51 protein-coding genes are annotated in these 55,870 nt (G+C 65.7%); 31 read left to right on the forward strand and 20 right to left on the reverse strand.

Going from position 1 to position 55,870, the window contains the following annotated elements; genetic code table 11:
* On the forward strand, window positions 1-83 hold an 83-nt coding region (locus tag AC56KL_RS21070; RefSeq protein WP_497182192.1), incomplete at its 5' end, for an IS3 family transposase.
* Between the two features lie 55 nt (window positions 84-138).
* Here AC56KL_RS21070 and argH read toward each other — a convergent pair.
* Window positions 139-1,536, reverse strand: coding sequence for an argininosuccinate lyase (argH, locus tag AC56KL_RS21075; protein WP_497182134.1), 1,398 nt, complete (start codon window positions 1,534-1,536; stop codon window positions 139-141).
* A gap of 129 nt (window positions 1,537-1,665) precedes the next feature.
* Between argH and AC56KL_RS21080 the strand changes: the two genes are divergently transcribed.
* The 3 genes from AC56KL_RS21080 to AC56KL_RS21090 all read left to right on the forward strand — a co-directional run bounded on the left by AC56KL_RS21080 (window position 1,666) and on the right by AC56KL_RS21090 (window position 4,232).
* A complete protein-coding gene (locus AC56KL_RS21080) occupies window positions 1,666-2,259 on the forward strand; it encodes a hypothetical protein (RefSeq protein ID WP_497182135.1) in 594 nt (197 codons plus the stop codon).
* Window positions 2,260-2,355: 96 nt separating this feature from the next.
* The gene (locus AC56KL_RS21085; RefSeq protein ID WP_497182136.1) at window positions 2,356-2,793 is read left to right on the forward strand and encodes a GNAT family N-acetyltransferase; all 438 of its coding nucleotides are present in this window, start codon (window positions 2,356-2,358) and stop codon (window positions 2,791-2,793) included.
* Between the two features lie 164 nt (window positions 2,794-2,957).
* Window positions 2,958-4,232, forward strand: coding sequence for a cyanophycinase (locus tag AC56KL_RS21090; protein ID WP_497182137.1), 1,275 nt, complete (start codon window positions 2,958-2,960; stop codon window positions 4,230-4,232).
* Here the strand turns inward: AC56KL_RS21090 and AC56KL_RS21095 are convergent.
* On the reverse strand, window positions 4,207-4,533 hold the full coding sequence (locus AC56KL_RS21095) for a DUF6572 domain-containing protein (protein ID WP_497182138.1): 327 nt from the start codon (window positions 4,531-4,533) through the stop codon (window positions 4,207-4,209). The genes AC56KL_RS21090 and AC56KL_RS21095 overlap by 26 nt on opposite strands.
* 96 nt (window positions 4,534-4,629) lie before the next feature.
* Between AC56KL_RS21095 and AC56KL_RS21100 the strand changes: the two genes are divergently transcribed.
* Window positions 4,630-6,045 (forward strand): IgA Peptidase M64, encoded by a 1,416-nt coding sequence (locus AC56KL_RS21100; RefSeq protein ID WP_497182139.1) that lies wholly within the window; start codon window positions 4,630-4,632, stop codon window positions 6,043-6,045.
* Between the two features lie 144 nt (window positions 6,046-6,189).
* Window positions 6,190-6,678 carry a hypothetical protein gene (locus AC56KL_RS21105; RefSeq protein ID WP_497182140.1) on the forward strand — a complete coding sequence of 163 codons (489 nt, stop codon included), beginning with the start codon at window positions 6,190-6,192 and terminating at the stop codon, window positions 6,676-6,678.
* A gap of 247 nt (window positions 6,679-6,925) precedes the next feature.
* Here the strand turns inward: AC56KL_RS21105 and parC are convergent, their stop codons facing one another.
* Window positions 6,926-9,286: a DNA topoisomerase IV subunit A gene (gene parC / locus AC56KL_RS21110; RefSeq protein WP_497182141.1), complete on the reverse strand. Its 2,361-nt coding sequence runs from the start codon at window positions 9,284-9,286 to the stop codon at window positions 6,926-6,928.
* Window positions 9,287-9,297: 11 nt separating this feature from the next.
* Window positions 9,298-11,295: a DNA topoisomerase IV subunit B gene (locus AC56KL_RS21115; RefSeq protein ID WP_497182142.1), complete on the reverse strand. Its 1,998-nt coding sequence runs from the start codon at window positions 11,293-11,295 to the stop codon at window positions 9,298-9,300.
* Between the two features lie 220 nt (window positions 11,296-11,515).
* Here AC56KL_RS21115 and AC56KL_RS21120 point away from each other — a divergent pair, with 220 nt between their 5' ends.
* From AC56KL_RS21120 to AC56KL_RS21130, 3 genes are all read left to right on the forward strand, one after another.
* The gene (locus AC56KL_RS21120) at window positions 11,516-12,415 is read left to right on the forward strand and encodes a response regulator (RefSeq protein WP_497182143.1); all 900 of its coding nucleotides are present in this window, start codon (window positions 11,516-11,518) and stop codon (window positions 12,413-12,415) included.
* A 142-nt stretch (window positions 12,416-12,557) separates the two neighbouring features.
* Entirely contained in the window at window positions 12,558-13,559 is a 1,002-nt protein-coding gene (locus tag AC56KL_RS21125) for a gamma-glutamyl-gamma-aminobutyrate hydrolase family protein (protein WP_497182144.1), read from the forward strand.
* Window positions 13,560-13,668: 109 nt separating this feature from the next.
* Window positions 13,669-14,043 carry a hypothetical protein gene (locus tag AC56KL_RS21130; RefSeq protein ID WP_497182145.1) on the forward strand — a complete coding sequence of 125 codons (375 nt, stop codon included), beginning with the start codon at window positions 13,669-13,671 and terminating at the stop codon, window positions 14,041-14,043.
* On the opposite strand, the gene AC56KL_RS21135 is transcribed toward AC56KL_RS21130, so the two are convergent.
* Window positions 13,985-14,674 carry an ArsR/SmtB family transcription factor gene (locus tag AC56KL_RS21135; RefSeq protein ID WP_497182146.1) on the reverse strand — a complete coding sequence of 230 codons (690 nt, stop codon included), beginning with the start codon at window positions 14,672-14,674 and terminating at the stop codon, window positions 13,985-13,987. The genes AC56KL_RS21130 and AC56KL_RS21135 overlap by 59 nt on opposite strands.
* 72 nt (window positions 14,675-14,746) lie before the next feature.
* Between AC56KL_RS21135 and AC56KL_RS21140 the strand changes: the two genes are divergently transcribed.
* Entirely contained in the window at window positions 14,747-15,079 is a 333-nt protein-coding gene (locus tag AC56KL_RS21140; protein ID WP_497182147.1) for an NIPSNAP family protein, read from the forward strand.
* Window positions 15,076-15,423 carry an antibiotic biosynthesis monooxygenase family protein gene (locus tag AC56KL_RS21145; RefSeq protein WP_497182148.1) on the forward strand — a complete coding sequence of 116 codons (348 nt, stop codon included), beginning with the start codon at window positions 15,076-15,078 and terminating at the stop codon, window positions 15,421-15,423. The genes AC56KL_RS21140 and AC56KL_RS21145 overlap by 4 nt, the downstream gene beginning before the upstream one ends.
* Here the strand turns inward: AC56KL_RS21145 and AC56KL_RS21150 are convergent.
* From AC56KL_RS21150 to AC56KL_RS21170, 5 genes are all read right to left on the reverse strand, one after another.
* A complete protein-coding gene (locus AC56KL_RS21150) occupies window positions 15,420-16,556 on the reverse strand; it encodes a YbdK family carboxylate-amine ligase (RefSeq protein WP_497182149.1) in 1,137 nt (378 codons plus the stop codon). The genes AC56KL_RS21145 and AC56KL_RS21150 overlap by 4 nt on opposite strands.
* Window positions 16,546-17,742, reverse strand: coding sequence for a cation:proton antiporter (locus AC56KL_RS21155; RefSeq protein ID WP_497182150.1), 1,197 nt, complete (start codon window positions 17,740-17,742; stop codon window positions 16,546-16,548). Before AC56KL_RS21155 ends, AC56KL_RS21150 begins: the two co-directional genes overlap by 11 nt.
* Before the next feature lie 266 nt (window positions 17,743-18,008).
* A complete protein-coding gene (locus tag AC56KL_RS21160; RefSeq protein WP_497182151.1) occupies window positions 18,009-19,178 on the reverse strand; it encodes a vWA domain-containing protein in 1,170 nt (389 codons plus the stop codon).
* 1 nt (window position 19,179) lies between these two features.
* Window positions 19,180-19,797: a GNAT family N-acetyltransferase gene (locus AC56KL_RS21165; RefSeq protein ID WP_497182152.1), complete on the reverse strand. Its 618-nt coding sequence runs from the start codon at window positions 19,795-19,797 to the stop codon at window positions 19,180-19,182.
* Complete coding sequence (locus AC56KL_RS21170; RefSeq protein WP_497182153.1) at window positions 19,794-20,648, reverse strand: AAA family ATPase; 855 nt, start codon at window positions 20,646-20,648, stop codon at window positions 19,794-19,796. Before AC56KL_RS21170 ends, AC56KL_RS21165 begins: the two co-directional genes overlap by 4 nt.
* 187 nt (window positions 20,649-20,835) lie before the next feature.
* Between AC56KL_RS21170 and AC56KL_RS21175 the strand changes: the two genes are divergently transcribed.
* From AC56KL_RS21175 to AC56KL_RS21195, 5 genes are all read left to right on the forward strand, one after another.
* Window positions 20,836-21,192, forward strand: a complete 357-nt coding sequence (locus AC56KL_RS21175) for a c-type cytochrome (RefSeq protein ID WP_497182154.1) — start codon at window positions 20,836-20,838, stop codon at window positions 21,190-21,192.
* Between the two features lie 8 nt (window positions 21,193-21,200).
* The gene (locus AC56KL_RS21180; RefSeq protein WP_497182155.1) at window positions 21,201-21,539 is read left to right on the forward strand and encodes a c-type cytochrome; all 339 of its coding nucleotides are present in this window, start codon (window positions 21,201-21,203) and stop codon (window positions 21,537-21,539) included.
* Between the two features lie 218 nt (window positions 21,540-21,757).
* Window positions 21,758-23,278 (forward strand): SulP family inorganic anion transporter, encoded by a 1,521-nt coding sequence (locus AC56KL_RS21185; protein WP_497182156.1) that lies wholly within the window; start codon window positions 21,758-21,760, stop codon window positions 23,276-23,278.
* 52 nt (window positions 23,279-23,330) lie between these two features.
* Window positions 23,331-24,488: an AraC family transcriptional regulator gene (locus AC56KL_RS21190; RefSeq protein ID WP_497182157.1), complete on the forward strand. Its 1,158-nt coding sequence runs from the start codon at window positions 23,331-23,333 to the stop codon at window positions 24,486-24,488.
* A 70-nt stretch (window positions 24,489-24,558) separates the two neighbouring features.
* Window positions 24,559-26,067 carry an amidohydrolase family protein gene (locus AC56KL_RS21195; protein ID WP_497182158.1) on the forward strand — a complete coding sequence of 503 codons (1,509 nt, stop codon included), beginning with the start codon at window positions 24,559-24,561 and terminating at the stop codon, window positions 26,065-26,067.
* Here AC56KL_RS21195 and AC56KL_RS21200 read toward each other — a convergent pair whose 3' ends face one another.
* The 4 genes from AC56KL_RS21200 to AC56KL_RS21215 all read right to left on the reverse strand — a co-directional run bounded on the left by AC56KL_RS21200 (window position 26,068) and on the right by AC56KL_RS21215 (window position 30,617).
* Window positions 26,068-27,606 (reverse strand): aspartyl protease family protein, encoded by a 1,539-nt coding sequence (locus AC56KL_RS21200; protein WP_497182159.1) that lies wholly within the window; start codon window positions 27,604-27,606, stop codon window positions 26,068-26,070.
* Window positions 27,607-27,725: 119 nt separating this feature from the next.
* Complete coding sequence (locus AC56KL_RS21205; RefSeq protein ID WP_497182160.1) at window positions 27,726-28,154, reverse strand: DUF1841 family protein; 429 nt, start codon at window positions 28,152-28,154, stop codon at window positions 27,726-27,728.
* A gap of 98 nt (window positions 28,155-28,252) precedes the next feature.
* A complete protein-coding gene (locus tag AC56KL_RS21210) occupies window positions 28,253-29,800 on the reverse strand; it encodes an aspartyl protease family protein (RefSeq protein WP_497182161.1) in 1,548 nt (515 codons plus the stop codon).
* Between the two features lie 148 nt (window positions 29,801-29,948).
* Complete coding sequence (locus AC56KL_RS21215; protein ID WP_497182162.1) at window positions 29,949-30,617, reverse strand: RNA pyrophosphohydrolase; 669 nt, start codon at window positions 30,615-30,617, stop codon at window positions 29,949-29,951.
* A 308-nt stretch (window positions 30,618-30,925) separates the two neighbouring features.
* Here AC56KL_RS21215 and AC56KL_RS21220 point away from each other — a divergent pair, with 308 nt between their 5' ends.
* The 4 genes from AC56KL_RS21220 to AC56KL_RS21235 all read left to right on the forward strand — a co-directional run bounded on the left by AC56KL_RS21220 (window position 30,926) and on the right by AC56KL_RS21235 (window position 36,318).
* On the forward strand, window positions 30,926-32,644 hold the full coding sequence (locus AC56KL_RS21220) for a proline--tRNA ligase (RefSeq protein ID WP_497182163.1): 1,719 nt from the start codon (window positions 30,926-30,928) through the stop codon (window positions 32,642-32,644).
* 5 nt (window positions 32,645-32,649) lie between these two features.
* Entirely contained in the window at window positions 32,650-33,279 is a 630-nt protein-coding gene (locus AC56KL_RS21225; RefSeq protein ID WP_497182193.1) for a lytic transglycosylase domain-containing protein, read from the forward strand.
* Window positions 33,280-33,474: 195 nt separating this feature from the next.
* Window positions 33,475-34,929, forward strand: a complete 1,455-nt coding sequence (locus AC56KL_RS21230; RefSeq protein WP_497182164.1) for an alkaline phosphatase — start codon at window positions 33,475-33,477, stop codon at window positions 34,927-34,929.
* A gap of 9 nt (window positions 34,930-34,938) precedes the next feature.
* Window positions 34,939-36,318 carry an alkaline phosphatase gene (locus AC56KL_RS21235; protein WP_497182165.1) on the forward strand — a complete coding sequence of 460 codons (1,380 nt, stop codon included), beginning with the start codon at window positions 34,939-34,941 and terminating at the stop codon, window positions 36,316-36,318.
* 212 nt (window positions 36,319-36,530) lie between these two features.
* Here the strand turns inward: AC56KL_RS21235 and AC56KL_RS21240 are convergent, their stop codons facing one another.
* Window positions 36,531-36,920 carry an SWIB/MDM2 domain-containing protein gene (locus AC56KL_RS21240; RefSeq protein WP_497182166.1) on the reverse strand — a complete coding sequence of 130 codons (390 nt, stop codon included), beginning with the start codon at window positions 36,918-36,920 and terminating at the stop codon, window positions 36,531-36,533.
* 232 nt (window positions 36,921-37,152) lie between these two features.
* The gene (gene ffh, locus AC56KL_RS21245; RefSeq protein WP_497182167.1) at window positions 37,153-38,520 is read right to left on the reverse strand and encodes a signal recognition particle protein; all 1,368 of its coding nucleotides are present in this window, start codon (window positions 38,518-38,520) and stop codon (window positions 37,153-37,155) included.
* Between the two features lie 382 nt (window positions 38,521-38,902).
* Between ffh and AC56KL_RS21250 the strand changes: the two genes are divergently transcribed.
* From AC56KL_RS21250 to AC56KL_RS21295, 10 genes are all read left to right on the forward strand, one after another.
* The gene (locus tag AC56KL_RS21250) at window positions 38,903-39,874 is read left to right on the forward strand and encodes an ABC transporter substrate-binding protein (RefSeq protein ID WP_497182168.1); all 972 of its coding nucleotides are present in this window, start codon (window positions 38,903-38,905) and stop codon (window positions 39,872-39,874) included.
* A gap of 96 nt (window positions 39,875-39,970) precedes the next feature.
* Window positions 39,971-40,759, forward strand: a complete 789-nt coding sequence (locus tag AC56KL_RS21255) for an ABC transporter permease (protein ID WP_497182194.1) — start codon at window positions 39,971-39,973, stop codon at window positions 40,757-40,759.
* A gap of 1 nt (window position 40,760) precedes the next feature.
* On the forward strand, window positions 40,761-41,594 hold the full coding sequence (locus AC56KL_RS21260) for an ABC transporter ATP-binding protein (protein WP_497182169.1): 834 nt from the start codon (window positions 40,761-40,763) through the stop codon (window positions 41,592-41,594).
* A gap of 114 nt (window positions 41,595-41,708) precedes the next feature.
* On the forward strand, window positions 41,709-42,512 hold the full coding sequence (locus AC56KL_RS21265; RefSeq protein WP_497182170.1) for a cytochrome C assembly family protein: 804 nt from the start codon (window positions 41,709-41,711) through the stop codon (window positions 42,510-42,512).
* Window positions 42,509-42,757: a PP0621 family protein gene (locus AC56KL_RS21270; RefSeq protein ID WP_497182171.1), complete on the forward strand. Its 249-nt coding sequence runs from the start codon at window positions 42,509-42,511 to the stop codon at window positions 42,755-42,757. Before AC56KL_RS21265 ends, AC56KL_RS21270 begins: the two co-directional genes overlap by 4 nt.
* 8 nt (window positions 42,758-42,765) lie before the next feature.
* The gene (locus AC56KL_RS21275) at window positions 42,766-44,430 is read left to right on the forward strand and encodes a two-component system sensor histidine kinase NtrB (RefSeq protein WP_497182172.1); all 1,665 of its coding nucleotides are present in this window, start codon (window positions 42,766-42,768) and stop codon (window positions 44,428-44,430) included.
* Between the two features lie 29 nt (window positions 44,431-44,459).
* Complete coding sequence (locus AC56KL_RS21280) at window positions 44,460-45,914, forward strand: sigma-54-dependent transcriptional regulator (RefSeq protein ID WP_497182173.1); 1,455 nt, start codon at window positions 44,460-44,462, stop codon at window positions 45,912-45,914.
* A gap of 446 nt (window positions 45,915-46,360) precedes the next feature.
* Complete coding sequence (locus AC56KL_RS21285; protein WP_497182174.1) at window positions 46,361-49,315, forward strand: ribonucleoside-diphosphate reductase subunit alpha; 2,955 nt, start codon at window positions 46,361-46,363, stop codon at window positions 49,313-49,315.
* 146 nt (window positions 49,316-49,461) lie between these two features.
* Window positions 49,462-50,571 carry a ribonucleotide-diphosphate reductase subunit beta gene (locus AC56KL_RS21290; RefSeq protein WP_497182175.1) on the forward strand — a complete coding sequence of 370 codons (1,110 nt, stop codon included), beginning with the start codon at window positions 49,462-49,464 and terminating at the stop codon, window positions 50,569-50,571.
* Window positions 50,572-50,693: 122 nt separating this feature from the next.
* A complete protein-coding gene (locus tag AC56KL_RS21295) occupies window positions 50,694-51,239 on the forward strand; it encodes a DUF4256 domain-containing protein (RefSeq protein WP_497182176.1) in 546 nt (181 codons plus the stop codon).
* An 85-nt stretch (window positions 51,240-51,324) separates the two neighbouring features.
* Here AC56KL_RS21295 and AC56KL_RS21300 read toward each other — a convergent pair whose 3' ends face one another.
* Window positions 51,325-51,720: a tautomerase family protein gene (locus tag AC56KL_RS21300; protein WP_497182177.1), complete on the reverse strand. Its 396-nt coding sequence runs from the start codon at window positions 51,718-51,720 to the stop codon at window positions 51,325-51,327.
* 223 nt (window positions 51,721-51,943) lie between these two features.
* Between AC56KL_RS21300 and AC56KL_RS21305 the strand changes: the two genes are divergently transcribed.
* Complete coding sequence (locus AC56KL_RS21305; RefSeq protein WP_497182178.1) at window positions 51,944-54,274, forward strand: CBM96 family carbohydrate-binding protein; 2,331 nt, start codon at window positions 51,944-51,946, stop codon at window positions 54,272-54,274.
* Between the two features lie 163 nt (window positions 54,275-54,437).
* Here the strand turns inward: AC56KL_RS21305 and AC56KL_RS21310 are convergent, their stop codons facing one another.
* From AC56KL_RS21310 to AC56KL_RS21320, 3 genes are all read right to left on the reverse strand, one after another.
* Window positions 54,438-54,626, reverse strand: a complete 189-nt coding sequence (locus tag AC56KL_RS21310) for a hypothetical protein (RefSeq protein WP_497182179.1) — start codon at window positions 54,624-54,626, stop codon at window positions 54,438-54,440.
* A gap of 33 nt (window positions 54,627-54,659) precedes the next feature.
* Window positions 54,660-55,079: a response regulator gene (locus tag AC56KL_RS21315; RefSeq protein WP_497182180.1), complete on the reverse strand. Its 420-nt coding sequence runs from the start codon at window positions 55,077-55,079 to the stop codon at window positions 54,660-54,662.
* A 147-nt stretch (window positions 55,080-55,226) separates the two neighbouring features.
* Window positions 55,227-55,835, reverse strand: a complete 609-nt coding sequence (locus AC56KL_RS21320) for an outer membrane lipoprotein (RefSeq protein WP_497182181.1) — start codon at window positions 55,833-55,835, stop codon at window positions 55,227-55,229.
* Window positions 55,836-55,870: the final 35 nt, after the last annotated feature.

Consider the following 55,870-nt stretch of genomic DNA (forward strand, 5'->3'; position numbering starts at 1 on the left):
GGTATTACAATAACGACCGCATCAAACTTAAACTAAAAGGCCAAAGCCCTGTACAGTACAGGACCCAGGCCATGGGCGCTTAACGACTTAACGTCCAACAATTTGGGGTCAGTTCACAGAGCCGACCACCCTACGAAATCACTCCGCGAGCTGCTTGCGCACGCGCTCGATCGCCTTGCGCACCTGATTCGGCGCGGTGCCGCCCACGTGATCGCGCGCCGCCACCGAGCCTTCCAGCGTGAGCACCGCAAACACGTCCTGCTCGATCAGCGGCGAGAATTCACGCAGCTTCTCCAGCGGCATCTCCGACAGGTCGCAGCCGGCCACGTCGCAGGCCCGCACCGCATGCGCCACGGCTTCGTGCGCGTCGCGGAAGGGCAGGCCCTTCTTGACCAGGTAGTCGGCCAGGTCGGTGGCCGTCGCATAACCCTGCAGCGCGGCCGCGCGCATGTTCTCGGGCTTCACCGTGATGCCGCCCGCCATGTCGGCGAAAATGCGCAGCGTGTCCGTCACCGTATCGATGGTGTCGAACAGCGGTTCCTTGTCTTCCTGGTTGTCCTTGTTGTAGGCCAGCGGCTGGCCCTTCATCAGGGTCAGCAGGCCGTTCAGGTGGCCATACACGCGGCCGGTCTTGCCGCGGGCGAGCTCCGGCACGTCCGGGTTCTTCTTCTGCGGCATGATCGACGAGCCGGTGCAGAAGCGGTCGGCGATGTCGATGAAGCCGATGCGCGGGCTCATCCACATGACCAGCTCTTCCGAGAAGCGCGACACGTGCATCATGATCAGGGAGCTTGCTGCCGTGAATTCGATGGCAAAGTCGCGGTCCGACACGGCGTCCAGCGAGTTGTGGCACACGTCCTCGAAGCCGAGGCTCTGCGCCACGCGCAGGCGGTCGATCGGGAAGGTGGTGCCGGCCAGCGCGGCCGCGCCCAGCGGCAGGCGGTTCACGCGGCGGCGCGCATCCTGCATGCGTTCAAGGTCGCGGCCGAACATCTCGACGTAGGCCAGCATGTGGTGTCCGAACGTGATGGGCTGGGCCACCTGCAGGTGGGTAAAGCCCGGCATGATGGTGTCCGCATGGCGCTCGGCCAGGTCCGTCAAGGCGCCGCGCAGGCTGGCCAGCAGCTTGACGATGTCGTCGATCGCCGCGCGCACGTACAGGCGGATGTCGGTCGCCACCTGGTCGTTGCGGGAACGGCCGGTATGCAGGCGCTTGCCGGCGTCGCCCACCAGTTCGGTCAGGCGCTTCTCGATGTTCAGGTGCACGTCTTCCAGGTCGAGCAGCCACTCGAAGCTGCCGGCCTCGATCTCGCCCTTGATCTGGGCCATGCCGCGCTCGATCTCCGCACGGTCCTGGGCGCTGATGATGCCTTGCGCGGCCAGCATCTCGGCGTGGGCGAGCGAGCCCTGGATGTCGAACAGCGCCAGGCGCTTGTCGAAGGACACCGAGGCGGTATAGCGCTTGACGAGGTCGGAAACGGGTTCGGTGAAGCGGGCGGACCAGGCTTCGGCCTTCTTGGAGAATTGATCGGTCATGGTGGGATCCCTTTTGGTATCGGAAGATTATAAAGCCTTCGCGGCCACCCCATCCTGGGTGGGTGACAAGCACCTGGAAATACGTGATGATGAAGCCATTCATTCAATGACAACAACAAGGGAGACTCCATGAATCGACTGATCCAACTCGGCCTGGCGCTTGCTTTCGCGACTCCGGCGGCCCTGGCCCAGCAGGCGCCGGCGGCGCAGGCCACGCCGACCGGCATCGCCGCGCCGCCCGCACCGGCCGCGGCCGGCCTGCCGGCAGCCCGTCCGGCCGACGTCGTGTCGATCGACGCCATCATCGCCGCGCTCTACGACGTGATCTCGGGCCCGGCCGGCGCGCCGCGCGACTGGGACCGCATGCGCTCGCTGTTCGCGCCCGACGGCAAGATGGGGGCGGTCGGGGCGCGTCCGGACGGCAGCTTCGTGTTCCGCGCCATGACGCCGGACGATTACATCACCCGCAACACCAAGGCTTTCGCCACCATGGGCTTCTTCGAGACCGAGAAAGCGCGCACCCTTGAAGTCTTCGGCCAGATCGCCCACGTGTTCAGCACCTACGAGGCGCGCCATGCCAAGGACGACGCCAAGCCCTTCATGCGCGGCATCAACAGCATCCAGCTCATCCACGACGGCAAGCGCTGGTACGTGCTGAGCCTGATCTGGCGCGCCGAGGACCCGAAGCTGCAGCTGCCGGAGCGTTACCTGCGCAACGGCTGAGTTGCCGATGAGGAGGGGAGTTCGCCAGGGCAATCGAATGTTATGCATGCTGCAAAGAGCGCTAGAATTGGCTTTTAAGCCAGATTCGCTCCTTCCATGATTACCAACGATTCGAGCTTCCAGGTCAGCACCGACCAGTCGCAGCTGGACATCCCGATGATCTACCGCTTCCTCAGCGAGCAATCCACCTGGGCAGTCGGCATTTCGCGGCCGATCGTCGAGCGCGCCATCGAGAATTCGCTGTGTTTCGGCGGCTATCTCGACGGGCGCCAGATCGCCTTTGCCCGCGTGATCACCGACTTCGCCACCTTCGCCAACCTGGTGGACGTGTTCGTGGTGCCGGAATACCGCGGACGCGGGTATGGCAAGCAATTAGTCGGCGTGGTGCTGCGCCACCCCAGCCTGCAGAAACTGCGCCGCTTCACGCTCAATACGAGCGACTCGCACAGCCTGTACGAGCGCTTCGGCTTTGCCGCACCCCAGCGTCCGGAAACGCAGATGGAACGTTACTTTCCGAACATATATTTGTCCTGAGGATACTCAACACGGCGACGCCTTTCTCGAATCAGGCTTACGATTGTCGTAACCAAGAAGGAAGCCGTATGCTCCAGGTTGTTGTTCGCATCCTTGTTCGCCTCGTCGCGCGCATAGCCGGTCGTGTCATCGGTCGTGTTACCGGTCGTGTCACTGGTCCTCTTTTGCTGGCCTGCCTGTTCGCGGCGGGCCATCCTGCCGCCGCTGCCGACGCGACTGCCGCGCCAGCGGGGCAGCCCAAGGGCTCGCTCGTCATCATCGGCGGGGCGCTGCGCGGCGACAATGCGCCCGTCTGGGAGCGCATGGTCCAGCTGGCCGGCGGCAAGGGCGCCCGCATCGCCGTGTTCGCCTCCGCCTCGGCCAATCCGGAAAAAGTCGGCAAGCTGGTCGTCGAGCGTTTCAACCAGTATGGCGCCAGGGCATTCTTCGTGCCGGTGGCCGTGCGCCTGAAGGACATCGATTACCAGGCCGCCGCAGACGACGCGGCGCTGGCCGGCGCGGTGCGTTCGGCCGGCGGCGCCTATTTTGCCGGCGGCGACCAGGGGCGCATCACGCGCGCGCTGCGGCGCCCGGACGGCAGCAATACCCGCATGCTCGACGCGGTCTGGGACATGTACCGCCGCGGCGGCATGATCGCCGGGTCCAGCGCCGGCGCCGCCATCATGAGCAGCACCATGTTCGGCCATCCCAAGACCGTGCTCGCCACGCTCAAGCTCGGCCTCGACGAGGGCAAGGAGATCACACCGGGCCTCGGCTTCATCGGCGACGACGTCTTCATCGACCAGCATCTGCTGGTGCGCGGCCGCTTCGCGCGCATGGTGCCTGCCATGCTCAAGAAGGGCTACAAGATCGGCCTGGGCATCGACGAGAACACGGCCATGGTGGTGGGGCCGGCGCGCGAGGTGGAAGTGATCGGCTACCGCGGCGCGCTGCTGGTCGACCTGTCGCGTGCGGTGCCGCAGGACCGACTGGAGGAGGGACCACTCAGCGTCAGCAACGTGCGCCTGAGCTACCTGGACAACGGCGACCGCTTCCACCTGCTCACGCATACCTTCACGCCCTCGGCCGACAAGCGCGACAACCGGATCGACCCGGCCAAACCCTACTACCGCTATCCGATCTTCTCCGCCGACATCCTCGGCAACAGCACGGTGGTCGACCTGATGGCCAAGCTGATCGACAGCGACCAGCCGGAAGCCATCGGCCTGTCGCTCGACAGCGCCAACGGCGTCCAGCCCGACCTCGGCTTCGAGTTCAGGCTGACGCGCACCGGCGACAGTGTCGGCTACATCTCCTCGCTCACCGAGCAGTACTCGGTGTACAAGGTGCGGCTCGACATCCGGCCGATCGTGGTGCAAAGGCCTTTGTACCATTACCGCCAGCTCGAGGCCATGGCGAGCGGCGGGGGCGAGACTAGCCGGGTAGATGCTGCCAGGTGAGCGCGAAGCCTGCCTCGCGGATGATGCCGCGGGCCGTCTCGAGGAAGCGCAGGGCGAGCGCGCTCAGGGGCTCGCGATGGATCAGCACGATGCGCACCGGCCGTCCCGCCGCCTCCGGACGGGATGCCACCAGTTCGCCGCTTTCGATGAACGACAGGTAGACGTTCAGCTTGTCCTGCAGCGTCGACAGGTGCTCGCCTCCCTCGTCCCACGCGAGATGATCGGAGATCGTCAGGACCGCCGCACCGGTCTCGGGATCGATGCTGATGAAGTCCACCACACGCGGGTTCTCGACGCTCATACGTTTCCTTTTACACGGCAGCAGGCATTATCCGCCATGCCGACGATGCCCGGCCCGGCATTACAATGGATGACATTCCTGTCACGAGGACCATCCATGACCCGTTTCGCTTCCTTCCTCCTGGCCGCCGCGCTGGCGCTCGCTACCGGCCTTGCGCATGCGGCCCAGCCGGCCACCGTGCGCGTCGACTATACCCACAGCGGCAATGCGCTCGCCGACCAGTATGCGCTGGAGCGCGTCGTGATCGAGCCGCTGCCCTGGCCCGGCAGCACGGCGCGCAGCATCGACACCACCAACCGCGGCCAGAACCGGGTCGAGGTGGTCGATGCGAAGACCGGCGACCTGCTGTACTCGCGCGGCTTCTCGACCGTCTTCGGCGAGTGGCGCACGACGGAAGAGGCGAACAGGATGAGCCGCAGCTTCCAGGAATCGGTGCGATTTCCCAAGCCGGATCGCCCGGTGCGGGTACGCATCCTCAAGCGCGACGAGCGCAATGAATTCTCGGTGGCCTGGAGCGTCGAAGTGGACACGGATGCGCAGGAGGTCGTCAGGAAGCAGCCGGACCTGCCGGCAAAGCCGATCCCGGTGCACGTGAGCGGCCCCTCCCCCGACAAGGTCGACCTCCTGATCATGGGCGACGGCTATACGGCCGCGGAACTCGGGAAATTCGAGGCGGACGCGCGCCGGCTCACGGCCTACCTGTTCTCGGTCTCGCCCTTCAAGGAGCGCGCCAGGGATTTCAACGTGTGGGCGCTGGCCGTGCCCACCGCGGAGTCGGGCATCAGCCGCCCGTCCACCGGGGTGCACCGCGCATCACCGTTGGGCACGCGCTACGACATCTTCGGCAGCGAACGCTATGTGCTCACCCTGGACAACCGCGCGCTGCGCGACATCGCCCAGCATGCGCCCTACGAGTTCATCGAGATCCTGGTGAACAACGAGACCTATGGCGGCGGCGGCATCTTCGGCCAGTTCAGCACCGCGGCGGCCGGCAACGAATGGGCCAGCTACCTGTTCGTGCACGAGTTCGGCCACCACTTCGCCGGCCTGGCCGACGAGTACTACACCTCGCCCGTGGCCTACGCGGCCGCCAGCACGCGCATGGAACCGTGGGAGCCGAACGTGACCGCGCTGCGCGACCCGGCCAGTATCAAATGGAAGCGCCACGTCAAGGCCGGCACGCCGCTACCGACGCCCTGGCCCAAAGCCGCGTATGAAGAAGCCTCGCGCGCCTACCAGAAGAAGCGTGCAGCCTTGCGCGCGGCGAACCGGCCGGAGAGCGAGATGAGCGCGCTGTTTCACGAAGACCTGAAGGCCACGCGGGCGCTGTTTGCGGGCGAGCCGCACCGCCATGACGTGGGCGCCTTCGAAGGCGCCAACTACGAGGCGAGCGGCTACTACCGGCCGGCGATGCAGTGCCTGATGTTCGACCGCAGCGAAGCCTTCTGCCCGGTGTGCCGCGACGGCGTGAGCGAGATCATCGACCTGTATGCGGGGGCAGCTCGACAGTAAAATTTGCTTACAAAATGTCAACGGTCTAAGTGGGGTGAATAACAGACCCGGGGTGGGGCGAGTCCGTATTCTGGACTCACATTCAGACAACAACAGAGCGCAGGGAAGCCGGACTGCGTGACCACTCCCCGGAAAGGATTCATCATGAACAAGCTGATCGCCACCCTCATCGCCGGCCTGCTGGCCACTGCCGCCAACGCCCAGACCACCGCTACCCCTGCCGCCACCAAGGCTGTCGTGAAGGCGGAAGCCGAAGCCGAGAAGGACATCGCCAAGGCCGAGGCGAAGGAAATGAAGGTAGCCGAAAAGGCCGACAAGAAGGTCAACAAGGCCGTGGCCGACGCCACCGAGAAGAAGGACAAGGCAGTGAACAAGGCGGTCGAGGCGCACGCCGATGCAGTCGAGAAGGTGACCAAGGCCGACCCGGAAGACCGTGCGAAGGCGGCCGCAAAGGCGCAGGAGAAAATCGCCGATGCCAAGCTGAAGGCCGACAAGAAGATCATCAAGGCGGACGAGAAGCTGCTCAAGACCCAGATCGATGCGGCGGCCGACAAGGCGACTGCGGCGGCCAAGACCGAGCAGGTGCGTGCGGAAGCCGTGGCGGATGTGCACAAGGCGGCGGCGAAGCACTGATTACACGTCGTACGAACAACAACGCCGGCTTCGCGCCGGCGTTGTTGTTTTGTAGGGTGGTCGGCTGTGCCAACCGCGCGTTCAACTGTCGGATATGCAGTGGAATTGCATGCCGGAGCTGGCGCGTTCAACTGTCGGATATGCAGTGGAATTGCATGCCGGAGCTGGCGCGTTCAACTGTCGGATATGCAGTGGAATTGCACGCCGGAGCTGAACGCGCGGTCGGCGAAGCCGACCACCCTACGGACTAGCTGGCGCTTTCGGTCGCCCGCATCGCCAGATCCTGCGCCTTGAGCTTCGCCGACAGCGGCTTGCCCTTGCGGGCCCGCTTGCCGAAGTGCGGCTCGAGGCCTGATGCGAACAGCTCCACGGTGCGCGGCTTCGAGCCGGCCCAGGTGCCGATCACGTTCAGCCCCTTCTGGTTGATCGGCTGCACCGCCAGCAGGGTTTCCTTCGGCTCCAGCTCCATCAGGATCACGCCGCGGCCGCCGTTGGTCAGCACCTTCATCTCGTCGATGCCGAACACCAGCACGCGGCCCTTCTCGGACAGGCAGGCGATCGCGCCGGCGGTGTCGCTCACGATCCGCGGCGGCAGCGGAACCGCGCCGTCGTCCAGCGTGATAAAGGACTTGCCGCCCTTCAGGCGGCTGATCATGTCGCCCGCCTTGGCGATGAAGCCGAAGCCGTTCGAGGCGGACAGCAGCAGGCGCGTGTCCGGGTTGCCGGCGAAGTAGTGCAGGATGCGCACGGGCTGTCCTGCCACGCCGCCCGACAGGTCGACCAGGGTCGTGATCGGCACGCCGTCGCCGCGCGCTCCAGGTAATGCCGCCACCGGCACCGAGAAGGACTTGCCGTTGCTGCCGATGCCGATCAGGGAATCCACCGTGCGGCACTCGAAGGCCTGCAGCAGCGAGTCGCCGGCCTTGAAGGTGAACTGGGCCGGGTCGTGGCCGATGCCGGTGCGCGCGCGCACCCAGCCCTTCTCCGACACGATCACCGTCACCGGCTCGTCGATGAGCTTCTGCTCGGCCACGGCGCGCTCGGCTTCCTCGATCAGGGTGCGGCGCTCGTCGCCGTACTGCTTGGCGTCCTGCTCGATCTCGCGGATGATCAGGCGCTTCATGCTCGACGGGTTCTCGAGAATGTCCTCGAGCTTTTCTTTTTCCGAACGCAGCTCGGCCAGCTCCTGCTGGATCTTGATCGCTTCCAGGCGCGCCAGCTGGCGCAGGCGGATCTCGAGGATGTCCTCGGCCTGGCGCTCCGACAGGCGGAAACGCTCGATCAGCGCGGCTTTCGGCTCGTCCGAATTGCGGATGATGGCGATGACTTCGTCGATGTTCAGCAGGACGGTCTCGCGGCCTTCCAGGATGTGGATGCGGTCGTTGACCTTGCCCAGCTTGAACTCGGTGCGGCGGCGCACGGTGACGAAGCGGAAGTCGATCCACTCCTGCAGGATCTCGAGCATGCCCTTCTGGCGCGGGCGGCCGTCGCCGCCGATCATCACCAGGTTCATCGGGCTGGAGGTCTCGAGCGAAGTGTGGGCCAGCAGCATCAGCATGAACTCGGCCTGGTCCTGGTTCTTCGACTTCGGCTCGAACACGATGCGCACGGCGGCCTCGCGGCCCGATTCGTCGCGCACGGTGTCGAGCGCGCCGAGGATGGTCTGCTTGAGCGCCAGCTGTTCCGGCAGCAGGGTCTTCTTGCCCGCCTTGATCTTCGGGTTGGTCAGTTCCTCGATCTCTTCCAGCACGCGCTGGGCCGAGCAGCCCGGCGGCAGTTCAGTGACCACCGCCTGCCACTGGCCGCGCGCCAGTTCTTCGATCTTCCAGCGCGCGCGCACCTTGAGCGAGCCGCGGCCGGTGGCGTACATGTCGGCGATGTTCGAGGACGGGGTGATGATCTGGCCGCCGCCCGGGAAGTCCGGGCCGGTGATCAGTGTCATCAGCTCGGCGTGGGTCATCTTCGGGTTGCGGATCAGGCTGACTGCGGCCTGCGCCACTTCGCGCAGGTTGTGCGACGGGATCTCGGTGGCCATGCCGACCGCGATGCCGGAGGCGCCGTTGAGCAGCACCATCGGCAGGCGCGCCGGCAACTGGCGCGGTTCAAGGGAGGAGCCGTCGTAGTTCGGCTGGAAGTCCACCGTGCCCATGTCGAGTTCGTCGAGCAGCAGGCGCGATACCGGCGTCAGGCGCGCTTCGGTATAGCGCATCGCCGCCGCGCCGTCGCCGTCGCGCGAGCCGAAGTTGCCCTGGCCGTCGATCAGCGGATAGCGCAGCGAGAAGTCCTGGGCCATGCGCACCAGTGCGTCGTAGACCGACTGGTCGCCGTGCGGGTGCAGTTTACCCAGCACGTCGCCGACCACGGTGGCGGATTTGCGCGGCTTGGCGGTGTGGCCCAGGCCCAGTTCGTGCATCGAGTACAGGATGCGGCGCTGGACCGGCTTCTGGCCGTCCGAGACGTCCGGCAGGGCGCGGCCCTTGACCACCGAGACGGCGTAGTCGAGGTAGGCGCGTTCGGCGAAGGTGGACAGGGTGAGTTTTTCAACGCCGTCGTCGTCGCCCCCGCCGCCCGGCGGGTTGGTTTGTTCAAAAAGGCTTGCTTGAGTCATAGTCGTTCGTATCAGATATCCGCTTCGGTCTCGTTACCGTGTTCTTCCAGCCAGGCGCGGCGGGCGGCGGCTTCGCCTTTCCCCATCAGCATGTTGAAGCGCGATGCCGATTCGGCCAGGTTGTATTCGCCGAACGCGACCGGCAGCAGGCGGCGGGTGTCCGGGTTCATGGTGGTTTCCCACAGCTGTTCCGCGTTCATCTCGCCCAGGCCCTTGAAGCGCGAGATGCTCCACACGCCTTCCTTCAGGCCTTCTTTTTTCAGCTTGTCCTCGATGGCCAGCAGTTCGCCGTCGTCCAGCGCGTACAGCTTCTGCAGCGGCTTCTTGCCGCGCGCCGGCACATCGACGCGGTACAGCGGCGGACGCGCCACGCAGATGTGGCCGTTGCGGAACAGGGCCGGGAAATGTTTAAAGAACAAAGTGAGCAGCAACACCTGAATATGGGAGCCGTCCACGTCCGCATCCGACAGGATGCAGATCTTCCCGTAGCGCAGGCCGGTCAGGTCCGGGTTATCGTCGGCGCCGTGCGGATCGACCCCGATCGCCACCGCGATGTCGTGGATCTCGTTGTTGGCGAACAGGCGGTCGCGCTCGGTCTCCCAGGAGTTCAGCACCTTGCCGCGCAGCGGCAGGATGGCCTGGAATTCCTTGTCGCGGCCCATCTTGGCCGAGCCGCCCGCCGAATCGCCCTCGACCAGGAACAGCTCGTTGCGGGTGATGTCGGTCGATTCGCAATCGGTCAGCTTGCCCGGCAAGACGGCCACGCCCGACGACTTCTTCTTCTCGACCTTCTGCAGCGAACGCAGGCGCGATTGCGCCTGCTTGATGACCAGTTCGGCCAGCTTCTTGCCGTAGTCGACGTGCTGGTTCAGCCACAGTTCGAGCGGCGGCCGGGTGAAGGTCGACACCAGCTTGACCGCGTCGCGCGAGTTCAGGCGTTCCTTGGTCTGGCCCTGGAACTGCGGGTCCAGCACTTTCGCGGACAGCACGAAGGAGACGCGTGCGAACACGTCTTCGGGCAACAGCTTGACGCCTTTCGGCAGCAGCGAGTGCATCTCGACGAAGCTTTTCACGGCGCCGAACAGGCCGTCGCGCAGGCCGGATTCGTGGGTGCCGCCGCTCACGGTCGGAATCAGGTTGACATAGGACTCGCGCACCACGCCGCCTTCCTCGGTCCAGGCCACCACCCAGGCCGCGCCTTCGCCCTCGGCGAAACCTTCATCCCCTGCCGCGGCATATTGCGCGCCTTCGAACAGCGGAATCAGGGTCTGGCCGCTGGCGGTCTGGTTCAGCGCTTCGGTCAGGTAGCCGCGCAGGCCTTCGTCGTAGCGCCAGGTCTGGACGTCGCCGGTCTTGGCGTTGGTGAGCGTGACGGTCACGCCCGGCAGCAGCACGGCTTTCGAGCGCAGCAGGCGCTGCATGTCGCCAAGGGGAATGACGGGCGAATCGAAGTATTTCGGGTCGGGGCGGGCGGTGACGCGGGTGCCGTTCTTCTTGCCGCCGCGGTCCGCCGGGCGCGAGCTCAGGGGCTCGACCAGGTCGCCGTTCTCGAAGGCCAGTTGGTGCACGCCGTTGCCGTTCTCGTCCTTGCGCCAGACGGTGATCTCCAGGCGCGTCGACAGCGCATTGGTGACGGACACGCCGACGCCGTGCAAGCCGCCCGAGAAGGCGTAGGCGCCGCCCGAGCCCTTGTCGAACTTGCCGCCCGCGTGCAGGCGGGTAAACACGATCTCCACGGTCGGCACGTTTTCTTCCGGGTGCAGTCCAACCGGAATGCCGCGGCCGTCGTCTTCGACCGTGACCGAGCCGTCCGTGTTCAGGGTCACGGCGATGTTCTTGCAGTGTCCGCCCAGCGCCTCGTCGGAGGCGTTGTCGATCACTTCCTGGATGATGTGCAGCGGGTTCTCGGTCCGGGTATACATGCCCGGACGCTGTTTGACGGGCTCGAGTCCCTTGAGGACGCGGATGGATGATTCGCTGTAGTCGGATGCGGGTTTCTTGGTCGCCATGCTGATGTTCTTAAATTTAATGCTTGCGCATTCTATCTTGTCGCGCGGAAAATTTTGGCCATTTTTCAAAGCCAAACGTGCTTATGAGTCCGCACCATTGTGCTAGATTAAAACGATGTGAACCGGAAGTGCTACGGGGTAGCTCGAAAAACCAGCGCGAACGCCATTGCAACGCGCAGCGGTTTTGCAAGGTGCCTCCACTGGAAAGGCTGGAAAAGCGATGCCCGCAACCAGATATCCATTTACTGTCCGCCTGGTCGGCGTCGAGCCGGCTGAATACGCCCGGATCGAGAGCTTGCTGGCACAGGCTCCGCCGACGGGGCCGTCGTATTTTTGCCTGCACGACGACAGTGTGCAAGAACCGGACCTGTATATCGCCGACGGCGCCAACCCGGCCGCCCTGGCGCGCCTGGCCTGCCTGCCGCCCGGCGCACCCCAGCCCATCCTCCTCATCGGCGGCGACGGTGGCGACGGCAAGGGGCGTCGCAGCCTGCCGCGCCCGATCGACCCCGCCAGTCTTTTCGAATCGCTGGCCGAACTGCTGGACACCCGCGTAAAGGCGCTGGCGGCCTTGGCGGCGCAGGGCGAGCGTTGCCTGCCGGAGCGCCGCCGAAGGCCGCGGCTGGCGCCCGATACCGAGGCGCCAGCCTACTATGCCCGCCTGCGCCAGGGACCGCCCGACGGCGCCGTGCTCATCATCGACAAGGGCGGCGCCTTCCGGGACCATGTGGCGCGCGTCTTCGGCAGCATGGGGGCCAACTCCGCGGCCACCATCGGCAAGGTGCTGGGCAACAGCGCCGGCAGCGCACGCAGCCTCGGCGCCCGCCCCGTCGAATGGACCGACAGCAGCCGCGCCGCCGTCCGCCTGTGCGACGAAACCCCGGTGTCGCTCGTCATGATCAATACCTGTGCTTCCGGCATCGAACCGTATAGCCTCAGCAGCGCCATCAAATCCCAGGAAGGCGCAGGGCGTACCGCCGTACTCTTTCTTGTTGGGCAATCGTTCAAGTACGACAGCCTGCGCGCCCGCGATGCGGGTGTGCGCGGCCTGCTCGACAAACCGGTCGCGGACCGCCATCTGCTGGCCACCTTCCAGAAACTGCTGGCACTGCCTGGCTGAAAACTACTGTGAATGCATACAGTATTCACTAAAAACGGTTTCACTGCAAGGCGTGCTGTTGCAAGATGAGCTTGCCGAGAAAGTGGATTATTTGTCACAACTTTAAATCGTGCGCGGGCGCAGCAGAGCTATATTGGCAGTCATGGCGGAAGACGAACAGAAAGCACCCGAGGAAGTGCCCGGCCCACCGGTCGACAAGCGTCCCGAGACGCCGGTGCGAATACCAGACCGGCGCGCGACACAAGGCCAGAGCATGCGCGGGCATGCCAGGTACCAGCGCGATGGCGATACGCCGCTGGCGCTGGCCGGACGTGTCATCAGCTCGCGCTGGCGGGCACTGCGCGAGCGCTTCAACCGCGACTTCATGAACCGCACCCTGCACATCGGGGTGTCGGCGCGCATCTTCCATCCCGAACCCGGCGCCCGGGGCTTGCTCAGCAAGAACCTGCAATACCTCGAGGAATCGATCGCCCAGTGGGTCATGTCGCGCGACGTGCTGGTATTCATGATCCCGACCGTCAATACGAACGGGCTGCTCCATCCCAGCAACATCACCCTGCGCCACTATGCGCGCCATCTCGACGGCCTGGTGCTGCAGGGCGGGGCGGACGTGGCGCCGCAGACCTACTCCGAAGTGCCGACCCGCCCCGAGTGGAGCGGCGACCGGGCGCGCGACGTCTACGAGCTCGAGCTGCTGCACGAATTCGTCGATGCCGGCAAGCCGGTGCTCGGCGTGTGCCGCGGCTGCCAGCTGATCAACGTCGCCTTCGGCGGGACGCTGCACCAGGATGTGGTGACCAATATTCCGGAAGCGCTGGCCCACGTGCATGACATCTACGACGCGCACCGGCACGCGATCCGCTTCCCGGCCGGCTCCTCGCTCGGCCAGATGTTCGGCAATCTGCACAATCCGATTGTCAATTCGATCCACCACCAGGCGGTGAAGGAACTCGGGCGCGACATCCGTGTCGAGGCTTATTCCGAGCCGGACGGCATCGTCGAGGCGATCCGCTACGAGCGGGCCGACTTCGTCATGGGCCTGCAATGGCATCCGGAATTCCACCGGGCCGGCGGTACCGAGCTGCTCGACTGCACGCCGATCCTCGATGAGTTCCTGCGGGCGGCGCGTGAAACGCGGCTCTAGATCTTTCCTCCGGGGCAGACGAAAACGCTTGCTTTCATCGCATCGACAGTCAATAATGAATGAGAATCATTCTCATTTATTCGATTGGACATTCGAGAGGAGGGCGTGCATGAACATTCCTTTTGCAGATCCCGCGCCGCAGCCGGCACGCGGCCAGGATGTGCTGCTGGTGGCGTCGCTGCTGCACCTGATGTCGCATTACACGGCGCGCGGCGACGGCGAAGCGCCCTGCCTGAAACTGGCTTCGGTGATCGAGCGCCACTTGTCCGCACTGTCGCGGCTGCCGCAGGCCGATCCGGTGCTGCGCGCCACCTGCGAGCAGCTGGCCGAACGCTGGGCGCTGCTGGTGGACGACCGCATACCGCATCCGCGATCCAGGCAGCCGCTGCTGGCGCGTTTCATGAAGGGGCAGTGGGGAAAGCCGCTCAGCGCCGCCTGGCGCAATCGAGCCAGTCGCGCAGCGCGGCCTCGCCCGCGGGGCTGAAGGCCATGACGCGGGAGTCGGGCTCGCGCCTGGCCCATCCGAGCGCTTCGAAACGGGCCAGCAGCGCAGCGCCCAGCGAGCCCGCCAGGTGGTGGCGTCGTTCGCTCCAGTCCAGGCAGGGTCGGCAGAAGGGACGGCGGCCGGCCGGCAACGCCCCATCCACGCCGAGCTCCGCCATGGCCTGCCTTCCCTGCGGCGTGAGGCTGATTCCGTCCGCCCCCAGCGCAAAGGCCCCGCGCTGCGCCAGCCTTTCATAGACCAGCACCCCAAGTTCCCCTGCCAGGTGGTCGTAGCAGACGCGCGCCTTGCGCAGCGCCGGCTCACGCGGCCCGGTCCGCAGTCCGGCGCGCAAGGGACGCGCAAGTGCCGCCGCACCCATCAGGGTTTCCAGCATCTGCGCGACCTCGGCATCGGCGATGCGGAAGTAGCGGTGCCGTCCCTGTTTTTCCACCGCGAGCAGGCCGGCGTCCACCAGCTGCGCCAGATGGGTGCTGATGGTCTGGCGCGTGACGCCGGCGGCATCGGCCAGCTCGGTGGCGGTAAGCGCCCGGCCGGCCATGAGGGCGGTCAAGGCCTCGCTGCGCGCGTGGTCGCCGACGAGCGCGGCGATGGTGGTGATATTCGGTCCCATGCTTCGATCTTAGCCGAAGCATCCTTTCATGCAAACGACCAGAATGGCCGCATCCATTCACGAGGAGTTCGCATGACCATCACCTGCTTCATCCGCTACCGGATCGATCCCTTCCAGCGCGAGAACTTCCGGCGCTACAGCGAGAACTGGGGCCGCATCATCCCGCGCCTGGGCGGACGCCTGGTGGGCTACTTCCTGCCGCACGAGGGGACCAACGACGAAGCATGGGGCCTGGTCGCCTTCGACAGCCTGGCGGCCTACGAGGCCTATCGCCATCGTCTCAGGCAGGATCCCGAAGCGCGCGCCAACTTCGCGCTGGCCCAGGAGCAGCGCTTCATCCTGCGCGAATGGCGCAGCTTCACCGAAGCGGTCGAGGGGACGCTGGGGCGCGAGGCGCAATCATGATCGCCGTGATCTTCGAGGCGGAGCCGGCGCCGGGGCAGCGCCAGGCCTACCTCGACACCGCCGCCGGCCTGCGTGCGCAACTCGAAGCCATCGACGGTTTCGTGTCGATTGAGCGCTTCGAATCGCTGTCGCGCCCCGGGCGCATCCTGTCGCTCTCGTTCTGGCGCGACGAGGACGCGGTGGCGCGCTGGCGCAATGTGGAAGCGCACCGGGCGGCGCAGGAACAGGGGCGCGATGGGGTCTTCCACGACTACCGGCTGCGGGTGGCGCAGGTCGTACGCGACTATGGCATGCACGAGCGGGCCGAGGCCCCGCGGGACTCGCGCACGGCGCATCGACGCTAACGCACGCGCATGCGCCGCTCGCCGCGGAACTGCTGGATAGCCGCGTTGACCATGCCCTCCACGCTGCCCTCGCGCTCGAACACGCGGCGCAGCCGGGTGGCGTCGCTGCCTTCGCGCGCCGCATCCGCCAGGTGCTGCAGCGCATCCGCGCTTCCCAGCGCTTCCGCATGCGGCATCATCTTCTCGAGCGTGGCGAGGATGTCGTCGCGCAGCGGCAGCGATTCGTAGGTCTTCGGATGGGTGATCGAGCCGTCCAGCCCGAAGCGGCAGGCCTGGAAGCGGTTGTAGTTGTAGACGAGGTAGTCGTCCTCGACCGGGGCTTCTTCGGTGCGCGCGAGCAGGTGGCGGCACAGGGCCTGCAGGTAGGCGGCGATCGCGGCGGCGCGCTCCACCGTCAGCGGCGTGTCGCATACGCGCAGCTCGATGGTGCCGTATTCCGGCTTGGGGCGCAGGTCCCAATAAAAATCCTTCATGCTCTTGATGATGTTGGTGCGCTCCATCTTGGCGAAGTACACGTCGGTGAACTCCTGCCAGGTATGCACGAAAGGCGCGCGCCCGCTCATCGGAAAGGCGAACACGGAATTCAGGCGCGCCGAATCGAAGCCGGAATCAACGCCCTGGACGAAAGGCGATGACGCCGACAGCGCGATGAAGTGCGGCAGGTAGCGGTTCAGCGCATGCAGCAGGTAGAGGGCGTCGTCGCCATTGGCGCAGCCGATGTGCACGTGTTGGCCGAACACGGTGAACTGCTTGGCCAGGTAGCCGTACAGCTGCGACAGGTACTGATAGCGCGGCTTGTTCGAGATACGGCGTTCGGACCAGTCCTGGAACGGATGCGTGCCGCCGCCTGCGATGCCGATATTCAGGATATCGCCGGCGTCCACCAGGGTATCGCGGATCTCGCGCAACTGCGCCAGCAGCGCAGGGTAGGACGTGTGCACGCTCGAATTGATCTCGACCATGCTCTCCGTGATCTCAGGGGTCACGTTGCCCGGGAAGGGCTTGCGCCCGAGCAGGTTGATCAGGTCGGGACAGACCGGCGTCAGGTCGAAGTCGGACAGGCTGACCAGCTGCAGTTCGAGTTCGACTCCGAAGGTCAGCGGTTGGGATGTGTTGAATGCTTCAAGCGGCATGGGGATTCTCCGGAGCTTCGCGCGCCCAGACGAGGGCGCGCTGGATGATGATGGGGCCGAACACTTCGAGCAGCATCGTGACCGCCGCCAGCACACGCAGCTCCTCGACCACGTGCACGCCCGCCTGGCGTGCATGTTCGATCAGGAGGATCACGAAGACCGACAAGGGAGCGAGACCAAGCCCCGTCAGCGCGCCCTTGCGCCACGGGATGCCCGACCGGTATGCGAACGCGGTGGCGCCGAGGATCTTGGCGCCTGTACCCAACAGCACGACGATGACGGCGATGGCGAGCGCGCTGCCGGTGACGAGCTGCTGCCAGCCGAGCGTGGAAGCGGCGAAGACGAACAGCAGCACGGTCAGCAGTTCGCCCAGCGCGCCGAAGTTGCGCTGCGCCTGGCTGAAGGCGATGCGGCGGTGGCGCGCCGTCAGGCCGAAGACCAGCGCCGCCACATAGGGCGACAGCGTGGCGGCTTCGCATATCGCCACCAGCAGCACTACCGCCAGCGCGAAAGCGACGGTCCCATCCCGCCCCGGATTGCGGATGGTCCGCAACAGCGCCGGTACGCCGACGCCAAACACGGCGCCGGCCAGCGCCGATCCGGCCAGCATCACGAGGCTTTGCCAGAGCGCGTCGCCCACCGCGTCGAAGGTATGGAAGATCCAGAAACCGATGATGGCATTGAACGCGAATATCGCCAGCACGCAGTTCAGCGCAGTCAGGTGCAGCACGCGCTCGGTCACCTGTCCCGAGCTGCGCTGCTCGTTGATGATGCGCACGACCGTGGCAGGCGAGGTTCCCATCGAGAGTGCGGCCATCATCAGCGCGACCAGTTGCGAGGTGCCGAAGGCAAGGGCCGCCAGGTAGACCGCCAGGAAGGTGAGGGCGGCCCCCGCCAGCCCGCCTGCGCCGATCCACGGGTTGGTGCGCAGCCAGCGCAGGTTGATGCGGTAGCCCAGTTCGAACAGGATCAGGCCGAAGCCGATGTCGGCCAGCAGCGCCACCGGCCCGGCATCCGGCGCCGGCAGCACGCCGATCTGCGAGCTGCCCAGCGCGAAGCCGAGCAGGCCATAGAAACTGATGCGGGGCAGCCCGGTGAAACGCTGCCCGAACTCGCCGGCCAGCCAGGCGACCGCGAGGGCGATCGGCCAGGCCAGGCTGGTCAGGATGGGCAACAGGTCTGGCATGCGGTTTCCCCTATCGTCGAATCGGCTTGGCTCGTAGGGTGGTCGGCTTCGCCGACCGCGCGTCCAGCACGAGCATGCACCGTCACAGCGCGGCCGTGAGTCGAGCACGAGCATGCACCGTCACAGCGAGGCCGTGAGTCCAGCACGAGCATGCACCGTCACAGCGCGGCCGTGAGTCGAGCGCGCGGTCGGCAGAGCCGACCACCCTACGAGGTATTGGCAATTCTACAAGAGGTCCAGCGCGCACGATTGACGCGCACGCAGGCTTATTTCGAGAGCAGCCGCATGGCCCGTTCCAGCCCATCGAGGGTGATCGGGAACATGCGGTTGTTCATGATCTGCCGGATGACGGCGATCGACTGCCGGTATTCCCACAGGTGCTCCGGCTCGGGATTGAGCCAGGCGAATTTCGGAAACGCGCCCGTGAAGCGCGCCAGCCAGGCCGCGCCGGCTTCCTCGTTGTTGTACTCGACCGAGCCGCCCGGCGCCAGCACCTCGTAGGGGCTCATGGTGGCGTCGCCCACGAAGATCACGCGGGTGTCGTTCGGGTAGGTGCGCAGCACGTCCCAGGTCGGGAAGCGCTCGCCGTGGCGGCGCCGGTTGTTCTTCCACAGGTAGTCGTAGACGCAGTTGTGGAAGTAGTAGAACTCCATGTTCTTGAATTCGCTCCTGGCCGCCGAGAACAGCTCCTCGACGCGCTCGATGTGGTCGTCCATCGAGCCGCCGACGTCGAGCAGCATCACCACCTTGATGCGGTTCTTGCGCTCCGGCTGCATGCGGATGTCGAGGTAGCCCGCGTTGCTGGCAGTGGCGCGGATGGTGTCGTCCAGCGCCAGTTCCTCCGCGGCGCCGGTGCGGGCGAAGCGGCGCAGGCGGCGCAGCGCCACCTTGATGTTGCGGGTGCCCAGCTCGCGCTCGTCGTCGTAGTCGCGATAGCTGCGCTGCTCCCATACCTTGACCGCCGTGCGGTTGCGGCTCTTGCCGCCGATGCGGATACCTTCCGGGTTGGTCCCGCCGTTGCCGAAGGGCGAGGTGCCGCCGGTGCCGATCCACTTGCTGCCGCCCTCGTGGCGCTCCTTCTGCTCCTTCAGCAGTTCTTCCAGGCGCTGCTGCAGCTTGTCGTAGCCGAGCTTTTCCAGCGCCGCGCGCTGTTCCGGCGTGAGCTCGCGCTCGAAGCGCTTGAGCAGCCAGTCGAGCGGGATCTCGGCCTTGTCGTCGAACACCGCGTTCACGCCCTTGAAGAAGGCGCCGAACGCTCGGTCGAACTTGTCGAAGTGGGCTTCGTTCTTTACCAGCGTCAGGCGCGCCAGGTAATAGAACTCGTCGAGCGAAGGCGCGGTGACGCCACGCTGCAGGGCCTCGAGCATCGTCAGGAATTCCTTGATCGTGACCGGGACTTTCGCGTCGCGCAGGGCGTAGAAGAAGTCGATCAGCATGCTAGTTCCCGGCGTGCCGCTCCAGCCGCTCGTGCAGGGCGCGTTTAATGTCAGCCCATTCGGCGCGCAGGATGCTGTACATGACCGTGTCGCGCACCGTGCCGTCGCGGCGCAGGGCGTGGTGGCGGATGACGCCATCCTTCTTCGCGCCGAGGCGCCCGATGGCGGCCTGCGAGGCGACATTCTCGCAATCGGTGCGCAGGCCCACCACGCCGGCGCCGAGGGTGTCGAAGGCGTGCGACAGCAGGAGCAGCTTGCAGCTGGTATTGACGTGAGTGCGCTGGACGCGCCGGGCATACCAGGTATAGCCGATCTCGACCCGCCCAATGGCCGGCATCATGTCATGGTAGCTGGTGGTGCCCAGGACGGTTCCACTACGTGCGTCGATCACGGCAAAGGCAAGGCGGTCGCGCGTGTCGAGCGCCGTGCCGATGTACTGCTGGACGTCGTGCGGCTCGGGCACGCTGGTCACGCGCAGTCTCCACAGTTCGCCGTCGCTGGCGGCGGCGCGCAGGCCCTCTTCGTGGTGGGGCGCAAGCGGCTCCAGGCGCAGGCCGTTGAATTCGAGCGTGACCGGGGCGACACGGATGGGCAGGTGCGCATTCGCCTGCACGCTCATCGGTTGGTCCTCGACATGTAAACGAGGCGCTCGAACAGGTGCACGTCCTGCTCGTTCTTGAGCAGGGAGCCGTGCAGCGGCGGCACGATGGCCTTGCCATCCTGGCTGCGCAGGGCCGCGGCCGGAATGTCCTCGGCCAGCAGCAGCTTGAGCCAGTCGAGGAATTCCGAGGTCGACGGCTTCTTCTTGATGCCCGCCACCTCGCGCAACTCGTAGAAGCTCTGCAGGGCGCTGGCCAGCAGGTCCTGTTTCAGGGTAGGGAAGTGGACCTTGACGATGTCCGTCATGGTCTCCCGGTCCGGGAATTTGATGTAGTGGAAGAAGCAGCGGCGCAGGAAAGCGTCCGGCAGCTCCTTCTCGTTGTTCGAGGTGATGATCACCAGCGGGCGGTGCGTGGCCACCACCATCTCGCGCGTCTCGTAGACGTAGAACTCCATGCGGTCCAGCTCGCGCAGCAGGTCGTTCGGGAACTCGATGTCGGCCTTGTCGATCTCGTCGATCAGCAGGACAACGGGCTCCGGCGCCGTGAACGCCTGCCACAGCACGCCCTTGACGATGTAGTTGTGGATGTCGCGCACGCGCTCGTCGCCCAGCTGCGAGTCGCGCAGGCGCGACACCGCATCGTATTCGTACAGGCCCTGCTGGGCCTTGGTGGTCGACTTGACGTGCCACTGCAGCAGCGGCATGCCGAGCGCGCTTGCTACTTCCTCGGCCAGCATGGTCTTGCCGGTGCCCGGTTCGCCCTTGATCAGCAGCGGGCGGCCGAGCGTCAGCGCGGCGTTGACGGCCAGTTTCAGGTCATCGGTGGCGACGTAGTTGTCGCTGCCTTCGAAGCGTGGGGAAGCGTGCATGGGCATTCTGGGTAAGAAGGAAATGAAGGGGAGTATATGCCAGAACCAAGGGTAGAATGGGTGGGCATGCGCTGCGCGCGTTTGTAGACTGGGGACAACTCTTCAGATAGAATCGACAGGTTGGTAGTCCATTTGCTAACTTTTTGTGCGTTTGCGGTATTCGAATTACAACTAACGAGCCACACCCATGAAAACATCTTCAGCACTACTGGTCTTGGCAGTATTTGCCGCCAGCGCAATCCCGGCCGCCGGGGCCGCCGCCGCGGACGTCGTCGGCAACCCGAAAGCCGCAGCAAGCAAGATCGAAATGTGCATCGGCTGCCACGGCATCCCGGGCTACAAGTCGGGTTATCCGGAAGTGTACCGGGTGCCGATGATCGCCGGCCAGTCGGCCAAGTACCTCGAAGCCGCACTGAAGGCCTACCGCAAGGGCGAGCGCAAGAACCCGTCGATGATGGGCATCGCCGCCTCGCTGAGCGACCAGGACATCGCGGACGTCGCCGCCTACTATTCGCAGGTGACGCCTGCCACCGCCAAACGCTGAGGACCGCCATGAAAAAACTCTGCCTTGCGCTGGCTCTCGGCGCGTTCTCCCTCAGTGCTTCCGCCGCCGACGTCTCGAAAGGCGAGGCGCTGGCCAAGAAATACAACTGCGCGTCCTGCCACGGCGCCGACTACAACAAGCCGATCGACCCGAGCTACCCGAAGCTGGCCGGCCAGCACGCCGACTACCTGGCGCACGCCCTGCGTACCTACAAGCGCGGCGCCTCGACCAACGGCCGCGCCAATCCGATCATGGCAGGCCAGGTCCAGCCGCTGTCGAACCGCGACATGAACGACATCGCGGCCTACCTGGCGAGCCTGCCGTCGCAGCTCGTGGTCAGCAAATAAGAACGCAGCGTTTCCGGCCCCCGGCTGGTACACTGACGATCCCCCGACCGGGCAGCCGGCGGGGGATTTTGTTTTTGGCAGTCGTAGGTGGTCCGGGGCGCGTAGCTGGCGCTGCCGACCGCGCGTTCACATCACATGCGATGCAACCCGACGGCTGTTCGAATACTGGCTGAACGCGCGGTCGGCACAGCCGACCACCCTACGGAAACCTCATCAACATGCCGTCCCTGTCACCGTCCCACATCAAGACCAACCTGCTCAGCGGCCTCACCGTCGCCCTGGCGCTCGTGCCGGAAGCGATCGCCTTCGCCCTGGTGGCCCAGGTTTCGCCCCTCACCGGCCTGTACGCCGCGGTGCTGGTCTCCTTCATCACCGCGAGCTTCGGCGGCCGCCCCGGCATGATCTCGGCGGCAGCCGGCTCGCTGGCGGTGGTGATGGTGGCGCTGGTGGTGCAGCACGGCGCGCAATACCTGTTCGCGGCCGTGGTGCTGATGGGCATGCTGCAACTGCTGTTCGCCGCCGCGCGCCTGGGCAAGTTCATCCGCATGGTGCCGCACCCGGTGATGCTCGGCTTCGTCAACGGCCTGGCGCTGGTGATCTTCGTCGCCCAGTTCGGCCACTTCAAGACCCCGGGCCCGGACGGCAGCATGCAATGGATGGGAGGCGTGGAGCTGGCCACGATGCTGGCGGTGGTGGCCGCGACCATGGCCGTCATCTACATCACGCCCCGCTTCACGAAAGCGGTGCCGGCCACGCTGGTGGGCATCCTGGCGGCCAGCGCAGGCTGCGCGCTGCTGGGCATCGACACCAAGACCGTGGGCGACCTGGGCTCGATCGCCGGCGGCTTGCCGGGCTTCGCCGTGCCCGAGGTGCCGTGGAACCTCGAGACGCTGCGCATCGTCTTCCCTTATGCGCTGGTGCTGGCCGGTGTCGGCCTGATCGAGTCGCTGCTCACCCTGAGCCTGATCGACGAGATCACGGACACGCGCGGCCAGCCGAACCGCGAATGCCTGGCGCTGGGCGCGTCCAACGTCGTCACCGGTTTCTTCGGCGGCATGGGCGGCTGCGCCCTGATCGGCCAGAGCATGATCAACGTGAACAGCGGCGGGACCGGACGCCTGTCGGGCATCCTCGCCTCGCTGTTCCTGCTCTCCTTCATCCTGGTCGGCTCGCGGTGGATCGAGCAGATCCCGCTGGCTGCCCTGATCGGCGTGATGTTCGTGGTCTGCGAGAAGACTTTCGAGTGGGGCACCTTCCGCCTGTTCGGCAAGGTGCCGCGCGCCGATGCGCTGGTGATCGTGCTGGTGGCCGGCGTCACGCTGGCCTTCGACCTGGCGGTGGCGGTACTGGCCGGCGTGGTGGTGTCGGCGCTGGTGTTCGCCTGGCAGCATGCCAGGCAGATCCGCGTCGTGACCGGCGTCGATGCAGCCGGGTGGAAGGTGTATGACCTGGAAGGCACGCTGTTCTTCGCCTCGGTGAGCGGCTTCCAGGCCTTGTTCACGCCGAAGGACGATCCGCAGGACGTCGTGATCGAGTTCCGCCGTGCGCGCGTGGCCGACCATTCGGCGATCCAGGCCATCGATGCGCTGGCCGAGCGCTACCGCGCGCTGGGCAAGCGCCTCCACCTGCGCCACCTGAGCCCGGACTGCCGCGAACTGCTGGAAAAGGCGAAGGACATGATCGAAGTGAACCTGCCGGAAGACCCGCGCTACCACGTCGCCGACGACAAGCTCGCGTGAATCGGGCAGAATGGACGGATGAACAATCCGGCGCGATGCGCCTGCATTCCGCGTGTTGACGACCATCCTGTCCGGACTCTTCCTGCTGGCGATCGGCCAGGGCCTGTTCCTGGCCGCCGCCTTGCTGCTGCTGGGTGCGCGCCGCCCGGAAGTACGCGCCGCCAACGGCCTGCTGGCCGCCCTGATGCTGGTGTGCGTGGCGGTCGTCGGCCATGCCTGGCTCGGCATTGCGGGCCTGTACCCGGCCTGGCCGCACAGCGCGCTGGCGGTGCTGCCGCTGGGCTTTGCCACCGGGCCGCTGCTCTACCTGTATTTCGCCCGCATCCTGCTCGACCGGCCGCTGGTGCGGCGCCAGCTGCTGCATTTCCTGCCCTTCGCCCTGGTGATGCTGGCCATGCTGCCGTTCTACCTGCAGCCGGCCTCCGCCAAGCTGGCCTGGATGCGCGACCTGGCGGGACCGCCCCCGTATGCCGTGCTGGCGGCGGTGGCCAAGCTGCTGCTGTTCCTGGCCTATGTGCGCGCCTGTTACGCGCTGGTCGGGCGCACCGAAAGCCATCCGCTGGCGGCCGGGCTGCGCCGGCTGCTGGCGATCTGGCTGGTCGGCGGCGTACTCGGCATGCTGGTCCTGGCGCTCGAGTTCGCGCCTTTCTCCCTGCCGGTGTCGTCCGACGTGGCCGGCGCCCTGGTGCTGCTGTACTTCCTGTACGCGACCGCCTACCTGGCGATCCGCCAGCCCTTGGGCTACCGGCCGCCGGCGCCTGCTTTCCTACCCACTCCCGCAGCACCGCCCAAGCCGCGTTATGGCGAGCGCGCCTTGCCGGACGCTGAGCGTGGCGCATTCCTGGCGCGGCTGGAAGCCTGCATGCGCAGTGAAGAGCCCTGGCGCCAGGGCGAACTGAAACTGGAAGAGCTGGCCGAACGGCTGGCCATGACGCCGCACGAACTGTCCCAGCTGATCAACGGCGCCTGCGGCGTCAACTTCCAGGATTACCTGAACCGCCACCGGGTCGACGCGCTCAAGGAGGCGCTGCGCGATCCGGCGCGGCACGGCCAGACCATCCTGGACCTGGCCCTGGCCTCCGGCTTCAACAGCAAGAGCGCCTTGAACCGCGTATTCAAGACGCATACCGGGCTGACGCCGGGCGAGTTCCGGCGCCAGGAAAGCGCCGCAACAGGGGCGCTGGCAGGGGTTCCAGGTCCCGAATCATGATCTGCGACGCGACCTTGCCCTGATCCGGCCAGACTGCAGGCTCCGTTTCAACAAGTTACAGGAGTTTTGCATGAAAGTTCACGCTTGGGTGGCCGGCCTGCGGGCCGCATTGCTGCACGCACTGCTGCCCGCACTGCTGCCCGCACTGCTACTGTCTCCCGCTGCCGCCGAGACGATCTGGATCACCAACGTCAAGCTGGTCTCTCCCGAACAACTCGACCGGGTCGAGCCGGGCAGCGTGCTGGTGCGCGACGGCCGCATCGCCGCCGTCCACCGTGGCGCCCGCGCTCGCATGCCGGCCGGAGCCCGCCGCGTGGACGGCAAGGGCGGCTACCTCACGCCCGGCCTGATCGACTCGCACGTCCACCTGCACGCGGTGCCGGGCATGAGCCTGGAGCAGGCGCAGGAACAAGGGGCGCTGGCCGCGGCCTACGAACAGCAGCTGCCGCGCTCCTTCCTCTATTATGGCTACACCACCGTGGTCGACCTGGCCGTGGCCGACGTGAAGCTGATCGAACGTTTCCGCGCCGCGCCCCTGCATCCCGACGTCGTCCATTGCGGCCAGCCGCTGCCGATAGCGAACGGCTACCCGATGTCCTTCCTGCCCCCGGCGCGGCGCTTCGCCATGTTTCCGAATTTCGTGGTCGATCCTGAACGCCCGACCGCGCTCCCGGCGGGCACCCGGCTCGAGGAGCACACCCCGCGCGCCGCCGTAGCCCGCGTGAAAGAGGCGGGAGCGGCGTGTGTGAAGACACACTTCGAGCGCGGCTTTGGCGCCGAGCGCAACCTGCCGGTGTGGAGCCCGGCGCTGTTTGCCGAAGTGCGCGCGGCAGCCAGGGAGGGCGGCCTGGCGCTGGTGACCCATGCGAATTCCTTCGAGGGCCAGCGTTTCGCGGTGGAGAACGGGGCCGACGTACTGGCGCACGGCATGTGGCAGTGGGGTGGCCTGAACGGCAGCAGGGAGCTGCCGGCGGAGATCCGCGCCCTGCTCGACCGGATCGTCGCCCAGGGCACCGGCTACCAGCCGACCATGCGCGTGCTGGCCGGCCTGGACGCCTATTTCGACCGCGGCTACCTGCGCCACCCCGGCGTGCGCAAGGTGGTGCCGAAGGCGCTGGCCGACTGGTACGAGACGCCGGGCGGCAAATGGTTCGGGGAAGAGCTGGCCGAAGGCCACAGCCATGAAGAGATGCTGGAAGCGGGCAAGGCGCCGCTGCGCCGGCTGCGCCAGGTGCTGGCCTACCTGGCCGCGCGCGACGCCAACATCCTGTTCGCCACCGACACCCCGTCCTCGCCCACCTACGGCAACCTGCCGGGGCTGAACGGCTACCTGGAAATGCAGCACCTGGTCGAGGCGGGCCTGAGCCCGGCCCAGGTGTTCCGGGCCGCCACCATCAACAATGCGCGCGCCTTCGGCATCCTCGACCGGGCCGGCACCATTGAAACCGGCAAGGCGGCCAACCTGGTGCTGCTGCGGCAGTCGCCCCTGGAGAGCGTACAGGCGTGGGACAGCATCGTCACCCTATGGGTGGGCGGCAAGCAGGTGGAGCGCGCGCGGCTGGCGGCCGGCGTGCGCTGATTAGTCCCCCAGGTTAATAAAGGTCTGGCCGGTGTCGCTGCAGCCGTCCCGGAGTTGCTTGTCGAGCGCGCTGGCCTGCTCAAGCTGGCCGTGCGCACGGTGCCAGTCGCCCATCGCCGACAGTGCAGCGCAGCGGCGCCGCTTGCCGGCAACGCCGTCGGCGCTTGCCTGCGCGAGCAGCTTGTCTGCAGACAGCGTGCCGAGATAGAAGTCGGAAAGCGGCCGCGGCCACTCGTCACGCTCGCTGCGCGCGAAGGTGGCGGCCAATTCCGATTTCGCCAGATCGGCCTGGCCATTGCGTACCCGGGCGAGATAAAGCAGGAAGGCGCCGTTGCGTTCAGCCGGCAGCTTGTCGAGCGCGGCGCGCAAATGGGTCACCGCCTTCGCATAGTTGCGACGCAGCAACTGCGCTTGTCCGGCACTCAGGTTGGCATAGGGGCTTCCGTTGCTGGCGGCCTTGTCCAGCCACTCGGCGGCGAGCGCTTCGTCGCGCGCTGCCAGCCTGCCACTGGCGTAGGCATCGGCCACCGCCATCTGCGCGTCAGCGTTGCCGCCCTTCGCTTCGGCCATCACCCAGGGTTCAAGCTTGCGCCGCTGGCCGAAGGGTTCGCCGCCGACATAGGAGAAATACAGCTTGTCCTGGCTCATCGCGTAGAGCACCCGGTGCGCACGCAAGAAGTCTGCGCCGAGCAGGACGTCGACGATGTTCAGACCGGAGTCCTCTACTGCAATCTCGGCATTCTGGACCGTTTCCTCGCCAATCTGGAAGGTCTTGAGCTTCGCGTACCAACTCCCCGCCGTGTAGTTGCCGACACCGCGCAGGTCGGAGCCACGCGTCACGTCGGGGCCATCGAGCGCGATTCCGGCGCGCTTGGCGGCATCCGCGGTCATCGAGCTGAACACGGCTCCCGTATCGATCATCGCTTCGAGTTCCTTGCCGTTGATGCGGACCAGGAACTTCGGATTCTTGTGGTGTTGATTATGGCGCCGCAGCGGAATCGCCTGCACATCCTGGCCCCAGTAGCCGAGATGGGCGCCGTTGCAGTTTTCGGAAACGAAAAAGGTGAGCTCCTTGGTCGCCAACGAAATTTCCACGTCGGTCTGGAACAGGAAAGGCGCTCCCAGGATGCCGTCGTACGGAGGCGTGTGGCCGAAGCTGCCAAGCACGGGCATATTGCTGCGGCCTGCGCGTACCGGCCCGACGATGAATTCGTTGACGATGCTGGCGTAGATCGGGGTACTTCCTCCGATGCCAGAGGCCTGCCTGCCGGTTGGGTAGAGCCGGATGCCGCGTCGTTCAGTACCGGTTCGGGTCAACACCGTCTCGTAGGCGCCGGTATCGACCAGCAACTCGGCAGGGGTGCCATTAATTTTCCCTTCGGTCACGATCTCCAGGCCAGGGCCGGCATATCGGAGCGGCAGTTTGCCGATCGGGGTGACCATGCACTTGGCTGGTTCGGCGGCTGCGCAAGCGAGCGGAAGGACGCATGTCACACTCAGGACCAGGCGCGCGAGGACGTGGCGAGGATCGATTTTCATGCATTATTTTAGGAAGAAGATTTCAAATAACGCAATCTATTTCGCATCAGTACACAAGCTGAATGTGATACAAAAAATGCGGACTGCGCCGCATTACTGAATCATTTTATTGCCGGGCCTCAGCGGGTGGCGCGCTGCCGTACGCACTCGATGTAGGCCTCGGTATCCGGCGGCAGGCCATTGCGCTGCGAGGTCCAGATCATCTGGCCCAGGCATTCCATGATCTCGTGGTGCGCCTCGTGCTCGCCGATGCGGCCCACCAGCTGGTCGTGCGCCGCCTTGATGCCGCGCGGCTGGTCGATCGACACCTGTTCGGCGATCGACAGGTGCATCGACAGGTGCAGGAAAGGGTTCGGCTTGCCGCCCTCGACCGAATAGTCGCGCGCGATCGCCGCTTCCACCTCCTCGAGTTCGGCGTGGTATTCGGGGTGCTGGACGATCCAGTCGGCCGCGATGGCGTCCATTGGGGTCAGGATCTCGCCCTTGCGCTGCTTGCGCAGGGCTTCGCAGAAAAAGCGGCGCACGTCGTGCGAGGACGGAGTAAACATTGGGGGCAGAGGTAGAAAGAGGGGAAGCGCGCATTCTAGCGCTTCCCGCCGGTTTCCGCTGCCGCGTATCTCAAGCTTTTTCTCTCAAGCTTCTTCTCTCAAGCGTCTTCTTTTGCCGGCGCTGGCGCCGGGCCGCATTCCGGACGGTGGAACATGATGGACTTGGCCTTCTCGATGTCGCCCAGCGCGGCCGCGTGCTCGCCCATCATGGTCTTGGCTACGCACACCTGGCCCCTGGCGCGCGCCCTGTCCTCGCGTGCTTCCTCCAGCAGTTCCTCGGCGTCCAGCTTGCCGAGGAAGAAGCGCGCCACCGGGTTCGGCCACTGGTCCTTGTCGTCGCGTGCGAAGGTCTTGTCCAGCTCGCTTCGCGCCGCCTCGCCTTCGCCCTGGTGCAGGCGCGCCAGGTAGAGCCACAAGGCGGCGCTGCGGTCGCCCGGCAGCTTGTCTAGGCCCAGGCGCAGGTGGCGCGCCGCTTCCGCATACTGGCGCCGCGGCATGTGGCTGCGCCCGACGGTGAAGTGGGCGAACGGGTTGCCGCCGGCAAGGGCGCGGTCGAGCCAGGCCTTGGCCCCCTCGGGGTCGCGCTTGACGCCCTGGCCCGTGCGGTAGAGCGACCACAGCATCATCTGGGCGTCCGTGTTGCCGCCGTCGGCCTCCTGCTGTATCCAGGGCTCGATGCCGCGCCGCTGGCCCAGGGGCTCGCCGCCGATGTAGCTGATATAGAGCTTTTCCTGGCTCATCGCGAACAGGACCCGGTGCGCACGCAGGAAGTCAGCGCCCAGCAGCAGGTCGATGTCGACCAGGTCCGCGTCCATTACGCTGACGCGCGCATTGCGGATGGTTTCGGCGCCCAGCTGCAGGGTATCGAAGCTGGCCACCCAGCGCGCCACCAGCTTGTCGCCGACCCCGGCGCCGTAGCCGGCGCGTTCGACGCCGGGCGCATCCAGTTTCAGCCCGGCGCGCTTGGCGGCCGAGAGCGTGACGATCGTGGTCGAGGCGCCGCTGTCGATGATGGCATTGAGCTTTTTTCCGTTCAGCAGGACCGTGAAATGGGGATTCGGACTCGTGCTGTTGCTGCGTTCGAAGGGAATGACGATCGCTTCCGGATCCCAATAGGCCAGGAACTCCTTGCGGCAGTCGACCGGCCGGAAGAAGCGGATCTGCTTTTCCGCGAGGTTGAATTCGAGGTCGGCCTGCAGCAGGAAAGGGGCGCCCACGATGCCGTCGTACGAGGGCGCGAAGCCGAAATCGTGCAGCACCCTGAGCGAGCCGTTCTTCGACGAGGCCGGCCCGGCGCGGAATTCCTTGAAGCGGGCCTGGTAGACCCGGCTGTAGCCGCCGAGGCCGGAAGTGCTCCTGCCGGTATGCCACAGCGTCATGCCGCGCGGCTCGGTGCCGGTGCGGGTCAGTGCGCTGTCGCTCGCGCCGGTGTCGACCAGCAGGGTGGCGGGCGTGCCGTTCAGGGAGCCTTCCATGGTGAGGTCGAGCGAGGAGCCGGTGTAGCGCACCGGGACGGTGGCAACGTTGACGTACTTGCATCCTTTTGGGAGTGGCGCGTCGTCGGCATGGACAGGCGGCGCGAGGAGAAGGAGGGGGAGGAGAGCGCAGGCGAGCGTGCGCAGGACGAGCCGGGTGGAAGAGTTCATCCGAACATTGTCATGGCTGAGTTCGGAATTGACAATTCCGCCGGCATAAACGATCGCGGAAGCAACACAATGCGCGGCATCCGCAGCGCAAGGCGGCGGAACCGGGGAGAGCAGGATGGCGCGCCGCGCCATCCTGGGAGTGAAGGCATTACTTGTCAGGCATCAGCGCCAGCGAGTCTGGCGTGGCCGGCTTGGCCACGCCGGCCGCGGCCGCCGTGGTGGCGCCGGTGGCGGCCAGGGCAGGCTGCGGCTGCGCCTTGGAGGCCGCCGAAGACTGGGAGCGGCCGTGCGGCTGGCGCAGGTAGCGCGCGCTGTGGCGGCGCTCGCCGTGCTGGCCCTTGGCCGGCCAGGTCAGGAAGCGCGACAGCTCCTGCAGTGCCCGCTGGTAGACATCGCGCTTGAACTCGATGACCACGTCCAGCGGCACCCAGTAGTCGTGCCAGCGCCAGGCGTCGAACTCGGGATGGTCGGTCAGGCGCAGGTTGACGTCGTTATCGCGCGCCATCATGCGCAGCAGGAACCAGATCTGCTTCTGGCCACGGTAGTGGCCGCGGATCTCGCGCTTGATGAAGTGGTCGGGCACTTCATAGCGTAGCCAGTCGCGGGTACGGCCCACGATCTTGACATGCTCCTGGCGCAAACCGATTTCTTCCTCGAGCTCGCGGTACATCGCCTGTTCCGGCGTTTCACCGTATTTGATACCCCCTTGCGGAAACTGCCACGAGTGCTCGCGCACCCGCTTGCCCCACCACACCTCGTTATTGGCGTTCAGCAGGATGATGCCGACGTTGGGGCGGAACCCTTCACGATCGAGCATATGTGCACCTCGAAACTTTCTGCCGGCCGTACGATCCTTCGAGCGCCTAACCAAACCTCCATGGCTGCATTGCACCGTCTCGCCGTACCGGCGTACTGTCTTCGACGGCGCGCCTTGCCCTGAAGGTGTTGTTGGACGCTCTTATATTTTTACCCACAAAGTGCCTTGCCCGCCCGGCCGGCTGATTGCCGACGGGACGGGTGCTGCGTGTTCCGGACCCATTTGTAGAAAGATTGGACGCATCAGCCAGCTAATCCTTTAAAATTAGGTCGATTATAACTCTCTCTTTTTAAAAAGAATTCACGGATATGCGCGCCTCACGATTTTTTATTTCAACTCTCAAAGAAGCGCCCTCGGACGCGGAAATCGTCAGCCACCAGTTGATGATGCGCGCCGGGATGATCAAGCGCCTCGGCTCGGGCATCTACACCTACATGCCGACCGGCCTGCGCATCATCCGCAAGGTCGAGAACATCATCCGCGAAGAGATGAACAGGGCAGGCGCGATCGAACTCCTGATGCCGCTGGTGCAGCCGGCCGAACTGTGGCAGGAGACGGGCCGCTGGGACAAGATGGGCCCCGAGCTCATGCGGGTCAAGGACCGCCATGGCCGCGAGTTCGCCATCCAGCCGACCTCCGAAGAAGTCGTGACCGACGTGGTGCGCAGCGAACTGAAGTCCTACCGCCAGCTGCCGATCAACTTCTACCACATCCAGACCAAGTTCCGCGACGAGCGCCGTCCGCGCTTCGGCCTGATGCGCGGCCGCGAGTTCACGATGAAGGATGCCTATTCCTTCGACCGCGACGTCGAAGGCATGCAGAAGTCCTATGCGACCATGTTCGACGCGTACACGCGCATTTTCAATCGTTTTGGCCTGAAGTTCCGCGCGGTGGCGGCCGACAACGGCGCCATCGGCGGCACCGGTTCGCATGAATTCCACGTCATCGCCAGCACCGGCGAAGACGCGCTGGTGTACTGCCCGGATTCGGATTACGCGGCCAACATGGAAGCGGCCGAAGCACTGGCCATCGGTACGCGCGGCGCGGCCACCCAGCAGCTGACCAAGACCTCGACGCCGGGCAAGACCAAGTGCGAAGCCGTGGCCGAACTCCTGAACATCCCGCTGCAGCAGCACGTCAAGAGCATCGCCCTGACCGTCGAGAACGAAGGCAAGAAGACTTACTTCCTGCTGCTGCTGCGCGCCGACCATGAACTCAACGAGGTCAAGGTCAACAAGGTGCCGGGCCTGAAGGAATTCCGCTTCTCGACCGAAGCGGAGATCCAGGAAGTGTACGGCACCGTGCCGGGCTACCTCGGCCCGATCGGCGCCAAGCAGCCGGTGGTCGTGGTGGCCGATCGCAGCGTGGCCAACATGGCCGACTTCGTCTGCGGCGCCAACGAAGCCGACTACCACTACACGGGCGCCAACTGGGGCCGCGACTGCGCCGAGCCGCTGGTGGCCGACCTGCGCAACGTGGTCGAAGGTGACGCCTCGCCGGACGGCAAGGGCGTGCTGGCGATCGAGCGCGGCATCGAAGTGGGCCACGTGTTCCAGCTCGGCACCGCCTACTCGGAAGCGATGGGCGCCACCTTCCTCGACGAAGCCGGCAAGCCGGCCGCGCTGCAGATGGGCTGCTACGGCATCGGCGTGACCCGCATCCTGGGCGCGGCGATCGAGCAGAACTTCGACGACAAGGGCATCGTCTGGCCGGATGCGATCGCCCCGTTCGAGCTGGTGCTGTGCCCGATGGGCCTGGACCGCAGCGAGATGGTCAAGGAACAGACCGAGAAGCTGTACGCCGACCTGGCGGCGGCGGGCATCGACGTCATCATCGACGACCGCGGCCTGCGCCCGGGCGCGATGTTCGCCGACTGGGAACTGATCGGCGTGCCGCACCGCGTCGTGATCGGCGAGCGCGGCCTCAAGGAAGGCAACCTGGAATACCAGGGCCGCCGCGACGAAGCCGCGACGGGCGTGCCGGTCGACGGCATGGTCGCGTTCATCAAGGGCAAGCTGGGCAAGTGAAGCGCGTGAAGCTGTTCCCCTGGACCGCGCCTGGGCTGTCCGCCGCCGGGTTGGCGCTTGCGCTGGCACTCGGCGGCGTCGCGCATGCCGGCAACCAGAAGGAAGAACAGCTGGCAGACTCGGTGCGCCTGGCCCTGGCCAACGCCATCAACGACAGCCGCCCCCCGAAACCCGTGCTGCGCGACGAGGCGGCGCGGGCGCGCTACGGGGCCTGGTTCGACGAGATGTCGCGCCGCCTTGCCAAGCGCATCCCCGACGCGCTGTCGCGCACCGAATTCCTCGAATCGGTCTGGTACGAGTCGACCCGCGCCGGCCTCGACCCGGGACTGGTGCTGGGCCTGATCCAGGTGGAGTCGGCCTACCGCAAGTACGCCATCTCGATCGCCGGCGCGCGCGGCTACATGCAGGTGATGCCCTTCTGGACCAGGGTGATCGGCGACGGCGACCGCCGCAAGCTGTTCCACATGCAGACCAACCTGCGCTACGGCTGCTCGATCCTGCGCATGTACATCGACATGGAGAAGGGCAACCTCTACCTCGCCCTCGGCCGCTACAACGGCAGCCGCGGCAAGCCCCAGTATCCGAATGCGGTGCTGGCTGCGTGGAAGCGCTGGGAGTTCAAGCCCGCGGCTTGACGTGGGGTGGCCGGCTCTGCCGACCGCGCGTTCAACACCAGGTAATGCTGCCCGCTCGGCTGCTCTTTTGCTGGCTGGACGCGCGGACGGCGAAGCCGTCCACCCTACACACCCCCAACAATCCCGCAACAAATCCTTCTGCCATATGCACTTGGCAAGGTGTAAACTTTACGCTTTCAAGACGTAGAGGTTCCCATGCGATTGTCCACCTTCGCCAGCGCCGTCCTGCTCGCCGCGCTCGCCGGCTGCGCGGCCGTGCCGCCCGCCTCCCAGGCTCCCGCGCCGGCCTACCAGGAAGCGCGCGCGAAGAACGTGATCTTCTTCCTCGGCGACGGCATGGGCCTGAACACGCTCACCGCGGCGCGCATCTTCCACGCCGGCGAAGAGGGCGAGCTGACCATCGACCGCCTGCCCGAATCGGCCTTCGTCAAGACCTTCTCGAACGATGCGATGGTGACCGACAGCGCCGCCGCGATGGCCGCCTACATGACCGGCGTAAAGCAGAACAACGGCGTGGTGTCGATGTCCTTCGGTACCCGCTCGGTGGCACCGGGCAAGGACGCCAACGGCAATGCGACGGTCAACCGCTGCGAGGGCGGCACACCCGCCGCCACGCTGCTGGAACTGGCGCGCAATCGCGGCATGGCGCTCGGCATCGTCACCAACACCAGCGTCACCGACGCCACCCCGGCATCCGCCTACGGCCATGCCTGCCACCGCAAGCTCGAGACCGACCTGGCGGCGATGCTGGTGCCGGGCGGCGCCGGCTACAACGGCGCACTCGGCCCGCGTGGCCTGGATGTCCTGTTCGGCGGCGGCGCCCAGTTCTTCACGCCCTTCGCCCGCGGCGGCAAGCGCGCCGACCAGCGCGACCTGCTGGCCGAACTGGGGCAGCAGGGCTTCCGCGTCGCCACCGATACCGCAGGATTCAATGCGCTCGGCCTTGATCCACAGCGGCCGGCCATCGCCTTGTTCGCGCAGAACCACATGGACTACGACGCCACCCGCGATCCGGCCAGGCAGCCGAGCCTCACCGAGATGACGCGCAAGGCCATCGACCTGCTGGCGCCGCATGCGGGCAGCCAGGGCAAGGGCTTCTTCCTGGTGGTGGAGGGCGGCCTGATCGACCACGCGCTGCACGCCACCCTGGCCAAGCGCGCGCTGCAGGAAACCGTCTCGTACAACGCCGCCATGCAGGCCGCGCTCGACAAGATGGAAGCGCTGGACCCGGGCCTGAAGAACACCCTGGTCGTCGCCACCGCCGACCATGACCACACGCTGCTCCTGAACGGCTACACGGTCCGCACCGGCAAGACCACGCCGACCAACCCGGGCGTGCTGGGCCTGGTGCGCAACCTGGACGGCAGCCCCAAGCTGGACCAGGACGGCCGTCCCTTCACCATCATCGGCTTCGGCAACGGCGAGAACCGCATCAACGGCCCGCGCTCCGGCAAGCCCGCGCTCACCGACGAGATCGTGACGCGCGACGACTACCACCAGGAAGCCGTGGTGCGCACCCGCGCGGGCGCCGAGACGCATGGCGGCACCGACGTCTACCTCGGCGCCGCGGGCGCCGGTGCGGAGCTGTTCCGCGGGACCATCGACAACACCCGCGTCTTCAGCCTGATCAAGACGGCTGCCGGCCTGTAAGGAATCGCCATGAACAAACGACTCAACTTCCTGCTGGCCGCCGCCCTGTTCAGTGCCGGCGCGGCCCCGGCAGCCGCCGCGCCGCAAGCGAAGAACATCATCTTCTTCCTCGGCGACGGCATGGGCCCGACCACGATCACCGCCGCCCGCATCTTCAAGCACGGCGAGGACGGCCTGCTGCACTTCGAGCGGCTGGAGCGCACCGCGCGCATCAAGACCTATTCGAACGACTTCCAGACCACCGACAGCGCGCCCTCGATGGGCGCCTACATGACCGGCGTGAAGATCAACCAGGACGGCATCTCGATGAAGGACGCGCGCGCGATCGAGCCGTCCAGGGACGCGAACGGCAACCGGACCGTCGACCGCTGCGGCGAGAACAACGGCCAGGCGATGCCGACCATCCTCGAACTGGCCAAGGCGCGCGGGAAGGCCGTGGGCGCGGTGACCACCACCGAGCTGACCCACGCCACGCCGGCTTCCACTTTTTCGCACGTGTGCCACCGCGACGCGGCCTACAGCATCGCGCGCCAGCTCGTACCGGGCGGCGAAGGCTACAACCGCGCGCTGGGCGACGGCGTGGACGTGCTGATGGGAGGCGGGCGCCACCGCTTCACGCCCTACGACAAGGCCGCCAACCCGAAGGGCCGGGCCGACGGACGCGACCTGCTGGCGGAGCTGGCGGCGCAGGGCTACGCCGTAGCCGGCACCCGCGCGGGCATGATGTCGGCCCGCCCGGGCCGCAAGTTCATCGGCATCTACGCCGCCGACGACCACCTGGACTATTCGCTGGCACGCCGCCCCGAGCAGCCCTCCTTACGCGAGATGGCCCTGAAGGCCGTGGAACTGCTCTCAAAAGATCCTGACGGCTTCTTCCTGATGGTCGAAGGCGGCAAGATCGACCATGCACTGCACGACAACAATGCCAGGAATGCGCTGGTGGACACGGTGGCTTTCGACGAGGCGATCCAGGCCACCATCGCGCGCATGCGGCAGGTCGATCCGGGACTGGAGAACACCCTGATCGTCGTGACGGCCGACCATGACCACACCATGGTGCTCAATGGTTATCCGAAGCGCGGCAGCAAGGTGCTGGACATCGTCCACGACTACGCCACCGGCCAGCCGAAAAAGGACGCCGACGGCAAGACCTTCACCACCCTCGTGTTCGGCAACGGCAAGGTACGCCCGGACCTGCGCGCCGACGTGGACAGCGCGACGGCCCAGGGCGACGACTACCTGCAGGAGGCCGGCGTGCGCACGCTGTACGAGTCGCACGGAGGCGGCGACGTGAAGCTGTACGCCACTGGCGCGGGCTCGGCGCCGTTCAAGGGGACGATGGAGAATACGCAGGTGTTCCACCTGATGAAGGCGGCAGCGGGGCTTTGAAGCGTAGGGTGGGCGGCTTGTGTTCTGGTCCACTGGACCAGAACACCCCACGCGTTCAACCAGAACTTGAATAACGAGGCATCGAATCGTAGAGATTTGAACGCGTGGGCAGGAGACCTGCCCACCCTACGCACTTCGTTTGAGCGCAGAAACAAAAAGCCCCGGACTCCGGGGCTTTTCATTTGCAAGGCTACTGGACAGCCGGCCAGTGCTTATTTCAGGTGGTCCGAAATGAGCTTGGTCATTTCGAACATCGAGACCTGGGCCTTGCCACCAAAGACAGCCTTCAGCTTGTCGTCGGCGTTGATCATGCGGCGGTTCGATGCGTCCTGCAGGTTTTCTTTCTTGATGTAGTCCCAGACCTTCTTGGTGACTTCGGTGCGTGGCAGCGGCTTGTTGCCGACCACTGCTGCCAGTTCGCCCGACGGGGTCATCTCTTTCATGAAAGCGGCGTTGGGCTTGCGTGCTGCGGCCGGTTTCGCCGCAGGTTTCGCTGCTGCTTTTGCTGGAGCTGCTTTTTTTGCTGCAGGCTTGGCGGCTGCTGCCGGCTTGGCGGCGGCTTGCTTGGCTGGCGCTGCGGTGGATTTTTTGGCTGTTGCCATCTTCTAGCCTCCTAAAACGATCACAGGGAAAGTTGCGTTATCGACGCACGGGCTTATATTGGTGGCCTTTTACTGTTCATGCAAGTCTTTTTCGAAATTTTTTCATTCTTATAAGCCCCGAAATGCGAGGTATCGCACACTCGGTGCGCCACCGGGGAAGAAAACCGGGTCCCCGGACGTAAAAAACCGCGCAAGGCCAGTGCCCGCGCGGTTTTTATCGAGGCCATCGGGATCAGCGCATACCGGGCATCATGCCCTTCATCCCGCGCATCATCTTCATCAGGCCGCCGCCTTTGAGCTTCTTCATCATGGTCTGCATCTGCTCGAACTGGTTCAGCATGCGGTTCACTTCCTGCACCTGCACGCCGGCGCCGGCCGCGATGCGGCGCTTGCGGTTGGCCTTGATCAGTTCCGGCTTGGCGCGCTCGCCCGGCGTCATCGAGTCGATGATGCCGACCATGCGGCGCACCTGCTTCTCGGCCTGGTCCATGTTGGCGCCCGCGGCGGCCTGCTGGAACTGGGCCGGCAGTTTATCGAGCAGGCCGGACATGCCGCCCATCTTTTTCATCTGGGTGAGCTGCGCCTTGAAGTCGTTCATGTCGAACTTGCCGCCGCCCTTGATCTTGTTGGCCAGCTCGGTCGCGGCCTGGGCATCGACACCCTTGCGCGCTTCTTCCACCAGCGCCAGGATGTCGCCCATGCCCAGCACGCGGTTGGCCATGCGGGTGGGGTCGAAGGCTTCCAGGCCGTCCAGTTTTTCGGACACGCCGGCAAACTTGATCGGCTTGCCGGTAACGTGGCGCACGGAGAGGGCCGCGCCGCCGCGCGAATCGCCATCGAGCTTGGTCAGCACCACGCCGGTGAGCGGCAGCGCGTCGTTGAACGCCTTGGCGGTGTTGATCGCATCCTGGCCGAGCATGGCGTCGACCACGAACAGGGTCTCGACCGGATTGACGGCCGCGTGCACCGCGGCGATCTCCTGCATCATCGCTTCGTCGATGCCGAGGCGGCCGGCGGTGTCGATGATCAGGACGTCGTGATAGTGCTTCCTGGCCCAATCGAGCGCGTTGCGCGCGATGTCGACCGGCTTGTCGCTGGCGGTGGAGGGGAAGAAGTCGGCGCCGACCTGCCTGGTCACCGACTCCAGCTGCGCGATCGCGGCGGGGCGGTAGACGTCGGCGGATACCGTCAGGACCTTCTTCTTCTTCTGTTCCTTGAGGTACTTGGCGAGCTTGCCGGTGGTGGTGGTCTTGCCCACACCCTGCAGGCCGGCCATCAGGATGATCGCCGGCGGCTGCTGGGCGAAGGACAGCTGGGTGGCCTCGGGACCGAGGTCGGCGCCCATCAGGGCGGCCAGTTCGCGCTGCACCACGCCGACCAGGGCCTGGCCCGGGCTGAGCGAGCCGACGACTTCTTCGCCCAGCGCTTTTTCCTTCACCTTGGCAATGAATTCGCGCACCGCCGGCAGGGCCACGTCGGCCTCCAGCAGGGCCATGCGCACTTCACGCAGCATCTCGGCGGTGTTGGCCTCGGTAAGGCGCGCCTCGCCACGCATCGTCTTGACGACCTTGGCTAGGCGTTGGGTAAGGTTATCTAGCATGTTCTACCTGACTTATATATAGACGGCACGTCGGTCTTGCGTAGGGTGGTCGGCTTTGCCGACCGCGCGTTCGGATCACGTTTCCCGGCCCGCTTCGTGGCTGTTCATCGGCTGCTTGGACGCGCGGTCGGCGGAGCCGACCACCCTACAAATTAGAGAAACCGACATTCTACCTTGCAGGAGCCGCCGAGTTCGGCCGCTGCCGCGATATAGCGCATTTTTTCAGCACGTGGCGTGCGTTCGATCAGGTGAAAAGCTTGTCGTTCCTGACACAGCTCACGTACCAATAGGCCATTTCCCGTCAGCATCATTCTCTGTGCCTGCGCATGTTTCGCCGCGCCGGCCGCGGATGACACATGTGGTTTGCATAAGGGAGAACAGGATGATCAAGCTAGTCAGCAGTATTCTTGCCGCAGCCGCCCTGCTGGCAGGGGGCGGCGCCGGGGCCCAGGAAGTGGTCAGGCTCGGCAACCTCAAGCTGGCCCACTTCGGCGCGGTCTCGTACATCAAGGAGATCGCGCCGAAGTGCGGCATCCGGGTCGAGGAAAAGATCTTCGCCAAGGGGCTGGACGTGATGCAGGCCATCATCGCAGGGGAACTCGATGTCGGCGCCACCGCGTCCGAGGCGGCCATCTCGGGCCGCGCCGGCGGCGCCCCGATCGTCGTGGTGGCCGGCTTCGCCCGCGGCGGCGCGCGCCTGGTGGCGCGTCCCGAGCTGGGCATCCGCAGCGTAGCAGGGCTCAAGGGCAAGCGGGTCGGGGTGACGCGCGGCGCGATCCAGGAAGTGCTTCTGATGGCCCAGCTGGCCAGGCACGACCTGACGGCCGACGCGGCGCCCGGCAAGGACGTGCAGCTGGTGTACCTCGGCTATCCGGACCTGAACCAGGCGCTGCTCGGCAGGCAGATCGACGCCATGATGCAGTCCGAGCCGCAGTCCTCGCAGGCGATCAACAAGGGCTTCGGCCTTGAAGTGACCAAGCCCTACGACACCCCGATCGGCGAGCCGGTGCGCACCATGGTCATGACCGAGAAGTTCTACCGCGAGCGCCGCCCGGCGGCGGAAAAGTTCATGCGCTGCTTCGTCGAGGCCACCAGGAGCTTCATCGACGACCCGGCGCTGGCCGAGAAGTACGTGCGCGAGGTGCTCTTCAAGAACCAGATCACGCGCGACGACTTCCACGATGCGATCCGCAATTCGCCGTATTCGTACGCCATCACCCCGGAGCACATCCAGGTCACGACAGACACCATGGCCAGGACCGGGGTGGGGCGCATGGCGCGCCCGCCGGTGGCGAGGGACTGGGTGCGCACCGACCTGCTGGACGCCGCCATGGCGAACCTGAAACCGCGCTGAAAGGAAGCCGCCATGAACACAGGGACGGGGTCGAAAAACAGGCGCGGGCGTTCGCGCGAGCGCTGGCGCGTGATGTTGTACGAACGGGCGGTGGGCATGGTGGCGCCGGTGCTGGCGCTCAGCCTGTGGCAGTGGGTGGCGGCGAACGGCTGGGTCGATCCGCTGGTGCTGCCGGCCCCGCTCGACGTCTGGCGCAAGTGGGTGGCCTACCTGCTGCCGCTGGCGCCCTACGCGGAGTACACCGGGGGCAGCTGGCTGGGGTGGGCGCTGTCCGGCGAACTGCCGATGGACATCTATACCAGCATGCTGCGGGTGGCGGCCGGCTTCGCCATCGGGGCGGGCCTGGCGCTGCCGCTCGGGCTGGCGATGGGCGCGAGCCCGGTCGTGTATGCGTGGTTGAACCCGCTGGTGCAGATCCTGCGCCCGATTCCGCCGATCGCCTACATCCCGCTGGCGATCCTGTGGTTCGGCCTGGGCAACCCGCCGGCCGTATTCCTGATCGCGCTGGGCGCCTTCTTCCCGGTCCTGATGAACACCATCGCCGGGGTGCGCCACGTGGACGGCATCTATCTGCGTGCGGCGCGCAACCTGGGCGCGGGCGGGGTGACCCTGTTCCTGCGCGTGATCCTGCCTGCGGCCGTGCCCTACATCCTGTCCGGAGTACGGATCGGGATCGGTACCGCCTTCATCGTGGTGATCGTGTCGGAGATGATCGCCGTGAACAACGGCCTCGGTTTCCGCATCCTGGAGGCGCGCGAGTACTTCTGGTCCGACAAGATCATCGCCGGGATGATCACCATCGGCCTGCTGGGCCTCCTGATCGACATCGGCATGAACCGCCTCAACAACCATCTGCTGCGCTGGCACCGCGGCCTGGAGCACTGACATGAACGCACCGCAAGGACCGCAGCAGTTGGTACAGCAGCCGGCGCCGCACATCCGCATCGACGGCGTCAGCAAGATCTTCGCGACCGGCGGACGCACCGTCGCCGCGCTGCAGGACATCGGCCTGGAGATCCCACGCGGGCAGTTCACCTGCCTGCTCGGGCCCTCGGGCTGCGGCAAGTCCACGCTGCTGAATGCGGTGGCGGGCTTCTCGCTGCCCAGCAGCGGCCGGATCACCGTCGACGGCAAGCCGGTCGCGGCGCCGGGGCCGGAACGCGGCATGGTGTTCCAGGAATATGCGCTGTTCCCCTGGATGACGGTGGAGGACAACATCGCCTTCGGCCTGCACATCAAGGGCATGAGCAAGAGCGCCATCCGCGAACGGGTAGGGGACTTGCTGAAGATGCTGTCGCTGCTGGACTTCCGCCAGCGCTTTCCCAAGGACCTGTCGGGCGGCATGCGCCAGCGGGTGGCGATCGCGCGCGTGCTGGCGCTGGATTCGCCGATCATGCTGATGGACGAGCCCTTCGGCGCCCTCGACGCGCTCAACCGGCGCAACCTGCAGGACGAATTGCTGCGCATCTGGTCCGAGCTGAAGAAGACGATCCTGTTCGTCACCCACAGCATCGAGGAAGCCGTGTACCTGGCCGACCGCATCGTCGTGATGACCTACCGCCCGGGCACGGTCAAGCGCGACCTGCTGGTCGGGCTGCCGCACCCGCGCGACCCGGCGGCGCCGGAGTTCAACGCGCTCAAGCGCGAGCTGGGGGTCATGGTGATGGAAGAGCAGCAGCGCCACCACAGCGATGAATTGAGGATGGCGGCGGTGGACTGATTCGGGGCTGGTGGCCGCGCTGCGTGAAGCTGGATCCCGGCCTGCGCCGGGATGACGTGCATCTGTCGGAAGAGGGCTATCCACCACCGTAACCCGATGGTGTAGACTCCTATTATGCAGAACTCCCTCTTCTCCGCCGCGGCCCTGCTGTACGCGGTGTGCGCCCTGCTGCCGTCGCGCCGGGGCGCCGTCATTTCAGGCGTTACCGCCCTGGCCTGGGCGGTGCATGGCTCCGCGCTCGGGCTCGACGTGGCCGAGCCCGGCCAGTTGCGGGTCGGCTTCGCCATCATGCTGTCGAGCGCCCTGTGGGTCTCGGTGGCGGCCTACTGGCTGGAAAACCGCAACTTCGCCCTCGACGGCATGCGCCGCCTGGTCATGCCTTTCGCTTGCGTGGCCGCGCTGCTGCCGGTGATCTTCCCGGGCAGCCTGTTGCCGCTGAACGGCCAGACGCCCGCCTTCGGCTGGCACGTGCTGGTTGCCGTACTGGCCTACAGCACGCTCACCATCGCCGCCTTCCACGCCGTGCTGATGGCCCTGCAGGAAGCGCGGCTGCACACGCGCGCCGCCAGTGGCGGCTGGTTCGGCAGCGCGCTGGACCAGCTGCCGGCCCTGCTGACCATGGAAAAGCTGCTGTTCCGCGTGATCTGGATCGGCTTCATCCTGCTCAGCCTCACCGTGCTGTCCGGGGTCGTGTTCTCCGAGCAGCTGTTCGGCAGCGCGCTGCGCCTGGACCACAAGAGCGTGTTCGCGCTGCTGTCCTGGCTGCTGTTCGCGGCGCTGCTGGCGGGCCGCCGTTATCAAGGCTGGCGCGGCAAGACTGCGCTGCGCTTCACGCTGGCGGGCTTCGCCACCCTGGCGCTGGCCTACGTCGGCAGCCGCTTCGTGCTCGAAGTCGTGCTGCAGCGGGGCGTCGCATGAGCCGCATCCTGTTCTGGATCCTGCTGATCGGCCTGGTCGCTTTTGCCGTACGCGCCAAGCTCAAGGCCCTGGGCGCGCGCCGGCAGCCGCCGCCGGAGCAGGAGGCGCCGCAGCAAGCGGCGGCGGAAATCGAAACCATGACCCAGTGCGCCCATTGCGGCCTGCACTTCCCGGCCTCGGAAGCGGTGCACGCCGACGGTCACGACTACTGCTCGCCGGGCCACGTGCGCCTGCCGCCGCAGTAAGCGGGCCGATGCCGCCCTCCATGCCCAGCGCGGCGCGCACCACCCTGTGGCGCTCGCTCCAGACCTTTACCGTTACCCGCATCGTCATCGCGCTGGTGCTGCTGCTGTACCTGGGCGTGAGCAGCAACGGCGGCGGCCTGCGCCTGGATGCAGTCACCACCCCGATCTGCCTGTTCTACCTGGCGGTGGCGCTGGTGTTCGCCGGGTTCGGCACCTGGTGGCGCCACCGCTTCGTCCTGCAGCTGGGCGGCCAGGTCGCGCTCGACCTGGCCGTGATCTCGCTGCTCTACCTGGAATCGGGCGGCCTGCGCAGCGGCCTGGCGATCCTCTACCTGTTCCCGCTTGCCGGCGCCGCCATCCTGGCTCCCCTGACCCTGGCGCTGTTTTCGAGCGCACTCGCCACCCTGTTCCTGCTGCTGGAAGCCACCTGGCAGGTATTCATGCACGAGCGCCAGCCGCCACTGATGCAGGCCGGCCTGTACGGCGCCGCCTTCTTCGCCGGCGCGCTGGTGGTGAACCGGCTGGCTGCGCGCCTGATCAAGCAGGAAGAACTGGCGGCGCAGCGCGGCGTCGACCTGCGCATCCAGCAGCTGATCAACGGGATCGTCATCGCCGACGTCGGCGACGGCATCCTGGTGGCGGGCGACGACGGCGCGGTCTTCACCGGCAATCCGGCGGCGCGGCGCATGCTCGGCCTGGAGGGGGAGGCGGCCGGCTTCCGGCTCGGCGACGCGCCTGGACTGGAACCCCTGGCCGAAGCCTTCGGCGCCTGGCTGCAGGCGGGCGGCGACGGCGCGTCCTTCGTCACCGTCAAGCCGTACCGGGAAGAAAGCGGCCCGCTGCGCGGACGGCGCGACCAGCCGGTGCACCTGAAGCTGCGCTTCGCGCGCGTGGACACGCTCGGTGCGGCGCTGGGGCGCAGCGTGGCGTTCATGCAGGACGTCAGCGCCATCGAAAACCAGGCCCAGCAGCTCAAGCTGGCCTCGATGGGACGCCTCACCGCCAGCATCGCGCACGAGGTGCGCAACCCGCTGTCGGCGATCGGCCATGCCACCGCGCTGCTGGCCGAAGACCTGCATGGCCCGGCCGAGGTGCGCCTGCTGAAGATCATCGGCGACAACGTGGCGCGCGTGAACCGCATGGTCGAAGACATCCTGCAGCTGTCGCGCAAGGTGCAGCCGCACACCGAGCCGCTGCGCCTTGCCGCCTTTCTCGCCGAGCTCAAGGCCGAGTTCTGCGAAACCCACGGCCTGGCCGATGATATAGTTTATATAGGCGATCCCGGGAACAGTGCGGTGCGCTTCGACCCGCTGCACCTGCACGAAGTGCTGCTCAACCTGCTGGGCAACGCGGTGCGCTACGCCAGCCGCGAACCCGCCAGCATCCGCATCTTCCCGGCGCGCGACGCCGCCGGCCGCATCGAGCTGCACGTGCAGGACGACGGCCCCGGCATTACCCCGGAAGTGCGCGCCCACCTGTTCGAACCGTTCTACACTACGTCGAGCAAGGGCACGGGCCTGGGCCTGTACCTGGCGCGCGAGCTGTGCCTGAACAACAATGCGAAGCTCGACTACGAATACCGCTTTGACGCCGCGGCCATGGGGCCGCGCCGGGCGAGCGGACGCTTCGTGATCAGCTTTTCCGAGCCGGCCGGCGACGACAGCGCCGGCTGACAAGGACAGGAAGGACGACAGGAATTACCATGACCGCACCCCGCATCCTCGTGGTCGACGACGAAGCCGACCTGCGCGAACTGCTCGAGATCACCCTGCTCAAGATGGGGCTGGACGTCGACAGCGCCGCTACGCTGCGCCAGGCGCGCGGCCTGCTCGAGGAGCACGACTATGCATTGGTGCTGACCGACATGCGCCTGCCGGACGGACTCGGGCTGGAACTGGTGCGCGAAGTCACGGCCTCGCACAAGGGTACGCCGATCGCCGTCATCACCGCCTACGGCAGCGCCGAGAACGCGGTAGTGGCGCTCAAGGCGGGCGCCTTCGACTACATCTCCAAGCCGGTGGCGCTGGACGCGCTGCGCCTGATGGTGCGCTCGGCCCTGAAATTATCCGAAGCGCCGGCGGCGCCCCCCGACGGCGCCGCGCCCGGCTCGCGCATGATCGGCACCTCAAGCGCCATGGCGGCGCTGCGCGCCCAGATCGGGCGCCTGGCCCGCTCGAACGCGCCGATCTCGATCACCGGCGAATCCGGCAGCGGCAAGGAACTGGCGGCGCGCGAGATCCACGCCCAGAGTTCGCGCGCGAACAAACCCTTCGTGGCGGTGAACTGCGGCGCCATCCCGGAAACCCTGATGGAAGCCGAGTTCTTCGGCTACCGCAAGGGCGCCTTCACCGGCGCCGCCGAAGAGCGCGATGGCTTCTTCCAGGCGGCCAACGGCGGCACCCTGATGCTCGACGAAGTGGCCGACCTGCCGCTGCCGATGCAGGTCAAGCTGCTGCGCGTGATCCAGGAGCGGCGCGTGCGCAAGATCGGCGCGACCAGCGAGGAGCCGGTAGACGTGCGGATCATCAGCGCCACCCACCAGGACCTGGCGAAATGCGTCGAGCAGGGCAGGTTCAGGCAAGACCTGTTCTACCGCCTGAACGTGATCGAGCTGTCGCTGCCGCCGCTGCGCGAACGGATTGACGACCTGGCGCCGCTGGCGGACGCGATCCTGGCGCGGCTGGCGGGGCCGGGCCAGGCTTCCCTCGGTCCGGGCGTGCTCGACACGCTGCGCGCCTATTCATTCCCGGGCAATATCCGCGAACTCGAGAACGTGCTGGAGCGGGCGCTGGCGTTCGCGAACGACGGCGTGATCGAAGTCGGCGACCTGTCGCTGAAGGCGGCGCGGCCGGGCGAGGGTCAGCAGCGCGAGCCGGCCGCGGCCGCCGCGCAGGTTCGGGAGCGGGCGCCGGAAGTGGAACCGCCGTCCGACGTCGTCCAGCAGGCGCCGCCCGGGCCGGCCCCGTTCGGCCCGAACGGCTTGCCCGGCAACCTGCCCGAGTACCTGAGCCAGGTGGAACGCGACATCATCGGGCGCGCCCTGCAGCAGACCGGCTTCAACCGCACCCAGGCCGCCGCGCTGCTGGGGATCAGCGTACGCCAGCTGCGCTACCAGATGCAAAAGCTCGATATCTGCGCGCCGGACGATCTGGCTTGAGAGGGAACGCGATGTCATCATGTTGTCTTTTCGCCAGTGCAAAATCGACAATTTCAATGCATGCGGCATTGCACTGATTACGCATTGTGCAGTCCTTTCGAGCTAGGTTAGCGCTCACTCACCGGATACTGCCCGCCATTCAGGCTATAACGTCTTGTCAAGCCTACGCAGCTAAAAAAAGCGAAAAAATTGGGACGTAATTCGCTTGCCCTGACATGGGTCAGCCACTACAATTAGTCTCATATCAACGTCAAACACTAGATGTAGTGGTACTGAACAAAAAGGCAGTCGGTTCAGGCAAGACGTGAAGCTTGCTCTGCAAGCGACTGATTCATCAGCGATTTTCATTGACCCCGTGTATCTGGCAGCCAGCGAGGCGTTCCGGCTGGCGGGGCATCGCTTTGCTTAAAAACAACCACGGCAGGTCGGCTGCCACTGGAGGCTCAATGCACACAGCACAAGACATTTCGATCAATCCGCACGTCGCCTCGAGCGCATCGCCTACCGCCACGCCGGCGGAGATCGTTGCGCGCGGCGACTACCGTGTCATCCGCCGCAACGGCGCCGTGGTCGCATTCGAGCCGCACAAGATCTCGGTCGCGATGACCAAGGCCTTCCTCGCCGTCGCCGGCGGGCAGGGCGCCGTCTCGGCCCGCATCCGCGAGCTGGTGGAACAGCTGACCAATAACGTGGTGGCCGCGCTGGTGCGCCGCCAGCCGAACGGCGGTACTTTCCACATCGAAGACGTGCAGGACCAGGTCGAACTGTCGCTGATGCGCTCGGGCGAGCATGACGTCGCGCGCGAATACGTGCTGTACCGCGCCAAGCGCATGGAAGAGCGCAAGGCCGCCAAGGAAGCCGCCGGCGGTACCCAGGTCGCCGCGCCGCAGATCAACGTGGTCGACGGCGGCCAGCGCCGCCCGCTGGACATCAACGATGTCCACGCCCTCGTGAACGCCGCCTGCTCGGGCCTGGAAAAGCACGTCGACGCCGACGCGATCGTCGCCGAAACCCTGAAGAACCTGTACGACGGCGTGCCGGTCGAAGAGCTGTACAAGTCGGCCATCCTGGCCGCCCGCGCCCTGATGGAAACCGACCCGGCCTACAGCCAGGTCACCGCGCGCATCCTGCTGCACACCATCCGCAAGGAAGTCTTCGGCCACGAAGTGCCGCAGGCCGGCGCCGCTGCCGAGTACATCACCTACTTCCCGAAATACATCGCCAAGGGCATCGAGAACGAACTGCTGGACGAAGAACTGGGCAAGTTCGACCTCGAGCGCCTGGCGAAAGCCCTGGTTGCCGACCGCGACCTGCAGTTCGGCTACATCGGCCTGCAGACCCTGTACGACCGCTACTTCCTGCACGTGCGCGAAACCCGCATCGAGATGCCGCAGGCCTTCTACATGCGCGTCGCGATGGGCCTGGCCCTGCGCGAAGCCGACCGCGAAGCGCGCGCCATCGAGTTCTACAACCTGCTGTCGTCGTTCGACTTCATGAGCTCGACCCCGACCCTGTTCAACTCGGGTACCCGCCGCTCGCAGCTGTCCTCGTGCTATCTCACCACCGTCGGCGACGACCTGGAAGGCATCTACGACGCCATCAAGGAAAACGCACTGCTGTCGAAATTCGCCGGCGGCCTGGGCAACGACTGGACTCCGGTCCGTGCACTCGGTTCGCGCATCAAGGGCACCAACGGCAAGTCGCAGGGCGTGGTGCCGTTCCTGAAAGTGGTCAACGACACCGCCGTGGCGGTGAACCAGGGCGGCAAGCGCAAGGGCGCCGTCTGCGCCTACCTGGAAACCTGGCACATGGACATCGAGGAATTCCTCGACCTGCGCAAGAACACCGGCGACGACCGCCGCCGCACCCACGACATGAACACCGCGAACTGGATCCCGGACCTGTTCATGAAGCGCGTGATGGAAAAGGGCTACTGGAGCCTGTTCTCGCCGAGCGAGACGCCTGACCTGCACGACAAGGTCGGCAAGGCCTTCGAAGAAGCCTACGTCGGCTACGAAGCCAAGGCCGCGCGCGGCGAAATGACCGTGTACAAGAAGGTCGAAGCGCTCGACCTGTGGCGCAAGATGCTGTCGATGCTGTTCGAGACCGGCCACCCGTGGATCACCTTCAAGGATCCGTGCAACATCCGCTCGCCGCAGCAGCACGTGGGCGTGGTGCACTCCTCGAACCTGTGCACCGAGATCACCCTGAACACCAGCGCCGACGAGATCGCCGTCTGCAACCTGGGCTCGGTGAACCTGCCGCAGCACATGAAGAGCGATGGCCTGGACCACGCCAAGCTGCAGAAGACCATCCGCACCGCGATGCGCATGCTGGACAACGTCATCGACATCAACTACTACGCCGTGGACAAGGCGCGCAATTCGAACATGCGCCACCGCCCGGTGGGCATGGGCATCATGGGTCACCAGGATTGCCTGCACATGATGCGCGTGCCCTTCGCCTCCGACAAGGCCGTTGAATTCGCCGACAAGTCGATGGAAGCCGTCTGCTACTACGCCTACCTGGCCTCGACCGAACTGGCCGAAGAACGCGGCCGCTACGAGTCGTACGAAGGCTCGCTGTGGGACCGCGGCATCCTGCCGCAGGACTCGATCAAGCTGCTGGCGGAAGAGCGCGGCGGCTACCTCGAGCAGGACACCAGCGAGTCGATGGACTGGACCCCGGTGCGCGAGCGCATCAAGCAGTTCGGCATGCGTAACTCGAACTGCGTGGCGATCGCCCCGACCGCGACGATCTCGAACATCATCGGCGTGTCGGCCTGCATCGAGCCGACCTTCCAGAACCTGTACGTGAAGTCGAACCTGTCGGGCGAATTCACCGAGATCAACGCCTACCTGGTGCGCGACCTGAAGGCGCGCGACCTGTGGGACGAAGTGATGATCGCCGACCTGAAGTACTTCGACGGTTCGCTCTCCAAGATCGACCGCGTGCCGCAAGACCTGCGCGACATCTACGCCACCGCCTTCGAACTCGAACCGAAGTGGCTGGTGGAAGCCGCCTCGCGCCGCCAGAAGTGGATCGACCAGGCCCAGTCGCTGAACATCTACATGGCCGGCGCCTCGGGCAAGAAGCTGGATGAAACCTACAAGCTGGCCTGGCTGCGCGGCCTGAAGACCACCTACTACCTGCGCACCATCGCGGCGACGCACATGGAGAAGTCGACCACCCGTACTGGCGCCCTGAACGCGGTGTCGGTCTCGGGCGGCCTGTCGGGCGGCCACGCAGCCCCGGCCGGCGCGCCTGCCGCGGCGAATGCGTCGGCGGCTGCGGTTCCAACTGCAGCGGCAGCAGCGGCCAGCGCGGAGATCGTGGACGGCGCCGCCTGCTACCTGCGTCCGGGCGACGCCGGTTTCGACGAGTGCGAGGCGTGCCAATAAGCTGCCAATAAGCTGCCAATAAGCGCCAATAAGCGACATCGGGTGCGAGCCGGCATGAACGCCGGTTCGCACCGCTGACTTTACTGAACCAATACCACCGATCGTCCGCTACGCGCGGACGCGGTGACGAAAGAAGGAACGACACCATGCTCTCTTGGGACGACGAACCAAGCACCGCACCAGCCCCCCGCGCACCGCAAGCCGCCGGCGAGGCCGCACCTCCGGCCGCCGAAGTGGCCAAGCGCGTCAATGCCGACGACAAGCGCATCATCAACGGCCAGACCGACGTCAACCAGCTGGTGCCGTTCAAGTACAAGTGGGCCTGGGACAAGTACCTGGCCGGCTGCGCCAACCACTGGATGCCGCAGGAAGTGAACATGCAGCGCGACATCGAGCTGTGGAAGAGCCCGAACGGCCTGTCGGAAGACGAGCGCCGCCTGGTCAAGCGCAACCTCGGCTTCTTCACCACCGCCGACTCGCTGGCCGCCAACAACATCGTGCTGGGCACCTACCGCCACATCACGGCGCCGGAATGCCGCCAGTACCTGCTGCGCCAGGCCTTCGAAGAAGCGATCCACACCCACGCCTACCAGTACATCGTCGAATCGCTGGGCCTGGACGAGAAGGAAATCTTCAACGCCTACAACGAGATCGCGTCGATCCACGACAAGGACCAGTTCCTGATCCCCTTCATCAACGTCCTGACCGACCCGGAATTCAAGACCGGCACCCTGGAAGCCGACCAGCAGCTGCTGAAGTCGATCATCGTGTTCGCCTGCCTGATGGAAGGCCTGTTCTTCTACGTCGGCTTCACCCAGATCCTGGCGCTGGGCCGCCAGAACAAGATGACCGGCGCCGCCGAGCAGTACCAGTACATCCTGCGCGACGAGTCGATGCACGTGAACTTCGGCATTGACCTGATCAACACGATCAAGATGGAAAACCCGATGCTGTGGACCCCGGCCTTCCGCGAAGAGCTGAAAGCCCTGTTCCTGCAGGCCGTCGAACTCGAATACCGCTACGCCGAAGACACCATGCCGCGCGGCGTGCTGGGCCTGAACGCCCCGATGTTCAAGGGCTACCTGCGCTTCATCGCCAACCGCCGCGCCGTGCAGATCGGCCTGGAGCCGCTGTTCCCGAACGAAGAGAATCCGTTCCCGTGGATGAGCGAGATGATCGACCTGAAGAAGGAGCGTAACTTCTTCGAAACGCGCGTGACCGAGTACCAGACCGGTGGTGCGCTGAGCTGGGATTGATCGTCCGGATATGCCTCATGCAAACCCGGCTGCCAGCGATGACAGCCGGGTTTTTCTTTGGTAGGCAGGCTCTGCTAAGCTTGCATTCCCGATCGTAGTCAACCATCGTCAAGGACGACGCCATGCGCCCCGAACAAGCCGATACGCTGCTCAAGACATTGAAGCTTCGCTTCGACCAGAACATGCAGCGCCATGCCGGCCTCGCATGGCCAATGGTCGAGGCAAGGCTCAACGGCGATGCTGCCGCCCTGCGTTCGCTGACAGAGATGGAAGCCACCGGCGGCGAGCCGGACGTCGTCGGCCTCGACGAGGGCAGTGGCAGCATCCTTTTCTGCGACTGCTCTCCCGAGACCCCGCAAGGCCGCCGCAGCATCTGCTACGACCGCGCCGCACTTGAATCACGCAAGGAGCACAAGCCGCGCACCAGTGCGCTCGACATAGCGGCCGAGATGGGCATTGCGCTGCTCACCGAAGAGCAGTACCGCCACCTGCAGACGCTGGGCGAATTCGACCGCAAGTCGTCCAGCTGGATCGTGACACCGCCGGAGGTCCGGAAACTGGGCGGCGCACTGTTCTGCGACCGCCGCTATGGCCGGGTGTTCACCTACCACAACGGCGCCGAGTCGTATTATGCGGCGCGCGGCTTCCGCGGCCTGTTGCGCATCTAGGCACCGCGACACCGGCTCGACCAGATGATGCTGAAGCGGGAGTGCATTCCTGAGCCGGCTGGCCGGCTTTCCGCTGTGGACGGTCTCAGCCCGCCGCGAGCGCCCCGGCTTCCCCTTTCCCTTCAAATGCGGGATGCACTTCGTCGACGTGGACGGTAAAGCGGCAAGCCAGCCGGGGAGGGTGGCGCGCCAGATGCCGCGCCACCGTGTCCTGCACCGCGGCGCCGATTTGCGCGACCGCTTCCGGCGCCCGTCCCGGCGTCAAGCGCACGTTCACGTACAGGAAACCGCGCTCGCCATCTGGCCCTACCGCCGCATGGCCGGCGGCATGGGCCAGCACCCGCGTTCCCCCTGCGGGCACGAGCGCCTCTCCCTCCCGGCCGCGCAAGGCAATCATGGCATGGAGCAGACTGTGGCACAACGCTTGCATGTGCTTTCCATCGTCGATATTCGACGAGTATTCGATTCTGACATGAGGCATAGTGCTCCCTGATTCGTGAAAAACATCCTTATTCTATATCACCTTTGGTAATCGTTTTCCTTTTCATCCCCTGCAAGCTCATCCATTTGAACCCGCCGAATGGCGCGATTCATCTAACTGTTGTAAACGATGTGTGTGCGTATTGACGCGCACTTACTGCTCTGCTAGCTTGATATTAGGTTAAACGTTTACTCTCGTTTGACCCTGCGGCAGCGCCTGTTTCATGCAGCGCGGTGAGCTCGGCGTTTCCTCGGCACTCAATCGAACAGATGATCAGGAGACAGCTTTGAATACGATGCACAAGCCCTTTTCACGAAGCGTTCTGCCGGCAGTTTTGCTGGCATTCAGCCTTCCTTGCGCCGCACAGACGGTGCGCTACCTGCAGACCTTCAACGGACTGCCGACCAATCAGCTGTGGGACAACAACCTGGACAGCGCCAAGCCGAGCGCACATCCGGAAAACATCCTCGTCACCGCTGGCTGTGGACCGGACAGTTCCAACTGCCTGCGGCAGGTGTACCGGCATTTCGACGGCATCCACAAACAACCTGCGTCGAACCCGGTCTTCACGACCGATTCGAGCGGCAAGGTGATCTGGGCGCCATCCACCGCCAGCACGACCAACACGGCGACCGATGTCATCCAGGCCAACATCATGATCAGCGGGAACACGAGCGGCTCGAGCAGCGCGACCGCCACGCCGGTGCCGTCGAAGGCCTATACCTTGACCTACCGGGTATATTTCGAGCCCGGATTCGATTTTGCGAAAGGCGGCAAGCTGCCCGGCCTGGCGTCCAAGGCCTTCGACAGTGGATGTACCGAGGACGGCAGCTCGAAGCGTTCGGGAGACAACTGGAGCGTGAGGCTGATGTGGCGTGCCAATGGCCGGGTCGAATTGTATTCCTACGACCAGAGCAGGCCGTCGGGTAGTTGCGGCATCAATACCCTGATCGACCATGTCGATGGGGAGCCGCCGTACGAAGTGCCGGGGCAGATCCCGCCTGGTAGCGACAAGTTCCGGTTCGTTCCCAACGTCTGGTACACCATCACGCTGGGCGTGAAGGTCAACGACAACAATGCTGTCGTCTACAAGAAAGACAGCAATGGCAACAACGTACTGGATAGCCTGGGCGACCCGATTCCGGTCAGTGGCAACGGCGCGGAATACCTGAAAATCGATGGTTCGGATGGATCGACCACGACCCTCGTCGTGTCCAACGTGGCCTTGCGCGATGAATGTAACGGCGCCTGTCCCTCGACCGTACCCGACACGCCCGCTACCTGGGTGAATGCGCTGTTCTACAGCAGTTTTTTCGGTGGTAACGAAACGAAGCGCGTCCAGTGCTTGAATACGACGGCGCCGGCGTACCCCGGGCTGACGCAGGCGCGCTACGATCAACTGTGCGCCTCGCAGCGCAACCCGGCCATCTTCCCGCAGCTGACGTGGAATCCTATGACTTACACGGCCGCACGCTTCGACGACTTCAAGGTGGTCGAAGGCTTCCCGGGCGCCGCCGATGCAACGGCGCCGAGCGCGCCCACGGCCCTGGTCGCCGCAGCCGCCTCGGGTACGCAGATCAATCTGAGCTGGGGTGCATCCAGCGACAACGTCGGCGTGGTCGGGTATCGGGTGTACCGGGGGACGAGCCTGGTCGGTTCGCCGACGACCGCCAGTTTCAGCGATACCGGCCGAACGCCGGCCACCACCTATACGTACACGGTGAAGGCGATCGACGCGGCGGGCAACCTGTCGGCCGCCAGCAATGCGGCAAGCGCAACGACCGCGGCATCGACCAGCGACACCCAGGCGCCAACCGTGCCTGCCGGGCTGACGGCAAGTGCGAACTCGTCGAGCCAGATCGCATTGAACTGGAGCGCATCGACCGACAACGTCGGGGTCGCCGGCTATCGGGTCTATCGCGGCACGACCCTGGTCGGCTCACCTGCCGGCACCACATTCACCGACACCGGACTGACGCCATCGACCTCGTATAGCTACACGGTGAGAGCGATCGACGCCGCAGGTAACCTGTCGGCGGCAAGCAATACCGCAAGCGCGACAACGACTGCCGGCAGTACTTCCGCCGTCACGCTCCTGCCGACGGACGATGCCTACACGCGCGACAGCACGAACGCCGCCAATAACTACGGCGCCGACAGCAGCTTGATCGTCAAGACCGACAGTGCAGGCGGCAACCGCCACAGCTACCTCAAGTTCAACCTTGCCACGGCCGGTTCCATTGTCAATAGTGCGAAGTTGCGGCTGTATGGATCGTCCAGCGCGGCGACGACCCTGACCGCCTACCAGGCCGCCGACACGTGGACCAATTCCGGATTAACCTGGAATAACGCGCCGGCATCGGGCAGTGCGGCCGGGAGTGTGGTGCTCGGCGCGGCGGCAAAGTATTACGAGATCGACGTCACCGCTTATGTGCGCGCCCAGCTTGCCGGCGATCGGGTGATCAGCTTCGTGCTGAAGGAAAGCGCCGGAAAGTACACGACCTTCAATAGCAGCAACAACAGCGCGAACCGACCTCAGCTGATCATCAATTGAGGGCAAGGGGGTATGTCCGGACAAGGATATGCCCCCTGCGTCGGAACGAGGGGCGGCCCGCCATTCGTGCCGCGTGCATGTGCGGGCGGGTGGCCTCAAGCCAGGCGCCGCGCCTCAACCGCCAGCGTGGCGCCGGCTTGACCAGGTGATGATCGAAGCTCCATCACTGCTGGCGCTTCTTCTCTTCTTTCTTGACCTTCTTCGCTTCCTTTTTTTCCTTCACGGTCTTGGCCGGTTCCTTCTTGGTGGATTTCTTCGCGTCCTGGGTTTTACTCATCATTTCTCCAATCATTGGTTCAATATCGCTCATGCCCGGCTCGGGCCGGATGGCATAACGGCTGCCGGCTGTCATGCGATCCAGTATGCCTGACAAGCCTGGCGCCTGCTACACGCAGTGGAGCGGCTGCAAGATGAACGCGTGACCAAGCAGTCTGATCACCGTTTCGATCTTGTACGGCTTCGGCGTAAACGCATGCAAATGCTGATTCGCGGCCAGTATGCCGGGCGGCGTGAAGCCTGAGGTGAGCACGATCTTCACCTCGGGGTAGCGTTGCCTGACTGTCATGGCCAGGTGCAGGCCCGTCATGGCCGGCATCATGATGTCGGAGAAGACAGCATTGATCTCCTGATCCTCCGTGATCGCTCGCAGCCCATCTTCGGCCGAATACACCACGCGGTTCGGAATTGCATATGCGCTCAGCAATGCTCCCGCGATGTCGGCCAGTTCTCGCTGGTCGTCGATGACGAGTACCTTGAGCCTGCTCGTGTCGCGCGCGGTGTCCTGGCCTTGCTCATGGTTCATCATGTCCATCCTGATGCCGCTTGACGTGTCGCGCCAGCGGCCCTGCCGATGGCGGAATTCGATAGGTGTTGCGGCATGTCACGATGGAGCACGTCCTGCCGGCTGCACCCGACCCGGGGCGGCGAACGCCGGCCCCCTCGTCAAGTGGTTTTAGCCGTTCATCCGTACGACGCCATCCACGATCCTGACATGGTCGCCGCCCTGCCATGCCGGCTGGCCGGCCTGTGCCACCGTCCTGCTCGATCCATTGTCCATACGCACCGTGGTTTCATAGCTGCGCGTCGACCTCGCGTGCTTTTCGATCTGGTTGCCGGCAAGCGCGCCGCCGATGGCGCCGACCACGGTCATCGCTTCCTTGCCATGACCGCCGCCGACCTGGTTGCCCAACAGGCCGCCCACCACCGCGCCGCCCGCAGCCCCGAGGCCGCTTCCGTCGCCCCGGGTGTTGACGGTGCGGACCGATTCGACGACCCCGCAGTTCTGGCAGACCACGGCGGGTGCGCGGCGCACCGGCTCGGCGCGCGCTGTGCGGTGCACGGCCGGCGCCTGCACACGCTGGGAGGAGGCCTTGTCGGCCACCGGGGCGGCGCTGAGCACCGTCACCGCGCCGTCGCGAGTTACATCGGCCCCGTTCGACGTCGGAATCCAGCCCAGCACGGCGGCGGTTCCGGTGAGGCACAGCAATACGACGGCGGTACTGGCGGCGATCAGCATCGGATGGGTACGGTTTTTTGAAACGCTGTTGAGTGGCATGTTCATGGTTTTTCTTTCTGGTGAGGTGAATGTCTGGGGGA

Source organism: Telluria sp. ZB4P34 (assembly GCF_059686055.1).

Excerpts from the sequence above, each read along its gene's own strand:
- AC56KL_RS21285 (WP_497182174.1), top strand. The coding sequence starts at position 46,361 with ATGCACACAGCACAAGACATTTCGATCAATCCGCACGTCGCCTCGAGC.
- AC56KL_RS21280 (WP_497182173.1), top strand. The coding sequence starts at position 44,460 with ATGACCGCACCCCGCATCCTCGTGGTCGACGACGAAGCCGACCTGCGC.
- AC56KL_RS21135 (WP_497182146.1), bottom strand. The coding sequence starts at position 14,674 with ATGGGACCGAATATCACCACCATCGCCGCGCTCGTCGGCGACCACGCG.
- AC56KL_RS21230 (WP_497182164.1), top strand. The coding sequence starts at position 33,475 with ATGCGATTGTCCACCTTCGCCAGCGCCGTCCTGCTCGCCGCGCTCGCC.
- AC56KL_RS21305 (WP_497182178.1), top strand. The coding sequence starts at position 51,944 with ATGCAGCGCGGTGAGCTCGGCGTTTCCTCGGCACTCAATCGAACAGAT.
- AC56KL_RS21180 (WP_497182155.1), top strand. The coding sequence starts at position 21,201 with ATGAAAAAACTCTGCCTTGCGCTGGCTCTCGGCGCGTTCTCCCTCAGT.
- AC56KL_RS21085 (WP_497182136.1), top strand. The coding sequence starts at position 2,356 with ATGATTACCAACGATTCGAGCTTCCAGGTCAGCACCGACCAGTCGCAG.
- AC56KL_RS21080 (WP_497182135.1), top strand. The coding sequence starts at position 1,666 with ATGAATCGACTGATCCAACTCGGCCTGGCGCTTGCTTTCGCGACTCCG.
- AC56KL_RS21320 (WP_497182181.1), bottom strand. The coding sequence starts at position 55,835 with ATGAACATGCCACTCAACAGCGTTTCAAAAAACCGTACCCATCCGATG.
- AC56KL_RS21215 (WP_497182162.1), bottom strand. The coding sequence starts at position 30,617 with ATGCTCGATCGTGAAGGGTTCCGCCCCAACGTCGGCATCATCCTGCTG.
- AC56KL_RS21150 (WP_497182149.1), bottom strand. The coding sequence starts at position 16,556 with ATGCCGCTTGAAGCATTCAACACATCCCAACCGCTGACCTTCGGAGTC.
- AC56KL_RS21160 (WP_497182151.1), bottom strand. The coding sequence starts at position 19,178 with ATGCTGATCGACTTCTTCTACGCCCTGCGCGACGCGAAAGTCCCGGTC.
- AC56KL_RS21125 (WP_497182144.1), top strand. The coding sequence starts at position 12,558 with ATGGCGGAAGACGAACAGAAAGCACCCGAGGAAGTGCCCGGCCCACCG.
- AC56KL_RS21205 (WP_497182160.1), bottom strand. The coding sequence starts at position 28,154 with ATGTTTACTCCGTCCTCGCACGACGTGCGCCGCTTTTTCTGCGAAGCC.
- AC56KL_RS21295 (WP_497182176.1), top strand. The coding sequence starts at position 50,694 with ATGCGCCCCGAACAAGCCGATACGCTGCTCAAGACATTGAAGCTTCGC.
- parC (WP_497182141.1), bottom strand. The coding sequence starts at position 9,286 with ATGACTCAAGCAAGCCTTTTTGAACAAACCAACCCGCCGGGCGGCGGG.
- AC56KL_RS21140 (WP_497182147.1), top strand. The coding sequence starts at position 14,747 with ATGACCATCACCTGCTTCATCCGCTACCGGATCGATCCCTTCCAGCGC.
- AC56KL_RS21290 (WP_497182175.1), top strand. The coding sequence starts at position 49,462 with ATGCTCTCTTGGGACGACGAACCAAGCACCGCACCAGCCCCCCGCGCA.
- AC56KL_RS21170 (WP_497182153.1), bottom strand. The coding sequence starts at position 20,648 with ATGCACGCTTCCCCACGCTTCGAAGGCAGCGACAACTACGTCGCCACC.
- AC56KL_RS21310 (WP_497182179.1), bottom strand. The coding sequence starts at position 54,626 with ATGACAGCCGGCAGCCGTTATGCCATCCGGCCCGAGCCGGGCATGAGC.
- AC56KL_RS21250 (WP_497182168.1), top strand. The coding sequence starts at position 38,903 with ATGATCAAGCTAGTCAGCAGTATTCTTGCCGCAGCCGCCCTGCTGGCA.
- AC56KL_RS21300 (WP_497182177.1), bottom strand. The coding sequence starts at position 51,720 with ATGCCTCATGTCAGAATCGAATACTCGTCGAATATCGACGATGGAAAG.
- AC56KL_RS21315 (WP_497182180.1), bottom strand. The coding sequence starts at position 55,079 with ATGATGAACCATGAGCAAGGCCAGGACACCGCGCGCGACACGAGCAGG.
- AC56KL_RS21260 (WP_497182169.1), top strand. The coding sequence starts at position 40,761 with ATGAACGCACCGCAAGGACCGCAGCAGTTGGTACAGCAGCCGGCGCCG.
- AC56KL_RS21200 (WP_497182159.1), bottom strand. The coding sequence starts at position 27,606 with ATGAAAATCGATCCTCGCCACGTCCTCGCGCGCCTGGTCCTGAGTGTG.
- AC56KL_RS21100 (WP_497182139.1), top strand. The coding sequence starts at position 4,630 with ATGACCCGTTTCGCTTCCTTCCTCCTGGCCGCCGCGCTGGCGCTCGCT.
- AC56KL_RS21235 (WP_497182165.1), top strand. The coding sequence starts at position 34,939 with ATGAACAAACGACTCAACTTCCTGCTGGCCGCCGCCCTGTTCAGTGCC.
- AC56KL_RS21255 (WP_497182194.1), top strand. The coding sequence starts at position 39,971 with ATGGTGGCGCCGGTGCTGGCGCTCAGCCTGTGGCAGTGGGTGGCGGCG.
- AC56KL_RS21265 (WP_497182170.1), top strand. The coding sequence starts at position 41,709 with ATGCAGAACTCCCTCTTCTCCGCCGCGGCCCTGCTGTACGCGGTGTGC.
- AC56KL_RS21240 (WP_497182166.1), bottom strand. The coding sequence starts at position 36,920 with ATGGCAACAGCCAAAAAATCCACCGCAGCGCCAGCCAAGCAAGCCGCC.
- AC56KL_RS21105 (WP_497182140.1), top strand. The coding sequence starts at position 6,190 with ATGAACAAGCTGATCGCCACCCTCATCGCCGGCCTGCTGGCCACTGCC.
- AC56KL_RS21270 (WP_497182171.1), top strand. The coding sequence starts at position 42,509 with ATGAGCCGCATCCTGTTCTGGATCCTGCTGATCGGCCTGGTCGCTTTT.
- argH (WP_497182134.1), bottom strand. The coding sequence starts at position 1,536 with ATGACCGATCAATTCTCCAAGAAGGCCGAAGCCTGGTCCGCCCGCTTC.
- AC56KL_RS21095 (WP_497182138.1), bottom strand. The coding sequence starts at position 4,533 with ATGAGCGTCGAGAACCCGCGTGTGGTGGACTTCATCAGCATCGATCCC.
- AC56KL_RS21155 (WP_497182150.1), bottom strand. The coding sequence starts at position 17,742 with ATGCCAGACCTGTTGCCCATCCTGACCAGCCTGGCCTGGCCGATCGCC.
- AC56KL_RS21275 (WP_497182172.1), top strand. The coding sequence starts at position 42,766 with ATGCCGCCCTCCATGCCCAGCGCGGCGCGCACCACCCTGTGGCGCTCG.
- AC56KL_RS21175 (WP_497182154.1), top strand. The coding sequence starts at position 20,836 with ATGAAAACATCTTCAGCACTACTGGTCTTGGCAGTATTTGCCGCCAGC.
- AC56KL_RS21115 (WP_497182142.1), bottom strand. The coding sequence starts at position 11,295 with ATGGCGACCAAGAAACCCGCATCCGACTACAGCGAATCATCCATCCGC.
- AC56KL_RS21145 (WP_497182148.1), top strand. The coding sequence starts at position 15,076 with ATGATCGCCGTGATCTTCGAGGCGGAGCCGGCGCCGGGGCAGCGCCAG.
- AC56KL_RS21120 (WP_497182143.1), top strand. The coding sequence starts at position 11,516 with ATGCCCGCAACCAGATATCCATTTACTGTCCGCCTGGTCGGCGTCGAG.
- AC56KL_RS21220 (WP_497182163.1), top strand. The coding sequence starts at position 30,926 with ATGCGCGCCTCACGATTTTTTATTTCAACTCTCAAAGAAGCGCCCTCG.
- AC56KL_RS21195 (WP_497182158.1), top strand. The coding sequence starts at position 24,559 with ATGAAAGTTCACGCTTGGGTGGCCGGCCTGCGGGCCGCATTGCTGCAC.
- AC56KL_RS21185 (WP_497182156.1), top strand. The coding sequence starts at position 21,758 with ATGCCGTCCCTGTCACCGTCCCACATCAAGACCAACCTGCTCAGCGGC.
- AC56KL_RS21210 (WP_497182161.1), bottom strand. The coding sequence starts at position 29,800 with ATGAACTCTTCCACCCGGCTCGTCCTGCGCACGCTCGCCTGCGCTCTC.
- ffh (WP_497182167.1), bottom strand. The coding sequence starts at position 38,520 with ATGCTAGATAACCTTACCCAACGCCTAGCCAAGGTCGTCAAGACGATG.
- AC56KL_RS21130 (WP_497182145.1), top strand. The coding sequence starts at position 13,669 with ATGAACATTCCTTTTGCAGATCCCGCGCCGCAGCCGGCACGCGGCCAG.
- AC56KL_RS21165 (WP_497182152.1), bottom strand. The coding sequence starts at position 19,797 with ATGAGCGTGCAGGCGAATGCGCACCTGCCCATCCGTGTCGCCCCGGTC.